Raw genomic sequence first — 56,450 nt, 5'->3', positions numbered from 1 at the left:
CGGTTGACCGGGTCGGGGCAGCCGAGGAATTCCTCGAAGTCGCCGACCTGGTGGAGATCGGCGTGTGCCGTGCCCGCCATCTCCCACACCCGAAGCCGATCGGAGTCCGGTTGCCGCACGGCGTGATAGCGGAAATTGGTCAGGACGTCGGTCTCGGTCTGCACCACGAAGACCGGCGTGTCGAGGTCGGTGCGGATCGTGGTGGGTTCGCATTCGAAGACGGTCGCCACGTCGATTCCCGAACCGACTTCGCCGGCAGGCAGTCCGGCGGCCGCACGGCTGTGGATGAGGTAACCGTCGAAGGGCGCCGCACCCGGCCCGATGGTGTTGACGTAGGTCGTCAGAGCCATGGCCGACTGCGACTCGCCCATCGCGAGCACGGTGGAGACCGGCAGACTCTCCAACGGGTGGCCGGCGGCGGCGGTCTCGCGAACGGCCCGGCCGACGGAAGTGAAGATGTCGTAGCAGTACGCATCACCGGGGTGCCGAAGGCCGGTATACCGTTCCGGGTCCTTCGCCGCGAGGCTCTGCGGGGCACCGGTCGACACGCCGACCGAACCCGCTCCGCCCTCGACGCCGACGTGCTGCGCCGACACGCCCACCCACGCGTGCCCGGAACGAACCAGTTCGGCTGCTACGTAGGAATATTCGGGTGCGGCATCGGCGCCGCTGCTCACGTTCAGCCACTCGACGACGACGCAGCCGCTGAACGCCGCGGCCTCCGCGGGTCGACGGACGACGATCCGGGTCGTGAACTCGGCGGCCGGCGCGCCGGTCTCGCCGACGACCGAGTCCGCGGTCCCGGACGCCGCGTACTCGGTGTCGGTGTATCCGGCCGCGGCGAGGTCGGGTAGGGGTGAGGCGCTCAGCAACGAACATCCGTTGCCGCCGCCGAGGACACGGAACCGCATGAGCCGACTCACTTCTTCTTCCGGTGCTGCTTGATCACCTCGCCGAACATGAAGTGCATCTTGGTGCCCTGCGGCCAGCCGACGTAATAACAGAGGAAGAGGCTGATCTCCTCGAGCTGCTCGGGTGTGAGCTCTCCGTTCCCGAGGGCGGCACCGGCCTGGATCTCGGCGACGTCGATGTTGTTGCTCGCGGCGAGCGCGCCGAGCAGGATCAGCCGGCGATCCCGGTTGGTCAGCCCGTCCCGGGCCCAGACGTTGCCGAACACCTGGTCGGCGGTGTGCGCGAAGTAGTCGCCCGGGCCGTCGCTGACCTCCCAGCCGTAGACCTCCGACATCTTGGCGAGTCCGCGCCTGCGCACCTCGTCGGGTTCGGCGTCGGAGATGTTCGATCGGGTCATGCTGGTTCTCCTTCGAGGTGGGGGACACCGAGCCCGGCGGCCAGATTCCGCAGCGCGAGCTGTCCGAGAGGCAGGTCGACGCCGAGTTCGTCACCGAGAGCGAGTGCGAGCGTCAGGTCCTTCTCACCCAGGGTACGGACGCCGGTGAGGATGCCGTACCAGGGATCGTCGGTCGCCACCGGAGCGGTGGTGTCGCGCAACATGATCGCCCCGGCGCCGCCGGTCACGGCGTCCGAGTGCCGGACCACCTTGCCGAGCTTGGTGATGTCGATGCCGGCGGCCTCGGCCAGTCGAGCGGCCTCGGTGGTCGCGGTGAACGAGATGAAGTGGAGGAGGTTGCGCGCCAGCTTCATCCGGGTGCCCGCGCCGACCTCGGCTCCCGCATGGACCAGCATGTCGGCGGTGAGCGCGAACGGTTCCTTCAGCTTCTCGTACGCCGCCCGCGGTCCACCGACCATGATCGCGAGCCGGCCCGACGCGGCACCCATCGCGCCGCCGGAGATCGGGGCGTCGAGCAGTGTCACCTCGTGCTCCGCGCACTGTTCGGCGAGTTCGACTGCGGTCTCCGGCGCGATCGTCGAGTGGACGGTGATGACGGTCCCCGGGCGAGCTGTCGTCAGCAGGCCGTCCGGCCCGGCCACCACCGAGCGCACCTGGGCGTCGTCGAGGACGCAGATGCCGATGATGTCGGTCGACGCTGCGAGATCGGCGAGCGATTCCGCAGCGGCGGCGCCCTTCTCGACGACCTTGGCGATGGCCTCCGACGACAGGTCGAAGACCGTCAAGCCGCCGGTCCAGGCGGCCAGGCTCCCGGCCATCGGCCCGCCGATGTTGCCGAGTCCGACATACCCCAGACGGATGGGGGACGACTCGCTCATGAGCGGATGACCTGGCCGCCGTCGACGTTGAAGATCTGGCCGGTGATCCAGCCGGCCTCGTCGGACAGCAGGAAGAGGCACATACCGACGAGATCCTCGGGCGTGCCGAACCGCTTCAGCGGCAGGCGGTTCACGATGTCGGCGACCATCTCCTTGGGCGTCGTGGTCCGGGTGGCCTCGGTGTCGATGGGCCCCGGCGCGATCGCGTTGACGCGGATGTTCTGCCCGCCGAGCTCGGTGGCGAGCTGCTGGGTCAGACCGTTCACCCCGACCTTGGCCAGACCGTAGAAGCCGCTGTACAACCACGCGGCGGTCGAGGACTGGTTGACGATGGCGCCGCCGCCGTTGGTCATGTGCCGGTAGACCGCCCGGGTCACGTTGAGTGCACCGTCGAGGTTCACGCTCATGAACTTCTTGTAGTAGTCCCAGGGCACGGTGATGAGGAAGTCGAGCTTCATCCCGCCGTAGATCGCGGCGTTGTTCACGAGGCCGTCGATCGAACCGTAGGCGTCGGCGGTGGCCGCGGCGAGCGCCTTCGCCGAATCCTCGTCGGCGACATCGGTGCTGACGTACAGCCCGCCGATGTCGGCCGCGACCTGCTTGCCCTTCTCGTCGGCGAGGTCGGCGACCACGACGTTCGCGCCTTCCGCGGCGAGCGCACGCGCATAGGCCTCACCGATCCCGCCGGCCGCGCCGGTGACGATGATGGTCTTGTTCTCGAAACGCTTGGAACTCATTGTCCTGCTTTCTGTATGGTCGGTGTTTCTGCTCCCTGAGGTGCGAGGAGCGATAGCGACGAGCCTCGAAGGGTCACGCCGGGCGGGCGACGGCCTTGGTCTCCAGGTACTCCTCGAAACCGGCGACGCCCATCTCGCGGCCGATGCCGGACTGTTTGAAACCGCCGAACGGGACATCGGCGGAATACCAGATGCCGCCGTTGACGCCCATGGTTCCGGTGCGAACTCCGTTGACGACCTTGTTGATCCGCTCCTCGTCGGTGCCGTAGACCATGCCCGACAACCCGTATGGCGAGTCGTTGGCGATCCGGATCGCGTCGTCGTCACCGTCGTGGGGGATGATCACGAGCACCGGGCCGAAGATCTCTTCCTGCGCGACGCGCGCCGAGTTGTCCAGGCCGGAGATCAGGGTCGGCTCGACGAAGAAGCCTGCGGGTTTGTCGGCGGGGCGGCCGCCGCCGATCTCGATGGTTCCGCCCTCACTGGTGGCGAGTTCGATGTAGGACTCGATGCGCTGGCGCTGCCGGGCCGAGATGACCGGTCCGCAGATGGTGCCGCCGTCGGTCGGGTCCCCGGCGGGCAGGCCGGCCATCGCGTCGCGGGTGGCGGTGATCGCCTCGTCGAGGCGCTCGCGCGGCACCACGAGACGCGTTGTGATGGCGCACCCCTGACCGGCATGGGTGACGACGTTGAACGCGGCCATGGCGCAGGCGGATCCGATGTCGGCGTCGTCGAGCACGATGAAGGCCGACTTGCCGCCCAGCTCCAGGAACACCTTCTTCAATGACTCGGAGGCGGCGGCCATCACCTTCTTCCCGGTCGCTGTGGAGCCGGTGAACGAAATCAGGTCGACGCGGGGGTCGGTGCTGAGCTGGGCGCCGAGCTGATGGTCGGTCGAGGTGACGATGTTCAGAACGCCGGGCGGGAAATCCGTCTCCTCGGCGACCACCTTCCCGACGAGCGCCGCGCACCACGGGGTGTCGGGTGCGGGCTTGAGCACCACCGTGCACCCGGCGGCGAGCGCGGGCCCGATCTTGGCGAAGTTGATCTGGTGCGGGAAGTTCCACGGGGTGATCGCGCCGACGACACCCACGGCCTCCGAGCGCAGTTCGCGGTGGTTCTTCAGCCCCATGGGCTTCGCGGTGCCGAGGTCGCGGGTCCACTCGTAGCTCTCGGCGAGGTCGGCGAAGTAGCCGAGATCGGTGACGGGTCCCTCGAATTGCGGGCCGTGGGTGAGGAACGACGGGCACCCGACCTCGGCGATGGTGAGAGCGCGAAGCTCGTCGCCGTGGGCGAGCAGCGCGTCGCGCAGTTGACGCAGACAGCGAGCGCGCAAGGCGTGATCGCGCGACCAGTCGGTGGTGTCGAAGGCCGTGCGCGCGGCTGCGATGGCGGCATCCATGTCGGCCGCGGTGGCGTCGGCCGCCTGCCCGATGACCTCCTCGGTCGCGGGATCGACGACGTCGAAGACGCCACCGCTCCCAGGGGTGAGCTTGCCGTCGATCAACAGATCCGACGCGGATTCGGGGCGAAGGGACATGAGCTGGAACTCCATCTGGACAGGTGTCTGGACTCGCGTTCAAACCTAGTGTAGCGTGGCTCACATGTCCAGCCCCGTGTCTCAGGAATCCACCCGCCGCAGGCTGACCCAGCAGCAGGCGGAGACGGTCACACGCCTCACCGATGCTGCGGTCGACGTGCTGAACGCCGAGGGTTTCGACGGGCTCACGGTGCGGTCGGTGGCCAAGATCGCCGGGGTCGCGCCGGCCACCGCCTACACCTACTTCTCGTCGAAGAGTCACCTCGTCGCCGAGGTGTTCTGGCGTCGCCTCTCGGCCGGGGTGCTCGAACCGGATCCCGGTGCGCCGCGGAGCGAGCGGGTCGCGCAGGTGCTCCGCGAGGTCGCGCTGGTCGTGGCCGGCGAGGGGCAGCTGGGCGGTGCGGTCACGGTGGCCCTGCTGGGCAGCGACCCCGACGTCGAACACCTGCGCGTGCGGATCGGCGCATTCATCCGGCGTCGTCTCGCCGCCGCCCTCGAAGAGGACCCGGAGAACCCGGGCCCGCTGCTCGACGCCCTGGAGATGATCTATTCCGGCGGCCTGGTCTACGCCGGCATGGGGCACATGACCTACGAGCAGACCTCCGAACGTCTTGTCGCAGCCGCACATCTACTGATGGAGAAGTGATGACCGAAACGACGACGGTGTCGGGGATGGAGCACGGGCTCCCCTTCGACCCGTATGCCTATGGTTTCCACGAGGATCCCTATCCGACCTACTCCCGTCTCCGCGCGGAGGCGCCGGTCTACTACCACGGCGGGATGAACTTCTGGGCGCTCGCCGGACACGCCGACGTCCGTGCCGCATTCCGTGACACACAACGACTCTCGAACAGCTGGGGCGTGTCGATGGACCCCTCGGCGTACGGTCCCGACGCGCACAAGTCGATGTCCTTCCTCGCCATGGACGACCCCAAGCACATGCGTATCCGCAAACTGGTCTCCAAGGGCTTCACGCCTCGCCGCGTCAACGAACTCACCGGCCGGATCACCGCTCTCACCCATCAGCATTGGAGCAGATGTCTCGACAAGGGCGAGTTCGATTTCGTCCACGACTTCGCCGCCCTGCTCCCGATGGACGTCGTGTCCGAACTGCTGGGTGTGCCCGAAGCCGATCGCACCCGGCTGCGCCACCAGTCCGACCTGCTGTTGCATCGCGAGGACGGCGACCTCGACCTTCCCGAGGCGGCGGTGTACGCGTACATCGAACTGCACAAGTACTATTCGGAGCTCATCGCCGACCGCCGCAAGAATCCCGGCGAGGACCTGGTCTCGGCTCTCATCGCGGCCGAGATCGATGACGACGAGACCGGTGAGAAAACGAAGCTCACCGAGGACGAGATCGTCGGGTTCATGGTCCTGATGGTGGTGGCGGGCAACGAGACCACCACCAAACTACTTGCCAACGCCCTGTACTGGGGCTGGCGCAATCCCGACGAACTCGCCAAGGTCTTCGCCGACCCGGAAGTCGTCGTCCCGGACTGGACCGAGGAGACGCTGCGCTACGACAACTCGACGCAGATCGTCGTGCGGCGCGTGATCGAGGATGCCCCCTACGGCGACTTCGTGATCCCGGCGGGCGACCGCGTTCTCCTGCTCGTCGGTTCGGCGAACCGAGACGTCGAGGTGTTCGGCGCCGACGCCGACCGGTACGAGATCGGCCGTGACTGCAGCCAGGCCCTGATGAGCTTCGGCCTGGGCGCGCACTTCTGCCTCGGTGCGCATCTCGCGCGCCTCGAGGCGAACATCGGACTGACCGAGGTCGTGAAATCGATCCGGGCAGTGGACATCGATGCCGACAAGGCGGTGCGGGTCCACTCGGTGAACGTGCGCGGCTTCGCCGAACTCCCGGTGAAGGTGACGGTGCGCTGATGGCTTTTCGACCCCATCCCGAGCGCCGACCGGTCCTCGTCGCGGGCGCATCGTCGGGCATCGGTGCAGCCACCGCCGAATTCCTGTCCGCCGCCGGTCATCCCGTCGCCCTTGCCGCCCGCCGGGTGGAAAAGTTGCAGGAACTGGCCGACAAGATCACCGCTGCCGGAGGCGAGGCCGTGGCAGTGCCGCTCGACGTCACCGACGAGCAGTCGGTGCTCGAGTGCGTGGCGAAGGCCGAGGCCGCCCTGGGGCCGCTGGAGATCGTGGTCGCCGGCGCCGGTGACCTCGCGGTGGGGCTCTCCTACGAGACCGGCACCGACCACTTCGCGGATCAGATCAACATCCATCTCACCGGCGCCTATCGGATCTACCGTGCGGTGATCGGTGGCATGATCGACCGTGCCCGAGGCGATTTCGTGTTCATCGGGTCCGACGTCGCCATCCACCCCCGGCCGTGGTCGTCGGCCTACGTCGCCGCGAAGTCCGGCATCGACGGGCTGGTCGCGACCATCCAACTCGAACTCGAGGGAACCGGTGTGCGGGCCGGGGTCGTCCGTCCCGGACAGACCCTCACCGGCATGGGGATGAACCTCGATCCGAAGACGACCGAGAACATGCTCAACGACTGGATCACACACGGTCTGGCCCGCCACGGCAATTTCCTCTCGCCCGAACACATCGCGCAGGCCGTCGCGGCCATGGTGACCATGCCGCGCGGAGCGCACATGCGGTCGGTCGAGGTGGAGGCCGAAGGCGCAGTCAGCGACAAGAAACGACAGGCAGTACAGGAGAAGGGGACGGATGGATGACCGCCATCACCGAATCAGGCCTGAAACAACCGAATCGCGTCTCGGGTGGCGAGGGCGAACACGGACACCTCGACGAACTCGCCACCGACCCGATCTCGCTGTTCTGGCGCGTCCGCGAGGAATGCGGTGACGTCGGCATGTTCCAGCTCGCCGACCGTGAGGTGGTGCTCGTCTCGGGATCGGCGGCGAGCGAGGAGTTCTTCCGCGCGCCCGAAGAGGATCTGGACCAGGCGGCCGCATACCCGTTCATGACACCGGTGTTCGGTGAGGGCGTCGTGTTCGACACGAGTCCCGAGGAGCGGTCGAAGGCGATCCACAACTCGGCGCTCAAGGGCGCACACATGAAGCAGCATGCGGTGACCATCCCCAACGAGGTCGAGCGGATCATCGCCGACTGGGGGGACGAGGGGGAGATCGATCTCCTCGACTTCTTCGCCGAGCTGACCCTCTACACCTCGTCGTCGTGCCTCATCGGACGGAAGTTCCGGGAGCGACTCAGCGGACACATCGCCCACCTCTTCCACGACCTGGAGAAGGGCACCGACCCGATCGCCTACGTGGACTACAAGGCCGACATCGAGAGCTTCCGCAAACGCGACGAGGCCCGGGCCGAACTCGTCGAGTTCATCCAGGGCGTGATGGACGAGCGGATCGCGAACCCGACCGAGGACAAGGAAGACCGCGACCTGATGGACGTCCTCGTCCAGGTCGGCTTCGACGCCAACACCATCACCGGCATGTTCATCTCGATGATGTTCGCGGGCCACCACACGACATCGGGCACCGCCGCGTGGACCCTCATCGAACTGTTGCGCAACCCTGACTACATGAGGCGCGTGTACGACGAGCTCGACGAGATCTACGGCGAGACCCCGCCCGGTGAGCGTCCGGAGTACTCCTTCGCGCACACCCGCCAGATGCCGCAGCTCGAGAACGCCCTCAAAGAAGCGCTGCGGCTGCACCCCCCGCTCATCATCCTCATGCGGGTGGTGCAGAACGACTTCCACGTCGAGGACTTCGAGGTCAAGGCCGGGCAGTCGATCGCCGTCTCGCCGGCGATCTCCAACCGGCTTCCCGAGGACTTCCCGGAGGCGGACAGCTTCGACCCGGACCGCTACGACAAGCCGCGACAGGAAGACCTGGTCAACCGGTGGACCTGGATCCCCTTCGGCGCCGGTCGCCACCGTTGCGTCGGTGCGCAATTCGCCATCATGCAGCTGAAGGCGATCTTCTCGGTGCTCTTCCAGAACTACGAGTTCGAGATGCTCCAGCCCCCGGAGAGCTACCGCAACGACCATTCCAAGATGGTCGTCCAATTGCAGCAGCCCTGCCGCGTCGCCTACCGCAAGCGTCAGGACGCGTGATGCGCGTCGAGGTGGACCTGGACCTCTGCCAGGGGCATGGGATGTGTGAGCTCGAGGCACCCGAGGTCTTCGCCGCGCACACCGACCATGTGGAGATCCTCGACGCGACCCCCGACGAATCCCAGCGCGCCGAGGTCGAGGCCGGCGTGCACTACTGCCCGACCCAAGCCCTCCGGATCATCGAGGGCTGAGTTCCCGTTCGCACTGCCCACGCACGACCTGAACGATCGAATGAAGGTGGATCACATGTCTTTTGACCGTGCCGAACTCGACGAGATGAAGGAGCGGTGGCTCGCCGCCAACATCGAGGCCGAGAAGGCGGGGGACTGGAAGCCCCTGGCCGATTTCTACACCGAGGACGCCACCTACGGGTGGAACTACGGCCCCAACAAGGACTTCATGGCCGTGGGTCGCGAGGAGATCCGCGAGCTCGCCCTCGGCCAGGAGATGGAAGGTCTGCAGGGGTGGGAGTATCCCTATCAGGCCTGGGTCATCGATGACCGGACCGGCGACATGATCGGACTGTGGAAGCAGATCTACGAGGGCACCCGCGAGGACGGCAGCCATTACGCACTCGAAGGCATCCAGGGCAGCTGGTTCAAGTACGGCGGCAACTTCCAGTTCCGCTGGCAGCGTGACTTCTTCGACTACGGGAACGTCTCCGCGTTGTTCATCGAGATGATGAAGAACAACGCGATGAGCGAGCCGATGCTGAAGCGAGTGGAGAAGTCGGCGCCCGGAAACCTGCCGGGGTGGTACGACTTCGGCAAGGCCCCGGTCGCGTTCTGGTGAGCTGACATGACTTCCACAGCCCCGACCTACCAAGGTCTGAGTCAGGATCAGCTCGCCGTGCTCGTACCGGAACTGCTGCTGTCGGGCCAGATGATCGACCGCAGCGGGATGGCGCACCTCATCAGTGCATTCGGCCGGGACGTGATGGGCAAGGTCGCCATCGAGGAGTGGATGGCGGCCAGCCCGGTCTACACCCATCGCATGCGCACCGCCCTCGGTATCGACGGCGACGGCGTCGAGGACATGTTCAAGTGTCTGCAGCTCGACATCGGTGCGCCTCCGCAGTTCATGGACTTCCGGTACCGCATCGACGACGCGTACCACGGATCGTTCGTGCTCGATCACTGCGGCGCGTTGCTCGACGTCGAACCTCTCGGCGACGACTACGTGACCACCATGTGTCACGACATCGAGGACCCCACCTTCGACGCGACGGCCATCGCGACCAATCGGCGAGCACGGATCCGTCCGGTGCACCGGCCGCCGCGCCGACCCGCCGATCGCACGCCGCACTGTGAGTGGACGGTCACGATCGAACCGGATCGGGACGAGTTGCCGCTGCCGCCCGATTCGGTGGACATGTTCGAGACCCGGGCGGGGCAACTCGTCCTGTCGGCCATCGACACCACCGAGACCGACGGCTGGGTCGACTACCGCGGTCCGCTCGTCGAGGACCTGCAGTTCGCGGAGTGGTCGACGTCGGCTCTGGTGCGAGTCGCCGAAGAGGTTGCACTGCAACACCAATTGCTGTCACTGGGCTTTCTCGTCAGTGTGCGCCGGTACGCCGAGAGCGAAGCGCAGGCCATCGAGATCTTCCGCAAGCAGCTGACCGGCATCGCCGGACTCGCCGCCGACCGGATTCGGGCCGCGCTCGGCGTGTCCACCGACGCCGCCGGACTCGCGCAGGTGCTCGCTCTGCACCCGTGCTTCGGTCCGGCCCAGTACACGGGACTGACCGCCGAGGCCGACGAGGACACGGTCGTCGTCCGCATCCCCCGGGAATCCGAGGCGATGGCCGATGGCGGCTGGACGTCGATCCTCGACGCCGACCACGTCGAGCCGCTGCAGGCTGCCGCCACTGCTGTCGATCCATACCTCGTGGTCGCGGATGCGACCGAGGCCGACGGCGATCTCGTCGTCCGGATCATCAAGGCGGACAACCCGCAGAAGGAGTACGGCGAGGTGGCCGTCGCGCGCTTCAGCGGGGGTGCGAGTTTCGAATTCGTCGACCGCGGCCGGTCGATCCCGATAACGCCGGTGGGCAGCTCGGCGTGAGCTCCGGCGACGGCTGGTCACCCGGCAGCGCGGGACTCGGGGGTCGGGTCGCCGTGGTCGCCGGGGCGACCCGGGGTATCGGTCTCGCCGTCTCGTACGCGCTGTCGGGCCAGGGGGTCTCGGTCGTCGTCAACGGGCGCGATCCACACGCCGTCGCCGACACGGTCGCCGAGATCCGCGGGGGCGGGGGTTATGCCGTGGGCGTGCCCGGCTCCGCGGGCGACGACGGGGTGGCGCAGACCATGGTCGAGACCGCTCTGGCGGAATTCGGTGCCCTCGACATCGCCATCAACTGCGCCGGCATCGCCGAACCACCCGGTTCGACGGTCCTGACGATCTCCGCGGAGGAGTTCCGCGCCCAGGTCGACGCACACCTGATGAGCGCCTTCCACCTCCTTCAGGCCGCGGGAAGGGTGTTCGTCGAACAGGGGTCGGGGTCGGTCGTCCTGACCGGCTCGGCAGCGTCGCTCGGAATGTTCGGTGGCAGTGGGTATCCGGCCGCCAAGGGTGGCGTCAACGCGCTCGCTCTCGCCGCAGCCGCCGACCTCCGGGATCACCGGGTACGCGTCAACGTGGTGATGCCCGGCGCGAAGTCGCGATTGTCCTCGGGTGACGACTACGTCGCCCACATCGAAGGACTGCACCGTCGCGGGATTCTCGACGACCTCACGCGCGACGCGGCACTCGATCCCGCCCCACCCGAGTACGTCGCCCCGCTGTACGTGTTCCTGGCCGGCGACGCGGCCGAGCACATCACCGGCGAGATCTTCAGCGCTGCTGGTGGTTTCATCGGCCGGTTCGAGTCGCAACAGGCGGGGTTCGTCGCCTACCGCGACCACAAGGACACCTCGCCCTACAGCCTGGATGAACTTGCCGGCATCCTCGCCGGGCCCTCTGCTCCCTGATCCGAGAGGACCCGCCCACGAGTGTGAGTGGCCAAATCCTTGTTCCCTGAGGTGCGAGCGAAGCGACCGGATCCTTGTTCCCTGAGGTGCGAGCGAAGCGACCGGATCCTTGTTCCCTGAGGTGCGAGCGAAGCGAGCCACGAAGGGTCTCGCAAGGTAACTCACCAGGCCCTTCGTGGCTCGTCGACCTCGACGCGCTCCTACGTCGCTTGCTCGGCCCGGTGGCCGTCGTGGACTACGGAACAACCGTCGTGCTCGGTGCGCGACCACATTCACTGCTCCCTGAGGAGCGAGCTTGCGAGCGTCACGAAGGGTCTCGCAAGCTCGTCTCGCCAAGACCCTTCGTGACGCGCCCTCCGCAGGCTCCGGGCGCTGCTCAGGGAGCAGGGGCTATCCGGTTCTTTCGGATCAGGGAGCAGGGGTTTTGCGGCTCGTTCGGATCAGGGGCGGCGCGCGGCGCGGCGCTCGAGCCAGAAGCGGGCACCGTCGGCGATGGCCTCGGTCACCGGGCGCGGATGCCATCCGAGATCGCGTTCGGCCTTGCCGTGGTCCATCTCGGACATGAAGTGCATCAACCGGACCGACGGGATCGTCAACTGCACCGGCTTTCGGGTCAGCGCGGCCCGCGCGGAACCCACCGCGCCGAAGGCGTACAGCGCGGCGCGGTTGAGGACCAGACGGGGAGGCTGCCGATGCGCGATCGCGGCGGCGATGGACACGATCTCGCCGATGTCGATGGATCGCTCGGCGACGATGTAGCGTTCGCCGACCTCGCCGCGGGTCGCGGCGAGTAGTAGCGCATGCGCGGCGTCGTCGATGCCCACCGACTCGGCACGACACCCACGAATCGTGAACGGCAACCTGCCCAGTGCCGCGCCCGCGACGAATGCGCCGTGCGGGGTGGGTTGCCAGTCGCCCGGACCGTAGGTGTTGGCGACGCACATCGCGAGCGCGGGCACCGCGCCGTCCTGCGCTCGACTCATCACCAGGTCTTCGGCGGCCACGCGGCTCTGCACATACGCGGGAGCCTGCGCGGCCCAGTTGAACTCGTCGTCTTCGGTCGCCCGTCTGCCGTCCACTCGCCCGATGGTGGCCGCGGTGCTGGTGAACACGAACTTCCGCAGGGGCATCCGAGCCGCGACGTCGAGCACCGAACGCAGGGCCTCGACATTCGTCCGGTAGAGCGGTGCGGGATCGCGCAGCCACGCGCGGGTGTCGACGGCACAGTGAAACACCACGTCGCATCCGGTCATCGCGTGCGTCACCGCGTCGGCATCGAAGAGGTCGCCCGTCAGGTGGTCGACATCGAGTCCGGTCAGGGTACGGAGGTCACTCGTCGGCCGGGTCAGTACCCGGACGTCCTCACCCGACTCGACGAGTTGTCGAACGAGGCGGGAACCGAGGAACCCGTTGCCGCCGATGACGAGTGACGGCACGAGTCAGAGTCCTCCGGGTGTGAGATCGTCGATCGCGGCCGCGCTGCGGGACAGCATCGCATCGAACATCGCGTTGCCCCGCTCGGTGGGTTGTGCGGCGGCCGAGCCGAACACGATGATCAACGGGGCCTGGATGAGGTTGCCGACGTAGTCGTTCCAGCATTCGTCGAGCGTGTAGTCGCGGACCCCCGCGGTGACCAGCGCCCGATGGTACGAGGCGACGATGCCGCGCTCATGTCGGCGCCGATCGTCGGTGCTCAGACTGGTGCTCAGGAGGAAAGCGATGTCGCGCAGCGGGTTACCGGTGGTGATGGTCTGCCAGTCGATCACCGTGACCTCTCCCGCGGGTCCGAACAAGACGTTGTCGACGCGGAGGTCCCCATGGATCAGGGCGGCGTTGTCCAGCGGGGCGACCAGCCAGTCGCCGGCCTCTCGGACCAGCCAGTCGACCGCGGCCGACGACGGGCCGGCGGGGGAGAAGCGCTCGCGGTAGACCTCCGCCATCGGGGCGAGAATCGAATCCATCACCTCCCGGTCGGCGTCGGTGGGCAGCGGCATGTCGGCCAGGAGGGTCGGGTCGTTCCAGCGGGGAGCATGCAGGCCCGCGGCCGCGACGGCGATCGATTCGGCCTGTGCGGGCGTGCAACCGGCGATCTGGTCACCCTGCACCGCGGCGCCCATGTCCTCCAACAGGAGAACGAACTCGGTACCGGAGTCGGAGATGGTCGTGGCGAAGCAGGCGGGGATCGGAACCGTGAAGGAGGGGGCGAGGTCGCGGTAGAAACGCACCTCGTTGCGGAACACCCCGGAGCCGAACTCGCGTTGGTCCGGTGTTCCGGTGGCGAGTTTCGCGATGACGGTGCCGGGCAACGCCGCACCGTTCTGATGGTCGAGATGCAGTCGATAGGACCCGGCCATCTGTCCGGTGCCGACCGGCTCGGTCCGGACCGACTCGATGCGGACGTCGTGTCCGTTGACAGCGAGGAACGCGGTCAGCCAATCCGGGGTGAGTTCTTCTACGCGGGTGGGGATTCCGACGGTGTCCGGCACGGTCACGCCCTTTCGGTCCAGCGGTACGGGTCGGCCCGATGTGACCGGGCTCACCCTGCCGCTGGTGGCGACACTACCGAGGAAATGGACTGGTGTCCAGGGAGTGAACCACTCGTTCCGCCCGCGGTGGGTTCCCATCCCGAGACGGTCGCGAGAACGGCAAATCCATTCCGCCACAGAAGAGATCGGTGGTCGGTTAGGCTGCGCGCAGGTGCGGTGACCCGACGCGCGGTCACCCGAAGAAGGGAAGCGCGAGTGAACACCAGGCTCGACGGAAAGGTCGCCCTCGTGACGGGCGCGGCACGAGGCCAGGGCCGCAGCCATGCCGTGCGGATGGCCGAACTGGGCGCCGACATCATCGCGATCGACATCTGCGATCAGATCACCACGGTGAACTACGCCATGGGCACGCCGGATGACCTGCAGCAGACCGCCACGATGGTCGACGCCACAGGCCGCAGGGTGATCGCCAGGATCGCCGATGTCCGAAGCCGCGATGCCCTGCAGGCCGCGATCGACGATGCGGTGGCGCAGTTCGGCAGACTCGACATCGTCGTGGCCAACGCCGGGATCAGTCCCCTCGGACCCGAGAGTCCCTCGGTCACGTGGCTGAACACGGTGTCGGTCAACCTCGGTGGTGTGATCAACACCCTCGAGTTGTCCTTGCCCCACCTCGAGGCCGGTGCGTCGATCGTCTGCATCGGGTCGATGGCGGCGTTCATGCCGTCGTTCGAGTCGGCGCAGGCGGGGCCGGGCGCCGGCGGGTACGGCCATTCGAAACGGGCGGTGGCCCGGCTCGTCAACGATCTGGCCCGGCATCTGGCGCCGAAGGGTATCCGCGTCAACGCGATCCACCCGGGTAACGTCGACACCGCGATGGTGCATCACGACGAGATCTACCGGTTGTTCCGCCCCGATCTGGAGAAGCCGGACTATGACGACGTCAAGCATGTCTTCGCGTCACTGCACGCGATGCCGGTCGATCTGCTCGCACCCGAGGATGTCACCGAGGCGGTCCTGTATCTGGTGTCCGATGCGGCGCGTTACGTGACGGGGCAGCAGCTTCGGGTGGAGGCGGGTGCGCTGCTCAACTCGGTGCCTCCGGGCGTGCCCGACTGAGGCGCGCCGAGGTCTACCCCGCAACCGAACCCGGGTTGACCGGGAGTGGGCGTACAGCGGGCCGGATCGACCGGTACGCGCGCAGCACGGGCAGCAGTTCCGACGGTGCGGCGCCGTGCATGATGACCGAGTCGACACCGAGATCGAACTGTCGGGCCACGGCCGCTGCGCAGCGCTCGGCGTCACCCACCGCGCTGTCGGCGACCCAGGACGACGGGATGACCTCGGCGAGGCGGGCGAGTTCGTCGGCGGTTGCGGTCGCGTCGATCGGACCGCGGGCATCGGCGAAAGCCGAACTCGCCCTGATCCTGTCGAGGTCGTCCTGGTGCCATGCGTTGGCGCGCATCAGGACATCCGGATATCCCTGGAGGTAGGTCGCGAGGCGGCCGTACAGGCGCCGCAGGCGATCATCCTCGTCGAGTTGGTCGGGCACGGTGGCCAACACGGACCAGATGCGCACCGAGGCCGGATCCCGGCCGGCGTCGTCGGCCGCCGCCCGCACCGTGTCGACCGCGGCCGAGGTCGCCGCGTCGGAGAAAAAGGTGTGCAGGACCACGCCGTCGGCGATCCGACCGGCGAGACGCAAGGTGTTCGGCGACATGGTCACGAGCAGGATGGGGACCGGTGGTACGGGCACGCCGAGATTGAGGTAGTCGAAGGTGCCGAGTGGCCCGTCGTGCCCCAGGATCATCTCGCCGCGCCACAGGGTGCGCAGCACCGAAGCGGCGTCGGAGAGTTGGGCACTCGTGACATCGGGAACGCCGAGAACCTGCCACTGCGCGGCGAATCCGCGGCCGAGGCCGAGTGCGAACCGCCCACCTGTCATCGTCGACAGTGTGGCGCCCATGGACGCGGTGATGATGGGATGACGCGTGTTGTGATTGGTCGCGGCGGTGGCGATGCCCATGCGGCGGCTCGCTGCCGCCAGACCGCCCGCGAGCACGGCGGCGTCCTTCACGTTGAAGCGTTCGGAGACGAAAGCGGCGCCGAAACCCTCGCGGTCGGCGAGTCGCGCCTCGTCGGCGAGCTCGGCCGGATCGACCGGATGGCGGGAGAGGGCGTAGTAACCGATCTCCGGAAGTGTCTGCTGTGTGGTCGAATCCGGGAGCGGTGCGGTGGTCGCGGTCGGCGTCATGCTTGTGCGGCGACCGCTTGCCGGTACACGCGGGTCCGGGGCTCGCGCACCCAGAGGCGGCCCGATCCGGGCGTGGCCCCCTCGGCTTTGAGGGTGCGTTTGAGGATCTTGTTCGTCGCGGTCGTCGGGAGGTCGTCCTCGAGCCGCACATAGGTCGGCCAGGCCTTCGGTGACAGGTCAGGTTGCGCGGCAAGCTGTTCGGCGAAGGACTCCGGCGTGAGCTCGACGCCGTCCTGTAGTACCACGGCAGCCATCACCGCGTCGCCGACATGGTCGTCCGGAACGGCGTAGACGGCAACGCGATTGATCTCCGGAACGCGGAGCAGTACGCGTTCGATCGGTCCGGCGGCGAGGTTCTCCCCGTCGACGCGCATCCAGTCACCCGTCCGTCCGGCCAGGTAGATCCAGTCGTCGGCGTCCTTGTAGGCCAGATCGCCCGACCAGTACATCCCGTTGCGGAGCCGCTCGTTCGTGGCATCGGAGTCGTTGTAGTAACCCATGAACATGCCGCCACCCTCGATGTTCACCAGCTCGCCGATCGCGTCGTCGGCATTGAGAAGCGCACCGTTGTCGTCGAACTCGGCGCGCGGGCACTCGGTCAGCGTCGAGGAGTTGTACACGGCGACGTTCGGGAAACCCCGGCCGATCGACCCGTGCGGGGTGCCGGGCTCGCGGGTGATGATGATCGCGAGTTCCGTCGAGCCGAATCCGTCCCACACGGTGCAGCCGAAACGTCGGGAGAAGTCGTCGATGTCGCGGTCGGTGGCCTCGTTGCCGAACGCCACCCGGAGGGGGTTGTCGGCGTCGTCTGGCTTCTCCTCGGTCGCCAGGATGTAGGCGAGGGGCTTGCCGACGTAGTTCATGTACGTCGCGTTGTAGCGGCGGATGTCGGCGAGGAAGGTCGACGCCGAGAACCTGGCCGGTGCGATCGCGGCACCGCCGCACAGTGCGACGCAGTAACCGCCCATGAGTGCGGCGCTGTGGAACAGGGGCATCGACAGGTAACACACGTCGCCGGGGCCGATGTCGTACTTGTCGGCCAGTACCGGGCCGGCGAACGGGATCATCAGATGTGCGAACTGGACGGGCTTGGGATTGCCGCTCGTCCCCGAGGTGAAGATGAGCATGAACGTGTCCATCGCCCCGGGCACCGAATGGGGAGTGAGTTCGCCTGCGCCCGAGAGCATGTCCACCCACTGCTGAGTGGAGGTGTCCAGCACCGTCACCCCGGGTAGCTCCAGGCCGTCGAGGAGGGGGCGATGCTCGGCGTCGGTGAGCAGGATCTGGCAGTCGGCGCGCACGATGTCGGCGGCGAGGCCCTCACCGCGGCGGGTGTTGTTGATCCCCGCCGTCACATACCCACCCAGTGCGCCGGCGGCCAGCGCGATGAGCATGTCCGGGGTGTTTCCGAGCAGGGCGCCCACATGCAGCGGGCGCTGGGTGTCGGCGACACCGAGGATCGCCGACGCCGCACGCTCGGCGTCGCGTATGTACTCGCGCCATGTCCACTGCCGGCCCTCGTAGGTGATCGCGAGGTTGTCGTCGTCGGCACGTGCCTGCAGGAGCTGGGTGACTGTCTCGGCCATGCGGCAAATCTAGAACGTGTTCACCCCACGTGTGTACAGATTTGCAGAATTGTCTACTCGGTGCGGTCGGGGCTGCTGACCCCGGGCACGGAAGAGCGGATCCGGGTTCGGTCGGTCAGGGCCGGGCCGTCACCGACTCGAGGCGACGGGCGTCCGGGGGTCAGCGCGTGAACGATCCGCTGCCCGGTACGACCGTGAAGGTCTGATCGCCCTTGCCGAGGATCGTCGTCGTGAACTCGATCGACCCGTTCCCGGTGGTGACGGCGACGCCGTCCGCCGGACGTCCGGCGGTGCACGCGGCGAAGACCTCGTCCCCGGATGAGCCGGTCGAGGTGTTCTTCCACGTGATCCCGACTCGTGCGTCCTTGAGGTTGGTGGCGCAGGCCTCGGTGGGAGTCGTGTTGAGCGAGATCAGTGTGACGCCCGGCTCGGTGGCGGAGGCCAGGATGCTCGCCACGAATCCGCCGGTGACGCCGTTGGAGCCGACGGTGACGCCGGCATTGGGGATCTGATCCACGCTGAGGGGTCGTTCCGCGGGGGCCGCCAAGGCGGTGCCTGCTCCCGCGCCGAACGCTCCCACTGCCGCAATCGCCCCGATTGTTGCCACAGTCCTGCGTCGCATCTGTCTCTCCCGTCACTTTGGACACGTACGGACCCAGAGTACGGGAGTGAGATTGGACTCTCCAACGTGAGATCGGCTGCACTCCGCTGATACAAGGGATTTCATGAGCGAGCCGCATGATCCACTGTCCGCATTCCACCTCGGCGACATCTCGGTGTCGGAGTCGGGCGTGAGTGCCTCGCAGCGACTGTGCACGCGCTTCGCCGATCATCGGGGACTGATCGAGCTGCCGGCTCTCGCCGTGCTGTTCGATCACTGCGGCGGTATCCCGTTCCATGGCGTCCACGACGACCCCGCCGCGGCGACCCTGCAGGCGCGCTTGACCATGTCGACCCACGGGCGCGCAGACATCGGAGACCTCCTCGCGGCACGCGCCGAGGTGGTCATGTACGACGACGCGTGGGGCTCGACATCGGTCGAGATCCGCACCGGAGCCGGGGACCTGTGCTGTGTCGGGACTGCGCGAAACGTCCGCGTCGGTCGTGCGCCGACCGGTGCCACGCCGGCGGCCGAGCTGGGCTTGCCGACACCACGGTGCGCCGACGCGGATGAATCCGTCCTGCCCGAGCCGATACCGGCTGTGCTGTCCGGGCGCGCCGTGGTCGACGAGATCGCGTCGAAGATGCGGGAACCCGGTCCGCTCACCGACATGCTCAACGGCCGCGTCGAGGTGATCGACGGTGCCTCCGACCGCGAGTCCGGTATCCGCTTCCGTAGCGCCACCGAACCCTGGATGGGCAACATGTTCGGCACCATGCACGGCGGCGTCATCGCCACCATCGCCGGTCAGGCGGCATCGTTCGCCGGGCATCTCCATGCCGGTGCCGGGCAGGAGTACTCCATCGGGGACATGGCGATCGGCTTCTACCGCTCACCTGCTGTCGACGGGAGCGAAGTGGTGGTCGAGGTGACGCCGATCAAGCTCGGCCGTCGTGTCTCGTCGTTCGAGGCGACGATGACCTCCTACGACGACGTTCTGCTGAGCCGGGCAACGGTCGACATCCACTACCGCTGACGACCCGCGGCCCGGGGCCGTATCTGCTGGCCGAGCAGCGCCGACCGAGCGAAGCGAGGCCGCCGCGTCCGTCGAGGTCACTTCTGGTGCTCGGGTCGCCAGGTGGCTTCGACTCGGCGCCTCGCTGCGGTCGGTGCCGGCTCAACCAGCGGTGGGGGTCGGTGAAGAGTTCGTCCACCTCAGCATGGTCGAAGGGCATATTGCCCTTTGATCATGCTGAGATGGACGAGTTTTCCGTATCGCTGTAGCAGCGGATGGTCTCGGGGCTTCGCCGATAGGTCGGGGCTCGTGGATCACGGGAAGCTGCGTCGAAGGTGCCGTCCGCCGGGCAGACTGCCGCCGCGGTGTGTTCCTGCTGGCTGACCGGTGTCGACCGAGCGGACCGAGGCCGCCGCGTCCGTCGAGGTCGCTTTCTGGTGTAGAGGTCGCCGGGTGGCTTCGACTCGGCGCCTCGCTGCGCTCGGTGCCGGCTCAACCAGCGGTGGGCCGTCGGCGACGAGCAGTCGGGTGCCGGCTCAACCAGCGGTGGGGGCGTCGAGCGACGAGCAGTCGGGTGCCGACTCAACCGGCGGCGGTACCTGCGAGGAAAACAATCAAGCGTGCTTGATTCTTCTGTGGACCTGTGTGAGGGTGATCGCATGTCTGATGGACAAGCGGCCGTGCTCGGCGTCGTCGCCGACCTCGAGGCCGAATCCGCGCAGCTCGACGCACTCGTCGCGGGTCTCGATGACGCGGGCTGGGCCACCCCGACACCCGCGCCGGGTTGGACCGTCGCCCACCAGATCGCACATCTGGCGTGGACCGATGAGGTCGCCGCGATCGCGGCCACCGATCCCGACCGGTTCGGCGAGCTGCTCGGCGAGGCGGCGAACAGTGTGGCGACCTACGTCGACGACGCGGCCGAGGCCGGCGCGGCCGCACCGGTCGGGGAGATCCTCGCCGGGTGGCGAGCCGTGCGCGAGCGTCTCGCCGATGCCCTTCGGGAGGTTCCGGCCGGCGTCAAGGTCCCGTGGTTCGGCCCGCCGATGTCCGCGGCATCCATGGCCACCGCGCGACTCATGGAGACCTGGGCGCACGGTCTCGACGTCGCGGACGGTCTCGGCGTCTCCCTTCCGCCCACCGACCGGATCCGCGGCGTCGCCCACATCGGCGTGCGCACGCGCGATTTCGCCTACCTGGTCAACGGTCGTACCCCGCCCACCGAACCGTTCCACTATGCGCTGACCGCGCCGTCGGGCGAACTGTGGACCTGGGGGCCGGCCGACGCGTCGAACAGCGTGCGTGGGTCGGCACTCGACTTCTGCCTCCTGGTGACCCAGCGACGCGCACTCGCCGACCTCGATCTCGACCTCACCGGCGCCGACGCGGCCGAATGGTCCGGCATCGCACAGTGTTTCGCAGGCCCGCCCGGTCCGGGTCGCCAACCTCGCCAGAACTGAGACGGCCCGAACCCGTCGATGCCCACCGGCGACACCGATCGCCGGCGGATCACCCGATCGCACGCAGTCCCGACAGGAGAACACGATGCCCATCGCCAGCCCGATCTGGGAGACACCGGAACGTCTCGAATTGCGTTCCACCGTGCGGCGATTCGTTGACAAGCACATCCTCCCGTTCCAGGACGACTGGGAGCGGGACGGGGCGATCCCGCGTGAACTGCACGTCGAGGCGGCCGCACTGGGCCTGTTCGGACTCGGGGTTCCCGAGGAGGTGGGCGGCTCCGGCGGCGATCTGATCGACAGCACGATCCTCGGCGAAGAACTGCACTACGCCGGCGCGGCCGGCGGCGTCTTCGCGTCGTTGTTCACCCACGGCATCGCCCTGCCGCACCTGATCGCGGCCGGTGACCCGGATCAGATCGATCGCTGGGTACGGCCCACACTGGCGGGCGAGAAGATCGGCAGCCTGGCGATCACCGAACCCGGCGGGGGCAGCGATGTCGGCCACCTGACGACCAAGGCCGAGCGCGACGGGGACCACTACGTCGTCAACGGATCCAAGACCTACATCACCTCCGCGGTCCGTGCCGACTTCGTCGTCGTCGCGGTTCGCACCGGGGGGCCGGGAGCCGGTGGCGTCTCGCTGCTGGTCGTCGAGAAGGACACGCCCGGATTCTCCGTCACCCGCAAGCTCGACAAGATGGGTTGGCGTAGTTCCGACACCGCCGAACTGTCCTTCGTCGACGCCTGGGTGCCGGTCACCAACCTCGTCGGACCCGAGAACTCCGGATTCGCGCAGATCGCCACCGCTTTCGTCACCGAACGGTCCGGTCTCGCGGTGCAGGCCTACGCCAGCGCACAACGGTGCCTCGACCTCACCCTGCAGTGGGCGCGCGATCGGGAGACGTTCGGCAAACCGATCATCGCCCGGCAATCGGTGCAGGACACACTGATCGAGATGGCCCGGCGCATCGACATCGCGCGGACCTACACGCGGGCCCTGGTGGAACGCAAGGTCACCTCCACCGACGATCTCATCGCCGAGGTGTGCTTCGCCAAGAACACCGCGGTCGAGGCCGGGGAATGGGTGGCCAACAAGGCCGTTCAGCTGCACGGGGGCCTCGGTTACATGACCGGCACCGAGGTCGAGCGGCAGTACCGCGACATGCGCATCATCGGAATCGGCGGCGGCACGACCGAGATCCTCAACGGACTGGCCGCCAAACGACTCGGCTATCAGGCCTGACCCGCCGCCGGGCACATCCGCCGACGAACCACATCGACGACTGAACAGGGAGTATCGAGATGACCGTGGACACCAATCCGTTCGTGGAGACCACCGAACGCGCCGAGTTGCGCGCGGCGGTCGCCGGGCTGGCCGCGAAGTACGGACAGGAATACTTCCGCGAATGCGCGCGCACCGGCCGCAAGACCGACGAGTTGTGGTCCGAAGCAGGCAAACTCGGCTTCATCGGGGTCAATCTCCCCGAGGAGTACGGCGGCGGCGGTGCGGGGATGTACGAGCTCGCGATCGTGATGGAGGAGATCGCCGCGTCGGGCACCGGACTGCTGATGCTCGTCGTCTCACCGGCCATCTGCGGCAACGTCATCGCCCGTTTCGGCACCGACGAGCAGAAGCAGCGCTGGTTGCCGGGTCTCGCTGACGGGTCCATCACGATGGCCTTCGGTATCACCGAACCCGACGCCGGTTCCAATTCGCACCAGATCACCACAACGGCCCGCCGGGACGGTTCGGACTGGCTGCTCACCGGCCAGAAGGTCTACATCTCCGGCGTCGACCAGGCGCAGGCGGTACTGATCGTCGCCCGCACCGAAGACGCCAAGACCGGCAATCTCAAACCGGCTCTCTTCATCGTGCCCACCGATTCAGAGAACTTCTCGTACACCATGATCGACATGGAACTGCAGAATCCCGAGAAGCAGTTCCAGCTCTTCCTCGATGATGTGCGGCTGCCGGCCGACGCGCTCGTCGGCTCGGAGGATGCCGCACTCAGTCAGCTGTTCGCGGGACTCAACCCGGAGCGGATCATGGCCGCGGCCTCCGCCGTCGGGATGGGCCGCTTCGCGCTCGACAAGGCGGTGTCGTACGTGAAGGAACGCACGGTGTGGAAGACGCCGATCGGTGCGCACCAGGCGATCGCGCATCCGCTCGCGCAGGGCAAGGTCGAGCTCGAGATGGCCAAGCTGATGATGCAGAAGGCCGCGACCCTGTATGACGCCGGCGACGACTGGGGTGCCGCGGAACCGGCCAACATGGCCAAGTACGCGGCCGCGGAGGCCTGCGTGAAGGTCGTCGACCAGGCCGTGCACTCCCTGGGCGGCAACGGTCTGACCACCGAGTACGGACTGGCGCCGATGCTGAGCCTCGCCCGGATCGCCCGGATCGCGCCGGTGAGCCGGGAGATGATCCTCAACTTCGTCGCGCAGACCAGCCTCGGGCTGCCGAAATCCTACTGAGGTCTGAGGTCTGATGACCGCGTCGTCGGCGAATATCCGTTCACCGCAGCAGGAACGCTCGCGACTGACCCGCGAGCGCCTGTTGCGGTCGACGGTCGACGCACTGGCCGCAGACGGTTGGGCGGCCGCCACCGTGGCCGCGGTCGCCGAACGTGCCGGGGTGTCCCGCGGTGCGGCGCAACATCACTTCCCGACGCGCGAAGCCCTGATCACCGCGGCACTCGAGCAGGTCTTCGAGGACATGACCCGCGCTGCCGTCGGCGATCCGCACGCATCGCCGGAGGCAGCCGACGAAGTGACCCCGGACCGGGTCATCCGGGCCGTCCAGCGGGCCGTCGACGTCTACACCGGCACCGAATTCAAGGCAGCACTCCAGGTCTGGGCCGCCGCCGCGTCCGACCCGGCACTACGCCGGCTCATCCTGCCACTCGAGGCGAAGTTCGCCCGCGCGGCCCATCAGCGGACGATGGCCGCGATGGGGGTGGCCCCGGACGACGAGACCGGTTACCGGCTGGTGCAGGCGACTCTGGACATGGCGCGCGGACTCGGCCTGGCGGACACGTTGTCCGATGACGCCGCCCGGCGCGCGCTGGTCGTCGACACCTGGTCGGCGCAGCTCGTCGCGGCGTTCGAGAGCGCGCCCGCGGATCGGCCGGGCACGGACTAAGAGCGTTCGGCGGGAGCGTGTTCGGGGCCGGCTGCATCGGACCGCCGACCGCGGGTGCCGGCCCAGTACACACCGAACGACATGAAGGCCATGCCGACGAAAACGACGACGAGTGAGAGCGTCATCGACAGATAGCCCTGGCCACCCGGATCGATGAACGGGTAGGGATACCAGTCCACGATCGGCCCGCGGATCAACGTGTAGACGCCGTACACGAACGGGATCGCGAGCCAGGTCAGCCACGCCCGCTCGGGGAGTCGCCGGGCGCGCACCGTGACCCAGTCCAGGAGCATCACCAGCGGGATGACGCGATGGAGCACGTCGTCGACCCAGGCGTAGGTGACATCGACGTCGATTCCCTGCAGCAGCAGTGCGTAGACGATCCCGGTGATGACCATGCAGGTGGTGGCCGCCCCGCGAAGCCACTCCCACCTCGGCGTGCCGGACGCGACAAGGCCGCCGGCAAGCAGGACGAGCGCGGCGAAGATGTTGCTCAGCACCGTGAAATAGCTGAAGAAGTTCGCGAGGGTGAAACCGGCGTCGCCGTAGCGGAGGACTGCCTGATACACCAGGGCGCTGACGCCCAGGGCGGCAAAGGCGACGCGGAGCAGACGTATCCACCAGGTTGCGGTCACATCGACGATTCAAGCACCTCGGCCCCGCGGTCACCGGAACCCCACCGGTCGACATGGGTGGTCGGTTCGCCCGAGGGAGACGGCACCTCGGGCGAACCGACCGGGTACTCACTCCGCGTGGATGATGACCCCGCGGATGTTCTTGCCGTCCCGCAGATCCTGGTACCCGTCGTTGACCTGGTCGAGGGTGTAGGTCTGCGTGACCAGTTCGTCGAGCTTGAGCTGCCCGGCGTCGTACAGGCGCAGCAGTTTGACGATGTCGTACTGCGGATTGGCCGAACCGAACAGGCTGCCCTTGATCGTCTTCTGGTTCAGGGTCAGGTCGGTTCCGGAGACCTGAACGGTCAGCTTCGTCGGATCGGCGAGACCGGTGATCACGACCGTCCCGCCCTTGCCCACGACGGCGGTCGCGTTCGCCACGACCTCCGCGTCGACCGTGCCGACGAGGATCAGGGCCTGGTCGGCGCCCTGGCCCCAGGTCAGCTCGTTGACCTTCTCCGCGGCCTCGGCGGCGTCGGCGAAGGCATGTGTCGCACCGAATTTCAGGGCCGTGTCGCGCTTGAGTGCGACCGGATCGACGACCACGACGTACTTGGCGCCCGCCGACACCGCACCCTGGACCGCGTTGATGCCCAGCCCGCCGATACCGTAGATCACCACCGTGTCGCCGGCGCGGACACCGCCGGCATACACCGACGTGCCCCAACCGGAGGGCACGCCGCAACCGACGAGTACCGCCTTGTCGAGCGGCAGCCACTCGTCGACCTTGACGACCGAGTGCTGCGAGATCGTCGCCCGCTCGGCGAAGGTGCCGAGCATGCACATGGCCCCGAAATCGTCACCGCCGCCGTGGAATCGGAATGTGCCGTCGGGCATCGATCCCTCCAGGATGGTGGCGCCCATGTCGCAGAGGTTCTGCCGGCCGGTGGAGCAGTAGCGGCAGGTGCCGCAGTTCGGGATGAAGCTGCAGACCACGTGGTCGCCGGGCTTGACCTTGGTGACACCCGGGCCGACCGCCTCGATGATCCCCGAACCCTCGTGGCCGCCCACGATGGGATAGCGGGGCGGGAGGTCGCCGTCGGTCAGGTGAAGATCGGAATGGCACAGGCCGGCCGCGGTGTACTTGATCAGCACCTCGCCTTCGCGGGGCTCGTCGAGGTCGAGTTCGACGATCTCGAACGGCTTTCCGGGTCCGGTGAGGACGGCGGCCTTGGTGGTGAGAGACATGTTGTCGTGCTCCTTACGTGTACGGGGGGGCGGAGATGGGGTCAGAGCGAGATGTTGACGGCCTTGGTCTGGGTGTAGAGCTCGATGGCCGACGAGCCGAGTTCGCGTCCCCAGCCCGACTGCTTGTAACCGCCGAAGGGCATCGCGGTGTCGAAGCCGTTGTACTGGTTCACCCAGACCGAGCCGGCCTTGATCTGTCGGGCGGTCCGATGCGCCTTGGACAGATCCGTGGTCCAGATGCCTGCTGCGAGACCGTAGATGGAGTCGTTGGCCGCGGCCGCGACACCGGTGTCCGCATCGAACGGCATGGCGGCGACGACGGGACCGAAGATCTCCTCCTGCACGATCGAGAAGCTCGGCTCGACGTCGACGAAGACGGTCGGTTCGATGAAGAATCCCTCGTCGCCCCAACGCTTTCCGCCCGTCAGCGCCCGTGCGCCGTCGGCGAGGCCCGCCGACAGATATCCCGAGACGCGATCGAACTGTTCCTGGCTGACCAGCGGTCCGAGTTCGGTCGACGGGTCGAGGCCGGGTCCGATCTTGGCCTGCGAGGCCGCCTCGGCGACGGCCGCGGTGAAGTCGTCGAAGATCGGCCGCTCGACGAAGAGCCGGGTCCCGGCGACACAGCACTGGCCGTGGTTGAACATCCAGGCGGCCACCGACCCGGCCACCGCCTTCTCGAAGTCCGCGTCGGCGAACACGATGTTGGGGCTCTTCCCGCCGAGCTCCAGCGACACCTTCTTGAGATTGCCCTTCGCGGCGTCGACGATCTTCTTGCCGACCTCGGTCGAACCGGTGAAGGCGATCTTGTCGACGTCGTCGTGCGCGGCGAGCGCGGCTCCGGCCTCGCCGTAACCGGTGACGATGTTGACCACACCCGGCGGGAAGCCGGCCTCGTGGAACACCTCGCCGAGGAGCAGGGCCGTCAGTGGGGTCTGCTCGGCCGGCTTGAGGATGACGGTGTTGCCGGCCGCCAGCGCCGGTGCCAGCTTGAACGAGGCCATCAGGAGCGGGAAGTTCCACGGCACGATCAGGCCGCAGACGCCGACCGGCTCGCGCAGGGTGTACGCGTGGAACTCGCCGCCGGGCACGAACGGCATCGAGACGTCGACCGTCGACCCGGTGATCTTGGTGGCGAGGCCCGCGTTGTAGCGGAAGATGTCGGCCGACCACTGGGTGTCGACCGCAGCGGCGATGGTGGCCGCCTTGCCGTTGTCGAGCGCCTCGAGCTGGCCGAACTCCTCGGCGCGCTCGGTGAGGATGTCGCCGACCCGCCAGAGCAGGCGTTCGCGCTCGTTGGGCTTCATCCGTGTCCACGGGCCGTCGTCGAATGCCTGGCGCGCGGCACGGACCGCCCGGTCGATGTCGGTCGCGTCGCCGTGGGCGACGGAGGTGATCGGACGTGCCGTGGCGGGATCGATGGTCTCGAAGGTGCGGCCCGAGGCCGACGACACCCATTCGCCGCCGATCAGCATGGGACGGTCGGCGGAGATGAAATCGCGCACCCGCTGATGCAGGGCGGTGTGGTGGGTGGTGTCGGGTGCGACGGCGGTCATGTGGCCTCCTGGTCGGGACGGGGTCGGCGGTGCTGTGGTCTGCGAAGTGATCTGGGTCATATGCGACCTGACTTATTTCTCTCACCGTTCCGAGGTGCCGCCGTGTCCAGAAACTGAACACCTGGGCTGTACAGGGGTCCCGACGAGTGGCTGCGCCCGCGTGGCTACCGTGGGACGCCGACGAGTCAGTCGGGTACCGAGTCGGGATCTCCGGAGGAGCAGAGTGAACGTGCGCCCAGCGGGCCGGGTCGGCGCCGCCCTACGTGGTCTCGGCCCGGTGAGCGGGGGTCCCTCGGTGCGGGAGGCGATCCGGGCGGGGACGGGTGCCGGAGTCGCGCTCGGACTCGTCGGCCTGGTGCTCGCCGCGTCGGGGGTGGACCTGCGGCTCGGGCTCTTCCTGATCGCGCCGTTCGGGGCGACCGCCGTGCTCGTCTTCGCCGCGCCGAACAGTCCGCTGGCCCAGCCGTGGCCCGCAACCGTCGGCAACGTGGTGTCGGCCGTCGTGGGTGTGGCGACGACCCTCGCCATCCCGCAGCCCGCGCTCCGGGTGGCGCTCGCGGTGGGCCTCTCGGTGGCTCTGATGATCGGTTGCCACGCTGTCCATCCGCCGGCCGGCGCGGTCGCCATGACAGCCGCGCTCAGTCCGGAGACGATCCACTCCCTGGGATTCCGGTTCGTCCTCGCGCCGGTACTCGCGGGCACGCTGCTGCTGGTCGTCCTCGCCGCCGGCTATGCACGGCTGACCGGGCGGCGCTATCCATATCGCCGGTTCGACGCCGCGCCCCCGCCGGCTGAGCGGCTCGGTCTCGACGAGGACGAACTGACCGGCATCCTCGACCGGTACGAGCAGTCGCTCAACCTCGGTGCCGCCGACCTCGCGCGCCTGATCGGGGCTGCCGAACTCCAGGCCGCCGGACACCGTGCGGGTCCGCTCGCCGCGACGGACGTGATGTCCCGCGTTCTGGTGACCGTGGGACCCGAGACGTCGCTACGGGACGTCGCAGCCCTGTTCGACGAGTATGGCTTCACATCGCTGCCGGTGATCTCGAGCGAGGGCACGTTCCTCGGGGTGGTGTTCCAGATCCATCTCGTGCGCCGACTCATGCGTACGGACGACGTCGAACTGCGCGCCGCGGACGTGATGTCGCCGGGCCCGGCGGTCGCGACCCCGACCACGCCGGTCGGGGCCCTGCTGCCGCTGCTCGCCGAAAGCGGTTGCGACGCGGTGCCGGTGCTCGACGGCGAGACCCTGGTCGGCATCGTCACCCGGACCGACCTCATCGCGACGCTCGCTCGGCAGACGCTGCAGGACCCGCTTCCGCCCAGCACGCTGCCTACCAGCACGGTGCCGGAGTGAGCGGTCGGCTCAGATGTCCAGTGCGCGCATCCGCGAATACAGCGTCGTCCGGCTGATGCCGAGATCCTTCGCGGCGTGCACCTTGTTGCCACGGGCCCGGTCGAGCGCCTCGACGATGGCCGTGCGCTCGGCCTGCTCCCGGCCGGACAGGTGCGCGGCCCGGCTGGTCGTCCGGTAGGCGGGTGGGAGGTCGATCGGCTCGACGACGCGTGCGGCGCGTGCCCGGCACGCCGCCGCCGCCTCCCGGAGCACGGAGTTGAGCTCGGTGAGATTGCCGGGCCAGTCGTCGCACAGCAGTGCATCCGTCGCCAGTCCGGACAGCGAGAGTTCCGGGTCGATGTCGGTCAGTGCGCTGCTCGCGATCGCCGCCAGCTCCGAGGCCCGATGACGCAGCGGGGGGAGATCGACCCGCGTGGCACACCTGGCCACGAGGGCGGCCACACCCGGGCTCGCCTGATCTCGAGGGCCGCCGACGATGATCAGCGGTGACTCCCGCGAGCTCGACACCGCCACGCGTCCGAGCAGTGCGACGGACTGGGCGTCGAGAAGGTCGACACCGTCGATGACCAGGGCGGTGTTCATCGATCGGGCGCGTCCGACATAACCCGGGATGTCGGGCCGGCGTCCGCTGATGATCTCGTCGGCCACGTCGACGAACACCGCCGACGGATCGGCCTCCGCGGCGAGCGCGGCCGCGTGGGTGCTGCGTCCGGTGCCCGGCTCCCCGGTGATCGCGACGCTCGTGCGGGACGGCGCCGTCGGCGGTGCGGACCGCGTCGCGGGCGGCTCGCTGACCGGCCGGAACCGGAACAGGGCGGCGCCGCAGGCGCCGGGCACGGGCTCGACCGCGATCTCCACCTCGGCGCCCGACACCAGGGTCAGCGGCAGCACCGTCGCGCGGAGCGCCGGATCCGTCGCGACGATCCGCAGGGCGCCGATGTCGGTGGGGGAGAGCAGTTCGGCGGCAAGGGCATTCGTGAGCTGGAGGTCGTCACCGATGGCCGCGACAGCCAGGTCGCGTCGCGGGGCGGCGCGCTGGAACGCGTCCAGGACGCATCGCTGGTGCGCGCGCGACCGGTCGAGCAGACGGTCGGCGATGTCGGCGACGATCCCGTTGACGACGGGGATCGCCAGCGGATTGATGCGATCGGCGATCTCGGACATGCAGATGATCCCGGCCAGCCTGCGGGTCGCGGGATGGATGATCGGCTGTCCGAAGCAGCTGATCGACTTGAACTGTTCGAGGTAGTGCTCGGAGCTGTTGACGACGATCCCGCCCCGGGTCTCCGCCGGGGTGCCGAGAGCCGTGGTCCCGACGACGTCCTCACCGAACGGCACACCCGGTGACGCGCCGATCGCATCGAGCCTGCGCTCCACGGTCGTGCCGAACGCGACCCGGGTGACCATCCGGCACTCGTGGTCGACCAGCAGCAGCGAGACATCGGTGTCGGCGAGACGGGCGGCGGCGTCGTCGAGGACCGGACGGGCGGCGTCGAGCAGCGGATCGGCGGCGGCGATGTCCTCGACCTGCGTCGGGGTGCGGTCCCCGGGCCGTACCCCCGACAGCATCGACCGGCGCCACGAGTGTTCGATGACGGCTCGGCGGGGCGCGGAATCGGAGGTGCGGTGCAGTGTGTCGATGTCACCAACGTGACACACATCACCGTCGAAGGAAAGGTCGGGTCCGAGCTCGGCGCTCTCCGTTGCCCGATCGGGGCGTACTACCGTGGTCGCATGCGCGTGGCGACCTGGAATGTGAACTCGGTGAAGCAGCGCATCCCGCGCCTGTTGCCGTGGCTGGACGAACGCCGGCCCGACGTCGTGTGCCTGCAGGAGACCAAACTCTCCGATGCCGCCTTCCACGAGTCGCTGGGCGCCGACCTCGCCGACCGCGGATACGAGATCGCGCACGCCGGACAGGGCCAGTGGAACGGTGTGGCGCTGCTGTCGCGGGTCGGCCTCGACGACGTCCGCGTCGGCTTCGACGGCATGCCCGGGTATCCCGATCCGTCCACCCTCGAGGCGCGGGCGGTGTCGGCGGTCTGCGGCGGTCTCCGTATCCACTCGCTGTACGTGCCCAACGGGCGGTCGCCGGACTCGGATCACTACGGATACAAGCTCGAGTGGCTGGCGGCGCTGGCCGGGGCGATCGACGACCCGGCCACGACGCTCCTGTGCGGCGACATGAACATCGCCCCCGCCGATGCCGACGTGTTCGACCCCGACGCGTACGCGGGGCACACACACGTCACACCGGCGGAACGGGCCGCTCTGGCGACCTTCGCATCGATGGGCCTGCGCGACGTCGTGCGCGACCGGTGGCCCGACGACCGCGTGTTCAGTTATTGGGATTACCGCGCCGGCATGTTCCACAAGGACCTCGGCATGCGGATCGACCTGATCCTGGCCGGCGCGTCGGCAGCCGAGCGGGTGGCGGCTGCCTGGATCGACCGGAAAGCACGTAAGGGCAGCAAGCCGAGCGACCACGCACCGGTCGTCGTCGACCTCGACGACGCTCCCGACGGCGACATCGGGCCGGTGGTCCCGCCGCCGTCGAACCCGGCGAAACCCGGTGCGGCCAAGGTGAAGCTGCCGCAGACACCGGAGTGAGCCCCCGCCCGGCACCTGCCCGGCTCCCACGGGGCCCGGTCATCGCGATCGCGCGGGCCTACGGCCGCGTGCTCGGCGCGGTGCTGTCCGTCGGACGACGCTGCGGAGCCGGGCGCCTGGGCGGCGCGCCCGCGGCCACGGCCGGCACCCTCGTCGCGGTGCATCTCGCGGCGGTGACGATGTGGTTCGGCCCGCCCGGTATCGGTGCGGCGCTCGGGGCGGGCCTGGCGACGTCGATCATCGTGCGGTGTCGGGTCCGGCACCGAGGGCTGACCGAGGCCGAGCGCCGCACCGCCGAGGAGGTGTTCGGAACAGCGCCATGGCTCGACGACGTCGTCCTCACCGATCTGGCCGGCCGCGGTGGACGGGCGTTCACGCTGCCCGCGGTCGACGGACGCATCCTCTGCAGTCTCGGCTCGGCCTTCGACGCGGCCCTCGGTGAGGGGGCCGGGGCGTACCCGGCGCCGGGACAGCTGTTGATCCACGAACTGGTCCATGCCTGGCAGATCACCACCGCCCGGTCGGCCGGGGAGTTCCTCGCCGACGCCCTTGCCGACCAGGCCCGGTACGAACTCGGTGAGGACGTCTACGGTCTGCGCGACGCCCGTGACACACACCACGCGCCGCGCCGGCGCGACGTGGAACGGCAGGCGACGATCGTCGACCGGTGGTTCGGCGGCCAGTCCTCGCCGACTCGCCTGCCTCGCGATCCCGACAGCCCGGCCATACCGGTGATCGACCAGCTCAGGGGTCTCGGCCGACGCTGCTGATCACGTTCCCCGCCGGTCCCTCGACGCGCGCGGTTTCGCGGTGTACAAGTGGGAGAGGTACGCCGAGCACGAGCGTCAGCCGGAGCCGAGCACGCACGACCCGTTCACCTGCTGGTTGCGCGGAGGATCCGTTTTTTGACCTGTGTAAACCCGATCGGTAGAGTGGATCGTCGGTGCCCGGCCCATGCTGGGCCAGTCCGCATGCCTGCCCTACGGCTCTCGAGCCGCCGAGTATCTCGGGGTACGGCCGGCAGAGGGACTGACAGGCGAATCCGCTGTCGAGTGTATGACACGCCCGACCTCGGGGTAGCGAAAATGTACTGACCAGCGCATACGTGCTGGTGGGGCGAGTTGTGGAAGCCGCGAAAACAGGTCTGCGAGCCCGTTTCGCGCTTGCCCGGAGCACCAACCACAACCGATGACAAAGAGGAACGAACACCTAGTGCCAACGATCAATCAGCTGGTCCGCAAGGGCCGTCACGACAAGGCCGCCAAGACCAAGACCGCGGCCCTCAAGGGAAGCCCGCAGCGTCGTGGCGTGTGCACCCGCGTCTACACCACCACCCCCAAGAAGCCGAACTCGGCGCTGCGCAAGGTCGCTCGTGTGCGCCTGACCAGCTCGGTCGAGGTCACCGCATACATCCCCGGCGAAGGCCACAACCTGCAGGAGCACTCGATGGTGCTCGTCCGCGGCGGTCGTGTGAAGGACCTCCCGGGTGTGCGCTACAAGATCATCCGCGGTTCGCTCGACACCCAGGGTGTCAAGGACCGCAAGCAGGCTCGCAGCCGCTACGGCGCCAAGAAGGGGAACTGATAAGTCATGCCACGTAAAGGACCCGCGCCCAAGCGCCCCCTCATCAACGACCCGGTCTACGGTTCGCCGCTGGTGACCCAGCTGGTCAACAAGATCCTGCTGGACGGCAAGAAGTCGACCGCCGAGCGCATCGTCTACGGCGCCCTCGAGCAGGCTCGCGACAAGACCGGCACCGATCCGGTCGTCACCCTCAAGCGCGCCCTCGACAACGTGAAGCCCACCCTCGAGGTGAAGAGCCGCCGCGTCGGTGGCGCCACCTACCAGGTGCCGATCGAGGTCAAGCCGAACCGCGCCAACACCCTCGCGCTCCGCTGGCTCGTCAGCTTCAGCCGTCAGCGTCGTGAGAAGACCATGGTCGAGCGCCTCGCCAACGAGCTGCTGGACGCGTCCAACGGTCTCGGTGCTTCGGTGAAGCGCCGCGAGGACACCCACAAGATGGCCGAGGCCAACCGGGCGTTCGCGCACTACCGCTGGTGACACCAACCGTCCGCGGCGTCGAGAACACGACGCCGCGGACGGTCCCACCTCAGACCCAACAGCTCTAGCGAAAATGCGAGGCGATTAAGTGGCACAGGAAGTGCTCAGCGACCTGAACAAGGTGCGCAACATCGGCATCATGGCCCACATCGATGCCGGCAAGACCACCGCCACCGAGCGAATCCTCTTCTACACCGGTGTGAACTACAAGATCGGTGAAACCCACGACGGTGCCTCGACCACCGACTGGATGGAGCAGGAGAAGGAGCGGGGGATCACCATCACCTCCGCGGCGGTGACGTGTTTCTGGAACAAGAACCAGATCAACATCATCGACACCCCGGGCCACGTCGACTTCACCGTCGAGGTGGAGCGCAGCCTCCGCGTGCTCGACGGCGCGGTCGCCGTGTTCGACGGCAAGGAAGGCGTCGAGCCGCAGTCCGAGCAGGTCTGGCGTCAGGCGGAGAAGTACGACGTCCCGCGTATCTGCTTCGTCAACAAGATGGACAAGCTCGGTGCGGACTTCTTCTTCACCGTGCGCACCATCGAGGAGCGCCTCGGCGCCAAGCCGCTGGTCCTCCAGCTGCCGATCGGTGCCGAGGACAACTTCGACGGCGTCGTCGACCTCATCGAGCAGAAGGCCATCACCTGGCGCGGAACCGTCGAGATCGGTGCCGAGCCGACCATCGAGGAGATCCCCGCCGACCTGGCCGACCAGGCTGCGGAGTACCGCGAGAAGCTGCTCGAGACGGTCGCGGAGACCGACGAGGCGCTGCTCGAGAAGTACTTCGGCGGCGAAGAGCTGACCGTCGAGGAGATCAAGGGCGCGATCCGCAAGCTCACGATCGCTCGCGAGTTCTACCCGGTGATCTGTGGCTCGGCGTTCAAGAACAAGGGCGTCCAGCCCATGCTCGACGCGATCATCGACTACCTGCCGTCCCCGCTGGACGTGCCGTCGGTCGAGGGTCACGCCGTGGGCGACGAGGAGGAGATCCTCTCGCGCAAGCCGTCCGCCGACGAGCCGTTCTCGGCTCTCGCGTTCAAGATCGCGGCTCACCCGTTCTTCGGCAAGCTCACCTTCGTGCGTGTCTACTCGGGCCACATCACGGCGGGCACCCAGGTGCTCAACGCGACCAAGGGCAAGAAAGAGCGCATCGGCAAGCTCTTCCAGATGCACGCCAACAAGGAGATGCCGGTCGAGGACGCCACCGCGGGTCACATCTACGCGATGATCGGTCTCAAGGACACCACCACCGGTGACACCCTGTGTGATTCGGCCTCGCCGATCGTGCTCGAGTCCATGAGCTTCCCGGACCCGGTCATCAACGTCTCGATCGAGCCGAAGACCAAGTCCGACCAGGAGAAGCTGGGCACCGCGATCCAGAAGCTCGCCGAAGAGGACCCGACCTTCTCGGTGAAGCTCGACGAGGAGACCGGCCAGACCGTCATCGGCGGTATGGGCGAGCTCCACCTCGACATCCTCGTCGACCGCATGAAGCGCGAGTTCAAGGTCGAGGCCAACGTCGGCAAGCCGCAGGTCGCGTACCGCGAGACCATCCGCAAGACGGTCGACAAGCACGAGTTCACCCACAAGAAGCAGACCGGTGGATCGGGCCAGTTCGCGAAGGTCATCATCAAGCTCGAGCCGCTGGTGGACGCCGAGGACGGTGCGACCTACGAGTTCGCCAACGCCGTCACCGGTGGCCGCGTGCCGCGCGAGTACATCCCGTCGGTGGACGCCGGCGCGCAGGACGCCATGCAGTACGGTGTCCTCGCCGGATACCCGCTGGTCAACCTGAAGGTGACCCTGCTCGACGGTCAGTACCACGACGTCGACTCCTCGGAGATGGCGTTCAAGATCGCCGGCTCGCAGGCCCTGAAGGAAGCTGCGCGGATGGCCAGTCCGGTCATCCTCGAGCCCATCATGGCCGTCGAGGTCACGACTCCCGAGGACTACATGGGTGACGTGATCGGCGACCTGAACTCCCGCCGTGGCCAGATCCAGGCCATGGAGGAGCGCAGTGGCGCGCGTGTCGTCAAGGCACAGGTGCCGCTGTCGGAGATGTTCGGCTACATCGGAGACCTCCGGTCGAAGACCCAGGGCCGGGCAAACTACTCCATGGTGTTCGATTCGTACGCGGAGGTTCCCGCGAACGTGTCGAAGGAAATCATCGCGAAGGCCACCGGCGAGTAAAACCGGTCCTAGCGACATGCGCCGACCCGTTCTGCGCACCAACGTAAGAAGAAAACCCCTGCTGGGATCCGCCCAGTAGAGCAACAACAGTCCAGGAGGACAATCAAGTGGCGAAGGCGAAGTTCGAGCGGACCAAGCCGCACGTGAACATCGGCACCATCGGTCACGTCGACCACGGCAAGACCACGCTGACCGCGGCCATCACCAAGGTGCTGCACGACAAGTACCCGGACCTCAACAAGAGCTTCGCGTTCGATCAGATCGACAAGGCTCCCGAGGAAAAAGCTCGCGGTATCACGATCAACATCTCGCACGTCGAGTACGAGACCGAGAAGCGTCACTACGCCCACGTCGACGCCCCCGGTCACGCCGACTACATCAAGAACATGATCACCGGTGCTGCCCAGATGGACGGCGCGATCCTCGTGGTCGCCGCCACCGACGGCCCGATGCCGCAGACCCGCGAGCACGTGCTGCTGGCCCGCCAGGTCGGTGTGCCCTACATCCTGGTCGCCCTGAACAAGGCCGACATGGTCGACGACGACGAGATCATCGAGCTCGTCGAGATGGAGGTCCGCGAACTGCTGGCCGCCCAGGAGTTCGACGAGGAAGCACCGGTCGTCAAGGTCTCGGCCCTCAAGGCCCTCGAGGGTGACCCCGAGTGGACCAAGTCGGTCGAGGAGCTCATGGCTGCCGTCGACGAGTCGATCCCGGACCCGGTCCGCGAGACCGAGAAGCCGTTCCTCATGCCCGTCGAGGACGTCTTCACCATCACCGGCCGTGGCACCGTGGTCACCGGTCGTGTGGAGCGCGGCGAGGTCAACGTGAACGAGGAAGTCGAGATCGTCGGCATCCGCGAGAAGAGCACCAAGACCACCGTCACCGGTATCGAGATGTTCCACAAGCTCCTCGATTCCGCACAGGCAGGCGACAACGCCGGTCTGCTGCTCCGCGGCCTCAAGCGTGAGGACGTCGAGCGCGGTCAGGTCATCGTGAAGCCGGGCACCACGACCCCGCACACCGAGTTCGAGGGCCAGGCGTACATCCTGTCCAAGGACGAGGGCGGCCGTCACACCCCGTTCTTCAACAACTACCGTCCGCAGTTCTACTTCCGTACCACGGACGTGACCGGCGTCGTGACCCTCCCCGAGGGCACCGAGATGGTCATGCCGGGCGACAACACCGAGATGAGCGTCAAGCTCATCCAGCCGGTCGCCATGGACGAGGGCCTGCGTTTCGCCATCCGTGAGGGTGGCCGCACCGTCGGTGCGGGTCGAGTCACCAAGATCACCAAGTGACGATTTCCCCCGCCTGATGTGGTTGCGCGAGAGCGCTGCCAGTCGGGCGGGGGCCTGCGTCACGGATCACCAAGTGATCCATTGACTCACCACTGACTCTCTGAGTCGACAAGGCGCCCGGTCACGACAGTGACCGGGCGCCTTTGTCGTCGGTCCACCCCGACGCGGGGCGGCTGCTACTTGTGGACCCAGGCGTAGATCTGGTCCATCAGTCCGGTGCCCGTGTCCTTTCCGCCGCCGAGAGTCGGCGTACTGGCGAGCACGAAGTAGGTGTTGGGCTGGCCGGCATCGACGACCGCGATCGAGAACTTTCCGATGTCGTCGCCGACCGCCATCTGACCGTGCAGAACCTTGAACAGGTCGGGGAGCGCGCCGGTGTACTTCACGACATGGAAGTGCTTCTGGTGGTTCGGGTTCGACGTCTTCGCCGGATCGACGTCGAGTACGACATCGGTCTTCCTCCAGTTGAACAGGCTCGTCTCGGGGTGCGAGATGGCCTTGAGGTCGCGCAGCGTGCCGGGGTACACCTGGGCCAGGTGGATGTGCAGTTGATCCTGGCCCCGCTTCTCGGCGGAGTTCACGCCGATGGCAAGGGGTTTGGCCGGATCCTTGGCGACGCGCTTGCCGCCCTGCCACCACCCGGCGCTCCACAGATTCAACTGCGAGCCGTCCCACAGGTAGGGGCATTCGATGCCCCGTACACGGTTGGTGGGCACGATCAGGAAGTCGTCGTCGACCCCCTTGCTGTCGCCGCCGTGGCGAACCGCGTAGTACTTCGGCTTCTTCGGGTTCGGTTGGACCTGTCCCGCGGGTTGGACGACTTCGAGGTTGCTGCCGGGTTTCTTGGGTGTCGTGTTCTTCACCTGCCCCCACAGCCAGAGTCGGCTGTCGGTTTTCGGGTTGTCGCCGGCTTGTCCGCAGAGTTTCTGGGTCGGCGTCGGTGGCGCGGCCGAGGCGATCCCGCCTCCACTCAGGGCGGTGCTCGCGACGATGGCGGCGGTGACGGCCATCGTCGAGAGGAGCCGGGTGAACCGATGCGAGTGGGTGTCGTCCATGGGGGAACCTCTCGGTGGTGAGCCTCGGCGTGCTCATCTAGGCGCCGAGTGTGCCACCGAACCACTGGTCTGTGGCGAGAACTCGCAGATCAGACGTGTTTTGCTCGGCTAACAGGCCGCGTCTCGCACGCGTCCGGCGCACCCCACGTCGCCTCTGCTCGCGTGTCGTTCCACGGCGCTACGCGTCGACCGTCCGGCTTCCCCCGCGCGGGGTCCGCGAATAGAGTTCGCGCATGACCATGTTCGGAGAGTCGGGGACCGGGCCTCGTGTTCCTGCCCATGTATGGAGTGCCCTCGGCACATTCGCATTCGTCATGTTGTGCGGGATCGTCGGGCCGATCTTCCTCGTCGCCTACTTCGTGATCGACGCGCCCGACACCGAGTGGATGCTGTGGACGGGGATCGGCGTCACGATTCTCGATGTCCTTCTCGGCGTAGGTATCGCATGGTTCAACTACCGGGGCGGCGCCAAGCTGGAACGCCTGCGTGCGGCCGGGGTGATGGGCGTCGCCGAGATCACCTCGATCGGTCAGACGGGCGTCGAGATCAACGACCAGCCGATGATGAAGCTGGGCTTGCGGATACGAGCCGACGGACTGGCGCCCTTCGAGGTCTCGACCCGAAAGGTCGTGCCCTACTACCAGCAACCGCTGCTCTCCGCGCGACGTCTGGCGGTCATGGTCGACCCAGAGACCCAGGACTTCGAGATCGACTGGCAGGCAACGGCATTGCTGGCCGGTTCGGTGCCCGCGCGATTCTCCTCCGAAGAGGACGGGCGGACCTACGATCTCACCGGTCAGGCGGAACCGCTGGGACAGATCCTGCAGATCCTCGGGCGGCACGGGGTGGCCGGCAGCGGCGTCATCGATCTCCGTTCGAATCCGCAGGCACGCGCCGAGGTGATGGATGTCGTCCGCGGCTGGGCCGGAGTCCGGGCAGATGCGGCCAGTCCGTCGGGGGCGGATGCGCCGTTCCCCGGAAAGTCCGGCGAGGGACCGGGGCGCATGCCGGACAACGGCCGATCGCCGGCCGAGCGGCTCGCCGCGCTGGACGATCTGCGCCGTACCGGGGCGATCACCGAGGCGGAGTACGCGCGGGCGCGTCAGCGCATCGTCGACGATCTCTGACATCGCCGGTTCTGCAGTGTGAGCAACTGTCTGTCATATCAGAAACTTCCATCACTATGGCCACAGTGGTCACTGGTCGGTATCGATGTCGATGCCCTGTGGTCACAGCTGTGGCATCGCTGATCGTCGTCGAATTACTGTTCGTCGGTGCAGTTCTCACTTCGGCCTCGTCGTCTCGCGCGTCGACGACGAGCCCTTGCTCTCGCTCTGACGCTCCTCGCCGTGGTCGGCGTCGTCACCATCGGGTCGGGCAATGCGTCCGCCTCCGCGACATACGGCAGGTTCTCCGTGTCCGGTTGCGGCATGCCGAGTACCCCGGTGGACACGTGGACCCGCTGGGGCAACTACAAGACCGTCATCGCGCTCGACGGCCTCCGCGCGACCAGCGACATCAGCGGGTGGCGGCGGGACACGCGTGTCCAGCGCATCGCCGACTCCGGCGTCAACGTCATCCAGCCCGTGGGGGGTCTCGCCAGCTTCTACACGGACTGGGAAGCGGCCAGCCCGGCCAACAAGATCGGCTACCGCTACCGGTGGACGTGCCGTCTCGACACCATCGTGCGCGAACTCGACGCACGGGGCCTCGCCGTCGGCCCGCTGGGCAAGTACGCGCTTATGGGCATATCCATGGGCGGCAATGCCGCGATGGTCTACGGGGCGTACCACCGTCAGCGTGTCTCACATGTCTTCTCGATGTCGGGCTACCTGAACCTGTCCGCGCCGACCATGCGCGAGGCCGTCCGGCTCGCGTTGATCGACGCCGGGATCGGCGCGGGCGTCGGCCCGTTCAGTGCCGATGCCATGTGGGGTCCGCCGTGGAGCGACCGCTGGACTCGTAACGATGCGCTCGTGCAGCTACCCCGGATGCGGGGGATGAAGATCCGCATCGGATCGGGATCGGCGACCTGGGGTCCGCACAACGCCGACGCCGTCGCCTCGGTCAAGGGCACGCCGCTGGAGGTCGTGTCGCTCGCGCAGACCCGGTCGTTCGAGGTCGCGGCGGCGCTGCAGGGTATTCCGGTCACGACGGACTTCCCGTCGGTCGGGACACACACCTGGGGGTACTGGGAGGACATGGTGTGGCACGCCAAGAAGAGCGGCTGGTTCCGCGACCGGTGAGAACCGAACGGGCAGGAGCGCGAACGGTCGTGTGGAGTGTGACGGCGACCGCATCCCCGGCGCTCGTAAGCTGACGGACATGCGTGTCCTGCGGCGAAGCGGCGACCCCGATCTCGCGGTCCGGGTCGCGGGGGAGACCGATCGTGGCGTGCCCGTCGTGCTCGTGCACGGCATGGCGTCGGATCACTCGACGTGGCGCCGCCTCGCGGCGGCACTCCGCGCCCGCGGGCGCGCGGTGATCAGCGTGGACCTCCGCGGCCACGGACGCAGCGGCCGAGCGCGAGATGTCTACCGGCTCGACGACTTCCGCGACGATCTGGCCTACGTCCTCGACGCCCTCGGTGTCGCGGTCGCCGACGTGGTCGGCCACTCGCTCGGCGCCCACACCGCGCTCCGCTTCGCGATGCTCGAGCCGTCCCGGATCCGGCGTCTGGTCCTCGAAGAGGTGCCGCCGATGCCTCGCGACGAGGCCGACCTCTCCGAGGGCATCGCGATGCGCGCCACCCTCGGCGAACAGATCCGCGGCCTGATCGCGCTCGCGCGCAACCCCTTTCCGGTCATTCGATTCGACGGCCGGATGGGTGATCAGATCGTCGCCGAGTTCGATGTCTGTGCACCGCACTGGTGGTCGGAGCTGCCGGACGTGCAGGCCGCGTCACTGGTCATCTCCGGCGGCGAGAAGAGTTTCCTTCCCCCACACCACCTGCGGACCCTCAGCGAGGCCCTGCCCGACTCGCGTTTCGTCACCATCGACGCGGGTCACAGCGTCCACCGTGACCGCGCCGCCGAGTTCGTCGCCCAGGTCGACGGATTTCTCGGGCACTGACCCTTCGAGACGCTCGCACGCTCGCTCCTCAGGGGGCGGAGGGTGTCACGCACGCGCTCTTCAGGGAGCGGACGGGGTCATGCGGGTTTGTTGTGCAACGGCCGGGGGTCGATGCCGACCTTCTGCCACGCCTCGTAGGCCCACGGAACGTAGAGGTACTTGAGCGGCAGCCGGTTGATCAGTGGATTGGCGGCCCGCATGAGGGCGGCAAAACGTTGGAAGTTCCTCTCGCGCCGGTCGTTCCACTCCAGGTCGCAGACGTCGCGCATCTGCTGGGGCAAGGTGCCGACGACGACCGTGCGGATGAAGGCGTTCAACGGGATCGACATGATCCGCCACACGGGTGCGGGGATCTTCCTGGGCCGGGGGAGTCCCTGCCGGATGTAACCGGTGGCGTACACGATCGTCTTGTGCGGCACGAATCGGTCGAGCATGTCGTCCCAGTACTGGACGAACTCCTCGTATGTCTGTGGTTGTCCTCGGTCGCTGACCCCGTAGAGCTGATACCAGGTCTTGCTCTCCTCGAAGATCTGGACCTTCTCCGCGTGGCTCAGGCGGCGGATGAAGGTGTCGGTGATGAAGAGGACCTGGTCGACGAAGGTGGCGTGCGCCCAGTAGAAGAGTTCCGGGTTGAGCGCGTGGTAGCGCGATCCGTCGCTGATCGTGCCCTTGATGTCCTTGTGGAAGTCGCGCACCGTGCGACCCCACTTCTCCGGCTCGGTGCTGTACACGGTGCGCATGACGGGCGGGCCGGTGCGCTTGGCCCGGCCGAGGAAGTCGCTGAAGATGACCGAATGGTCCAGGACGGCCTGGCCGAGTTGTTCGATGCAGTTCTCGGTGCCGGCCAGGCGCTGGAAGCCGAGTAGGCCACGGTTGTCGCCGTAGAACTTCCACACGAGCGAGTCGGCGCCGAGGCGCGGTGACGCGATCTCGCCCGCGGTGTCCGGAGTGTCGTCGACGATCATCGGTTCCGCCTCGCGGATGCCGGCGTCGAATCCCTGGTTGACTGACATGGCGGCGAGAATATCGCACTTGGAACAAAGTTGGAAGGTTGTTTCAACGATGCGGGTGGACCGCACACGGAGACGGAGGTCGGATGGTGCGCGACGAGCGGCAGGACTGGGTGCTTCCGGATGTCGAGGACGTCCTCGCGTCGGCGGTGGCGGTCCGACTCCCGATGCGCACCAGGTTCCGCGGCCTCACCGCGCGCGAGACCATGGTCTTCGCCGGACCGGCGGGGTGGGGTGAGTTCGGGCCGTTCGTCGAATACGACGACCCGGAGGCGGCCTCGTGGTTGCGGGCCGGCCTGGAAGCGGCCTGGGTCGGGCCTCCCGCCGCCGTTCGCGACATCGTGCCGGTCAATGCGACCGTGCCCGCGATCCCCGCCGACGAGGTCGCGGCGCTGCTCGAGCGCTACCCGGGCGCGGGTACCGCGAAGGTCAAGGTCGCCGAAGCCGGGCAGACGCTCGACGACGATGTCGCGCGGGTGGCCGCCACCCGCGCGGTGATCGGCCGGGTGCGCATCGACGCGAACGGGGGGTGGACCGTGGACGAGGCCGTCGCTGCCCTGCGTGCCATCGGCGACGTGGAGTACGCCGAACAGCCCTGTCGCACAGTCGAGGAACTCGCCGCCGTCCGGCGGGCGGTCGGGGTGCCGATCGCAGCCGACGAATCCATCCGGAAGGCGGACGACCCGTATCGGGTGGTGGCCGCCGACGCCGCGGATGTCGCCGTGGTCAAGGTGGCGCCTCTCGGCGGGATGCGCGCAACGCTTGCACTCGCCGAGAACATCGGACTCGACATCGTCGTCTCGAGTGCGCTCGACAGCGCGATCGGTATGGCCGCGGGGGTCGCCGCGGCCGCCGCGCTGCCCCGCCTGGAGCTCGCGTGTGGACTGGGTACCGGGACGCTGCTCGCCGCGGACGTCGCGACGTCGTTCCAGATGATCGACGGCGGCGTCGGGGTCCGATGGTTCGACGCCGGCGCCACGATCGACACCGTGGGGCTCGCGCTGGGACCCGAAGGCCAGCACCGGTGGCGCGAACGTCTGCGGCGATGCCATCGCCTCCTCGCCGCGCGGTGAATGCGCCCGGACACACCTCGCGGTAGGAACGGTTTTTCCGATCTGTCTCAACATGGTCTAGTATGCGATGTGGGTCACACCGGGTGAGCGCTTCGGAGACGGTTCGAACGGGAGGGGATGGGCATGGCTTCGGTTCTGGCGATGGTGCCGGCGCGCATCGGGCTGTCCGGAGCCCCGTGCCCGGATCGCGTCGCGACCGCGGAGGCCGGGGACGGCGCTCTCGGCGGCCGCGTGCGCGGAAGCGGCGGGTTGTATTTTGACCAGATGGAGATCACGACGATCATGCATCGCAGGCTGGGCGGTGGCCGGCTGCCGGTACCCGCGGAGAACGAACTCCCCGTCACCACTCGGCGGCGATGACCGTGGCAGACACCGGAACGAAGACCGACAGCAGGACTCGCTCGACCCGTAAGGTCCGCAACACCGCGAGCCCGGCCGACCAGGAGGCTGCGATCCTCGCCGCCGCCGGGGCCGAGTTCGCCGAGGTCGGCGTCCGACGCGCCAACATCGACGAGGTCGCCGCTCGTGCCGGGGTTAGTCGCAGCACCCTGTACCGGCGCTTCCCCAACAAGGACGCACTGCTCTACGCGGTGGCGAACGACGCCTACGAGACCGGCATGCAGAAGCTCGAGGCCTCGGTGAAGGGCCTCGGTCCCAAGGCCGCGCTGGTCGAGGCGTTCGCGGTCGGCGCCGAATGGGTCAACTCCGATCCACTGCTGAGCCGGATCGTCCTCACCGACTCCGAGATCAAGAGTGTCACCGCCAAGATGACGTCGTTGTTCATCGACATGGTCACCGACCGGGTGGCCGCCACGCTACGCGACGAAGGCGCCCAGATGCCCGTCGAGGATCTGCTGGAGGCTGTGGAGATCCATGTGCGGCTGGTGATCTCGCTTCTCGAGACACCACCGTCGGATCCCGCGCGCAACGAACCGCAACGCGTCCGGGACTTCGCCTCGAAGTTCCTCGCACCGATGATCTGGTGACGCCCCGCCGGAGACGAACGGCCCGGTCCGCTCCGCTCCGCGCCGATCGCTTCCGTTCACATCCACCGAAGGAGATCCAATGAGTCTGCGCGACAGGCTGTCTCGTACACCCGACCATGCGGCCATCCGCGCCGCGCTACGGGACAAGGTCGTGGTCATCACCGGTGGCGCGCGGGGCATCGGATTCGAGACCGCCACCCAGCTGTTCGACGCGGGGGCGAAGGTCGCCATCGGTGACGTGGACTCCGAAGCCGTGGGCAAGGCCGCCGCCGACCTGGGCGTCGAGGGCATCGAGGTGGACGTCACCAAGCGCGAGTCCTTCGACGCGTTCCTGACCGAGGTCGAGGCACGACTGGGGCCGATCGACGTACTCGTGAACAACGCCGGGATCATGCCGGTCGGTCCGTTCCTGTCCTATGACGACACGATCATCCGCCGGACCTACGAGATCGACGTCCTGGGCGTGATCATCGGATGTCAGGAGGCGGCCCGCCGGATGGCGCCGCGCCGGACCGGTCACATCGTGAACATCGCCTCGACGGCCGGACGCATACCGACTCCCGGCCTCACGATCTACAACGGCGCCAAGGCAGCCGTCATCGAGTTCTCCGAGGCGCTCGGGGCCGAACTCGAGCCGCAGGGTGTCACGATCAGCGCGGTGCTACCCACGTTCACACGGACCGCACTGATCTCGGGTCTGCAGACCAACAGATTCATCCAGACCGTCGAGCCCGGTGAGGTCGCCTCGATCGTCGTGCAGACGATCGCGCGACCGGTCACCCGTGTCTATGCGCCGCGGTCGATGCGGTGGGCCGAGTCGAGTCCGCTCTTCCCGCAGGCGATGAAGCGCCTCTCGCGCAGGCTGACCAAGCTGGACTCGATCTTCCTCAGCCCCGACCAGCACGCCCGCGCCGCGTACTCCAGCCGAATCCGTGGCGAGACGATCGACACCAGGGCGGCGGGCGAGGGCCTGACGCGGCCCCAGGAGAGCACGCCCCTGTCGTCGTGAAGGTGTCGGAAACGAACGGCCGGGCGGCCGCCTCGTCCGGGGCTCCTGAGCTGAGCGCCGACCGGGCGGCCAGACGCGAGCTGCGCGAGGCGCTGGACGAGCTGCACAGGATCGAGGTCGACGCCGGTCTACGGCGTCGCCTTCCCCGGCGTCGATGGGTGGTCGCCGGCCTCGTGCTCGTCGTTGCCCTCGTCCTGGCCGGGGTCGCGGTGACCGCGTGGACGCGGGACCGTGCGCACTACTCCGATGCCGAACTCCAGTCGGCCGCAGCCGAACGCGTCGAGGTGCTGATCGCGCCGGACAGCTGCGACGACCGACGCGCCCAGCGAATCCTCGCCGGTGCCACCGGGGCCTTCTACGACGAATTCGCCCAATCAGCGGACAGCTACACCGAATTCGTCCGTGCCAACGGCACCGTCGCGGAGTCCTCGGTCGACGGCACCGGGATATCCGTCCGCGACGGCGATTCCGCCACGGTCCTCGTCGCCGCCACCGTGGTGTTCGCCGGCAGGGGCGCGCCGGACGCCGACGGCGACCAGGCCCGCCGATTCCGGTTGCGAGTCCTGGTCACGCCCGCTGACGGCAGTCTGAAACTCGGGGCGGTGCAGTATCTCCCATGAGTTCGCTGACGCAGTCCGGAGCCGCTGGTCCGGGTCGGGGGCAGACGTCGACCCGGCCGGTCACCGCACGAGCCGCCGCCGCCCGCATCGCGATCGCGGCCGTCGTGCTGGTGACCACCATCGTCGTCGTACTCGCACTGTGGGGTTCGCAGCGTGCCGGGGCCGATGTCGCGCAGAGCCGGGATCAGTTGCGAACGTCGGCCGGCACGATCGTCTCGGACGTCTTCTCCGTCGACGCCGGCCGGTGGCAGCTGGATCGGGCCCGCGCGCGGACACTGGTCGCCGACGACTTCACCGACAGCTACGGCGCTCAGCTCGACCGGCCGCCACCCGAGGGCACGTCGTCGGTGACCTGGCGGCCCGAGATCGTGAGCGTTGTCGCAGCCGATGCCGACGCGGGGGAGGCGTTGCTGCGGGTGTCGGTGACCGTGCGCCCCACCGCCGGGCCGGCGTCGACCGTACGTCGCTCCGTCCTCGCCCGGTTCGTCCGCTCCGACGATGCGTGGCTTCTCGCGGCGGCGGATGTGATCGGGTGACCGCGCCGACGGACCCCCGACGGTGGTGGCGATGAACGAGACAGGTGCTACGAGAGTCGAACTCGCTCGCGAGCGGGTCGACACGGCGGCGCGCCGGGCGCGCACCGCCCGGATCGCCGCGACCCCGGCGCTACGGTCGCGAGCGGCACGACGGACACGTCTCCTGCGCCGGGCCCTCATCGGGGTGGCTGTCGCCGTACTCCTTCTCGTCGCGGTGGCCGCAGCGCTCGGTTGGCAGATCCGCGGACAGCATGCGGCGGCGGACCTGACGGATGACGTGCTCACGTCCGCGCGTGGTGCCGTCACCACCATGCTCACCGCCGACCCGACCGACCCCGAGGGGTATGTGACCGCCGTTGCCGAGGTGAGTACCGGTCCGCAGCAGGAGCGGATCGACGCCGCCCGCGCCGCCCTGGTCACGGAGGTGGGTGAGCAGACGGGTCCGAGTGTCGGACAGGTGGTTTCGGCGGGGCTGGTCACCGACCCGACGTCCGACGAGATCGGCAGCAGCGTCGACGTGCTGGTCGTCGCCGATGCGACGAATCCGGCGCTCCTCGGCGGGCCGGGGGGCGGTTCGGAGACCGACACCACCGGCGAGCGGATCACGGCCTTGGTCACGATGACCAGTACCGACGACGGCTGGAAGATCGCCCAGGCGAGGCGACCGTGACCACCACCGCCGACCGGGAACCACTACCGGCACAGCCGACCCGACGCCAGCGCGTCCGCCTGCGTCTCGTCGTCGCCGCGTCGGTCCTGCTGCTCGTGGTCGCGGTGATCTTCGGCGTGGCAGCGCTGCGTCCGGACTCTGATCCGACCGACGATCAGCGCGCCGAGATCCTCTCGGCTGCGGCGACGGCCGTGGAGGCGGTGCTGACCTATTCGCCCGACGATCCCCCCGGTCGGCCTCGAGCGACCGACGCGTTGCTCACCGACCCGCTGCGCCTGGACTACCGCAACCGCGGTGCCGATGTCGTGGTGCCGGGCGTCCGTGCGTCCGCGCTCTCGGTCCGGGGTGAGGTCGTCGGTGCCGGGCTGCACGAGGCTGGTTCGGACCGAGCGCGGGTGCTGGTGTTCGTCAACGAGGTCGTCGGACGCACCGCGGATGAAAAATCTACAGATGTTAGGCAGTCCGTCGGCGGAAAACCTGCGGCGACCCCTACCGCGAGGTGGGCACTTATGCGTAAGGTCGACGGGAATTGGCTGCTGTCCGACCTGCAACCGGTCGGCGATGTGACCCGTTGAGACACGAGTTGTCCCGGGGCGGTCCGCGCGACCGCCGGGCTCGGACCGGTGTCCGCGGGAGAGACGACAAAGGGGACGAGAGATGAGTGGATCGAGCGCGGGCGTGGTGGTCGTCGGTGCCGGGCTGGGGGGAATCCGTGTCGCGGAGAACCTGCGCAACAACGGGTTCACGGACCCGATCACGCTCGTCGGGGCGGAGGACCACCCGCCGTACGATCGTCCGCCCCTGTCGAAGTCGGTGCTGCTGGGCAAGGACGACCGCGTCGATTTGAAGCCTGCGGAGTTCTACGCCGAGGCCGGCATCACCCTGCGGCTCGGTGAGCCCGTGACCGCGGTGTCCCCGGCAGACCAGACGATCACGCTGGCCTCGGGCGCCACCATCGCCTACGACACCCTGGTGCTGTCGACGGGCCTCGATCCGCGGCCGTTCCCGGGTCTGACCGAGAACGTCCGGGGCGTGCACGTGCTCCGCACCTACGACGACGCGGTGGCGCTGCGCGGCGAGATCGATTCCGCAAGCACCGCGGTCGTCATCGGCGCGGGCTTCATCGGATGCGAGGTGGCGGCCGGGCTCGCCACGCGCGGGCTGTCCGTCAGCCTCGTCGAGCCGGCTCGGACGCCCCTGGCCGTGGCGCTTGGGGAGCAGATCGGCGCGCTGGTCTCGCGGCTGCACGTCGCCAACGGCATCGATCTCCGGACGGGCGTCGGTGTCGCGAGCATCGCGGTGTCGGACAGTCGGGTCGAGGCGGTCGAACTCACCGACGGCACGACCCTGCCCGCCGACATCGTCGTGGTCGGCATCGGCTCGACCCCGGTGACCGACTACCTGGACGGTTCGGGAATCGATCTCGCCCCGCGCGAGGTCGGTGGTGGGATCGCCTGCGATGCAACCGGACACACCAGCGAGGAGAACGTCTACGCTCTCGGTGACGTGGCGAACTGGCTCGACGAGGACGGGCGGCCGAAACGCGTCGAGCACTGGAACCACACCGTCGAGCAGGCGTCGGTGGTCGCCCACCAGATCACCGGGGGCGACGCTGTCACCGCGTCGGTCGCCTACTTCTGGAGCGACCAGTTCGACGTCAAGATCCAGGTACTCGGCGCCCCGCGCGCCGACGACGACGTCCACGTCGTCGACGACGACGGCAAGAAGTTCGTCGCCTATTACAGTCGGGACGGCGTCCTCACCGGCGTGGTGGGCGCCGGCAAGGTGGGGGCCGTGATGAAGACACGGCCGAAGCTCCAGACCCCCACGCCTGTGGCTGATCTGCTGTAGCGGCACATGTCGGACGCGCCGACCGCCGCGCAGGTACGTGATGCGGCCGCCGAGGTGGCCGATCCGGAGCTCGCGCTCGGGCAGGCCGCGTTCTTCCAGGCGCGGCCCGGGGGATACGGAGAGGGCGACGAATTCCTCGGAATCCGCGTCCCCGTGCAACGGAAGCTGGCGAAAGGCTTCCGTGGCATCGGCGCGGATCAGGTCGTCGAACTACTCGATTCGCCGATGCACGAGCATCGGCTGATCGCCCTGTTCCTCCTCCGCCAGGAGTTCGACAGCGAGCTGCGTCGCGGTGACGACGGGCGGGCCTGGGTCGACCTCTATCTCGACGCCGTGCATCGGGGCCGGGTGAACAACTGGGACCTCGTCGACTCCTCCGCCGATCCGGTGCTCGGCGAATACTGTCGCCGCACCGGAGACCTCGACCTCATCCTGCGACACGCGCGGGAGGACGACCTGTGGCGGCGGCGGGTGGGGATCATCGCGACCTTCGCGTCCATCAAGCACGGTGACGCGACCGCGCTGCTGGCGGTGGCGCCGTGTGTCCGCGACGACCGCCGCGATCTCATCCAGAAGGCGTTCGGCTGGATGCTGCGCGAGGTCGGCAAGCGGGTCGACGAGACCGTGCTGCTCGGCTACCTCGACGACAACGCCGCCCGGATGGGCCGGACCGCACTGTCATACGCTCTCGAGCACCGGGCTCCGGACGAGCGCGCGCACTATCGCGCGCTCCGTTGATCGGCTCCCCGCCCTCTCGAATCCGGTGCCGCCGCAGGCAGGGAAATGATCCACTGCCGCTTCGTCGCGCGGGCGGTTTCGTCGTCCGCGTCGGCCGTCAGCCCTCGCGGGCGACCCTCGCGGCGGCCCAGATCATCGGGAACTGGAAGGGCAGCCGGGCGAGGGCGACGATCTTGTACGGCAGCGGCTTGTTCCACCAGAGCCGGACCATGTTGATGTTGGCGGGGTACACGGCGAGGAACAGCAGGACCGACAGCGCGCCCGCGGCTCGCCGGGTCTTCGGCGCGAGGAGTGCTGCGCCCAAGCCGATCTCGGCAACACCGGACGCGTAGGTCAGGGTCCGGGGATCGCCCGGGATCTCCTCGGGGATGATCTCGTCGAACGGTGCGGGAGCCACGAAGTGCAGCACGCCGATGCTGACGAGCATGGCTGCGAGACCACGTGCGAGCTGGGCGGGATCGAGCCGGGAACCGCGGGTGGTGCTCACGTCGTCGTACTCCTTCGATCGAACTTCGACTGCACGGACCCGACCCACTCTGTCAGAATTCGATCTTCAGCGTGTCCGATGTGGGATGCGCCTGACAGCCCAGGATGTAGCCGTCCTCGATGTCCTCGGGGTCGAGCGCGCCGGCATTGTCCATGTCGACGCTGCCCTCGGTGAGAGTGCAGGCACACGAACCGCATTCACCTTCCTGGCACGAATACGGCGCATCCAGTCCGGCGGCCAGCATGATGTCGACGAGAGTCCGGGAACGCGGCCAGGTCAGGGTATGGGTCTCACCGTCGAGCTCCACCTCGACCGTGGCCGCTGCGGCCTGTTCCTCGTCGCTGACCTCGTCGTGTTCGACGTCGGCGAAGGGGTCGCCGGACAGCGAGTTGTAGACCTCGGTGTGCACGTTGTGATGCGGGAAGTTCGCGTCGGCGAGGCCCTTGTGCACGGCGTCCATGAAGGGTCCCGGCCCACACATGTAGGCCACGTGCGACGCGGCGTACGGAGCGAAGGCCGTCGCCAGGGCCGCGGCGCTCGGCAGGCCCTGCAGCGACTCGAGCCAGTGGATGACGGTGAGCCGGTCGGCGTGGGCGGCGAGGAGGTCGCGGAGTTCGGTGGCGAAGATGACGTCGGCGACGTCGCGGTTGGCGTAGAAGAACACGATGGGCGCATCGCTCTTCTCGAGGGCGGCCTTGAGGATCGACATCACCGGAGTCACACCGCTGCCGGCCGCGATGAGCAGGAGCGGATCGTCGTAGGACTTGGGGGTGAACACGCCGGACGGCGGCAGCACCTCGACCTGGGTGCCGGGGGCGAGGTTGTCGCACACCCAATTGGATCCGTAACCGTCGGCGGTGCGCTTGACGGTCACCTTCGGCCGCGGGTCGGTGAACGGCGACGATGCGAGCGAGTAGCAGCGCGCGACCGACCCGGTCCGCTCACTGGGAATCCGCAGCGTGAGGAACTGTCCCGGTTTGTAGTCGGTGAACGCCTTCGCCGAGGCCTCCGGCACGTCGAAGGCGATGGACTTGGCCTCGGCCGTCTCGTCGATCACCTCGGACACCGTGAGGATCACGCTGCGTGAACCGTGAGGGGTCAGGTCAGACATGTGCGCAGTCTCCGCCGTCGAGGACCGGCACCCCGGCCCAAATTAGAACACGTTCTACTTCAGCCTAGCGCAACTGCCGGTGTTCCCACGAGGGGCTCCGGCGAGGTGCTGCAGGCCCGTTCACAGCGTAGTCATGCCAGGGATGCCACGCCGTCGGCGACGGTCCGGGCGCCGGACCCGATGAGCGCCTCCAGATCGGTCTCGGGGTCGTCGAGCCACTTCTCGTACGCGGCGAGTGCGGCGCCGAGGCACAGCCAGCCGATGGTCTGAGGTACATGGTCCCCGACTCCGACACCCAGCCGGGCGGCGCAGAACTCGGCGATGACCTGTCGCCAGTCGGCGTAGACGATCATCGAATGTGCCTGCAGCGCAGGCACGCCGAGGAGGAGCGACATGCGTCGCCGGTGATTGTCGAGTTCCTCCGCCGGTACGCGGTTGAACGACACGAGTGCGTCGACGAGGGCTTCGGCCATCGGGGTCTCGCGCGGGATGCCGGCCAGCAACGTCCGCAACTCGTCGAGATGGTCGTCGAACTCGCCCCAGGGGATCTCGTTCTTCGACGAGTAGTAGCGGAACAACGTGCGCCGGGCGATCCCCGCCGCCTCGGCGATGTCGTCGACGCTGGTGTCCTCGAAGCCCTGGTTGGTGAACAGGTGGATCGCGAGTGCGCTGATCTGCGCGCGCGATGTGATGGGGCGTCGGCCCGGGGGTGTGCGTCCGGGCTGATCGTCGTGCGGCGTCGTCGTCATGTCCGACCTCACCTTATGGGACCCGTGGGACGGGGGATCACGGAACCGGTCGACCTGTCCGTTCGGACAGTTGTCGTCGGCACTCTGGATTTATGCACTGAGTGCCACTATAGTTCGTCGTGATCCGCATCACTACTCGATCAACCAGGAGGTATGGATCATGGCAGATCAGTCCGCTGCATCAGCTCACAGCACGAACGACACCGAGCTTCTCGCCGAGTCGCTCGTCGAAGAGGTCTCGATCGACGGGATGTGCGGGGTCTACTGATGTCGGCCCCGACATCGAATCCGATCTCCGGCGACCGTTCCGCGGTCGCCGGGGTCCGGTTCGACACCCCAGCCCAGGACCCCGGTTTCGACACCCTCGAGCCGTGGCAGCTGAATCCGAAGGTCGCGTTGCGCCCGGAACCGTTCGGTGCGCTGCTGTACCACTTCGGAACGCGCAAGCTGTCGTTCCTCAAGAACCTCACCGTCGTCGGCATCGTGAAGTCCCTCGCCGATCACGACTCCGCGGAGGCCGCACTCCTCGCTGCCGGGGTCTCGCCCGCTCAACGTCCCCTGTATCTGCAGGCGCTGACCGCGCTCGCCGACAGCGGCATGATCGTGCCGCGCGCCGCCTGACCCGCCGACCCCCCGCACGACGATGCCGACCGGGACAGCCCCCGGTCCGATCCACATCGTCGTCGACGTCGCCCGCCCCTGATCGCCCGGGCCCGGCACCCCAGCCCGGAACTGCCAGCCCCGAATGCAAGGACCTCAACGATGACGACCATCGAGATGCCGCCCACCGCAGCCGAACTCGCGAGTGCCCTCCGAGCGCCCGCGCCGCCCGCCGGCGACGTGCCCAAGGTCGGCCGGCTCGTCGACCAGTTCGAGAAGGGCCTCGACGCGCCCATCTGTCTCACCTGGGAGCTGACCTACGCGTGCAACCTCGCGTGTGTGCACTGCCTGTCGTCGTCGGGCAAGCGGGACCCCCGCGAGCTGTCCACCGAACAGTGCAAGGCGATCATCGACGAGCTGCAGCGTATGCAGGTCTTCTACGTCAACATCGGCGGCGGCGAACCGACCGTGCGTCCCGACTTCTGGGAACTCGTCGACTACGCGACCAGTCATCAGGTGGGGGTGAAGTTCTCGACCAACGGCCTGCGCATCGACAAGAAGGTGGCCGCGCGACTCGCGGCGTCGGACTATGTCGACGTCCAGATCTCGCTGGACGGCGCCACCGCGGAGGTCAACGACGCGGTCCGCGGTCCCGGCTCCTTCGACATGGCGGTCCGCGCGCTCGAGAACCTGGCCGAGGCCGGTTTCGCCGACGCCAAGATCAGTGTCGTCATGACCCGGCAGAACGTCAGCCAGCTCGACGAGTTCAAGGCGCTGGCCGACCGCTACAACGCCACCCTGCGTATCACGCGACTGCGTCCCTCCGGTCGCGGCGCCGACGTGTGGGACGACCTGCACCCGCTGCCGCAGCAGCAGCGTGAACTCTACGACTGGCTTGTCGCACACGGTGATCGGGTGCTCACGGGCGACTCGTTCTTCCATCTGTCGGCGTTCGGTTCGGATTCCGGCGGTGGCCTGCCGGGACTCAATCTCTGCGGCGCGGGGCGCGTGGTCTGCCTGATCGACCCGGTCGGCGATGTCTACGCATGCCCGTTCGCCATCCACGAGAACTTCCTCGCCGGCAACATCCTCTCCGACGGCGGCTTCCAGGAGATCTGGCAGCGGTCGGATCTGTTCACCGAGCTGCGCGAGCCGCAGAACGCCGGAGCCTGCACGAAGTGCGCGCATTTCGACGCCTGCCGCGGCGGATGCATGGCGGCGAAGTTCTTCACCGGACTGCCGCTGGCCGGACCGGACCCGGAGTGCGTGCAGGGCTACGGCGAAGAGCTGCTCGCCGGTGACCGGATGAAACCGACTGCGAACAAGGATCATTCGCGGGGCACTCCGCTGACCCTGATGACCCGCCGTCCCGACGGCGACCTGACCCCGGTGGCCGCGCGCCCCACGAAGTCCTGTGATGAGAACCCGCTCGCCGGGTTCACCCCCGCCGCGCGGTAGATCCGCCCGCGGTACACCACGGGCGCGTCGTCGTCAGAACCGGCGCCCCGTCTCCATGAGGGCCGACCGGTGCTCATGGATGGATGAATGAGTAGGAAGAACATGTCTGCCAACCCCTGGGCCAGAAACCCCTGGTTCGAGACCGTCACCGAAGCGCAGCGCCGGGCCAAGAAGCGTTTGCCCAAATCGGTGTACTCGTCGCTGGTCGCCGGTACGCAGGCCGGTGTCACCGTCGACGACAACGTCCGCGCGTTCTCCGAACTGGGCTGGGCGCCGCATGTCGTCGGTGCGCAGGCCGACCGCGAGATGACGACAACGGTGATGGGCCAGGAGATCTCGTTCCCGGTCATGATCTCACCGACCGGTGTGCAGGCCGTCGACCCCGATGGTGAGGTCGCGGTGGCCCGCGCCGCCGCGGCACGTGGCACGGCGATGGGGCTGTCGAGTTTCGCCTCGCACGCGGTCGAGGAGGTCACCGCCGTCAACGACAAGGTGCACTTCCAGATCTACTGGCTGGGGAGCCGCGAGGAGATCCTGGCCCGTGCCGAGCGCGCGAAGGCGGCCGGGGCCAAGGGGCTCATCGTCACCACCGACTGGGTCTTCAACGTCGGCCGCGACTGGGGCAGCCCCGAGATCCCCGAGAAGGTCGACTTCAAGGCGCTGCTGCGGCTGGGGCCGGAGATCGCGGTCAAGCCGAGGTATGCGCTCGACTGGGTCAAGGGCGGCAAGATCAACATCCCGGACCTCACCGCACCCAACCTCACGCCGCAAGGTGTACCCGGGCCGACCTTCTTCGGTGCCTACGGGTCGTGGATGAGCACCCCACCGCCCACGTGGGAAGACCTGAAGTGGTTGCGCGAGCAGTGGGATGGGCCGTTCATGGTCAAGGGCATCACCCGCCTCGACGACGCCAAGCGCGCCGTGGACATCGGCGCGACGGCGCTGTCGGTCTCCAACCACGGCGGCAACAACCTCGACGGCACCCCGGCCACGATCCGTCTCCTCCCCGACATCGCGGCCGCGGTCGGCAACGACATCGAGGTCCTGCTCGACGGCGGCATCCGACGGGGCAGTGACGTCGCCAAGGCGCTCGCGCTCGGTGCGCGCGCGGTCATGATCGGCCGCGCCTACCTCTGGGGCCTCGCCGCCAACGGCCAGGCCGGTGTGGAGAACGTGCTGGACCTCATGCGCATGGGCCTCGACGGCGTACTGATGGGCCTGGGTCACAAGAGCGTGCACGAACTCTCGGCCGCCGATCTCGTCGTCCCCGACGGCTTCACCCGGTCGTTCGGGGACGCCTGAACCGTCCCGGGGCGGTGCGAATGTGCCGATGAGAACGCTGGGGAACCATAACTAGAACGTGTTACAGTTCTGCCATGGGACAGTTCGACGGCATGGTCGTCTACATCACCGGCATCGCCCGAGGTCAAGGTCGCAATCATGCGATCCGGTTCGCCCGCGAGGGGGCCGCGATCGTCGGCCTGGACATCGCAGGGCCGATCATCGACCACGCGACCTATCCTGCGGCCACGGCCGACGACCTCGCCGAGACGATCCGTCTCGTCGAGGGCGTCGGTGGGAAAATCCTTGCGCGGCAGGGTGACACGCGAGACCTCACCTTTCAGCAGCAGCTCGTGGCCGACGCCGTCGAGCAGTTCGGCCGGCTCGACCACGTGGTCGCCAACGCCGGCGTGCTGACCTGGGGCAAGGTCTGGGAGCTCAGCGAGGATCAGTTCACCGACGTCATCGACATCAACCTGGTCGGTGCGTGGAAGACGCTGAAGGCCACCATTCCGGCGATGCTCGAGACGGGCAACGGGGGATCGATCACCGTGATCAGTTCGGTCGCCGGTCTGAAGGCGATGCCGCTGCAGGCGTCGTACTCGGCGTCGAAGTACGGGCTGGTCGGACTCACGCAGACGACCGCCAAGGAACTCGGGCACCACCGCATCCGGGTGAACAGCGTGCACCCCTACGCGGTCGACACCCCGATGGGTGTGGCCGACACCGAAGCTCACCGGATCTTCGGAATCCCCTGGGTCAACCCGCATTTCACGTCGATCCTCGACTACCATCCGGTTGCCGCGCTCGACGAGATCTCCGACGCGGTGCTCTACCTGGCCTCCGACAGCGCCAAGGGCATCACCGCGGCCGAGTTCCAGATCGACATGGGACATTCGAAGGTCTGACGCGCGAACGAAGCGAGCCACATTCCGCTCCCTGAGGCGCGAGCGAAGCGAGCCACGAAGGGCGACGTGAGTTGTCGCCCTTCGTGGCTCGTCGCTTTCGCTCCTCGCACCTCRGGGGGCGGGGGTGGGTCGCTTTCGCTCCCCGCGTTCGGTCCTCGCTCCTCGGGGAGCGGAATGTGGCTCGCTTCGTTCGCGCGTCAGACCTTCGAATGTCCCATGTCGATCTGGAACTCGGCCGCGGTGATGCCC

58 protein-coding genes (1 of these 58 running past the window's edge) are annotated in these 56,450 nt (G+C 67.9%); 39 read left to right on the top strand and 19 right to left on the bottom strand.

What is annotated here, in order from left to right:
* The 5 genes from CA982_RS21810 to CA982_RS21790 all read right to left on the bottom strand — a co-directional run.
* On the bottom strand, positions 1 to 911 hold the 5' portion of the coding sequence (locus CA982_RS21810) for an alpha/beta hydrolase domain-containing protein (protein ID WP_086537284.1). Its footprint begins 418 nt before the window's first position; the window shows 911 of its 1,329 coding nt (coding positions 1–911); the start codon lies at positions 909 to 911; its stop codon lies off the left edge, out of view.
* Between the two features lie 8 nt (positions 912 to 919).
* Entirely contained in the window at positions 920 to 1,309 is a 390-nt protein-coding gene (locus CA982_RS21805) for a carboxymuconolactone decarboxylase family protein (protein ID WP_086537269.1), read from the bottom strand.
* Positions 1,306 to 2,187, bottom strand: coding sequence for an NAD(P)-dependent oxidoreductase (locus CA982_RS21800; RefSeq protein WP_086537268.1), 882 nt, complete (start codon positions 2,185 to 2,187; stop codon positions 1,306 to 1,308). Before CA982_RS21800 ends, CA982_RS21805 begins: the two co-directional genes overlap by 4 nt.
* Positions 2,184 to 2,924 (bottom strand): SDR family oxidoreductase, encoded by a 741-nt coding sequence (locus CA982_RS21795; protein ID WP_086537267.1) that lies wholly within the window; start codon positions 2,922 to 2,924, stop codon positions 2,184 to 2,186. Before CA982_RS21795 ends, CA982_RS21800 begins: the two co-directional genes overlap by 4 nt.
* Before the next feature lie 73 nt (positions 2,925 to 2,997).
* Positions 2,998 to 4,464 (bottom strand): aldehyde dehydrogenase, encoded by a 1,467-nt coding sequence (locus CA982_RS21790; RefSeq protein ID WP_086537283.1) that lies wholly within the window; start codon positions 4,462 to 4,464, stop codon positions 2,998 to 3,000.
* A 64-nt stretch (positions 4,465 to 4,528) separates the two neighbouring features.
* On the opposite strand from CA982_RS21790, the gene CA982_RS21785 reads away from it, so the two are divergent.
* From CA982_RS21785 to CA982_RS21750, 8 genes are read left to right on the top strand one after another with little or no spacing between them, the layout of a single operon-like run.
* Positions 4,529 to 5,110, top strand: a complete 582-nt coding sequence (locus CA982_RS21785; protein ID WP_033206302.1) for a TetR/AcrR family transcriptional regulator — start codon at positions 4,529 to 4,531, stop codon at positions 5,108 to 5,110.
* A complete protein-coding gene (locus CA982_RS21780) occupies positions 5,110 to 6,354 on the top strand; it encodes a cytochrome P450 (protein WP_086537266.1) in 1,245 nt (414 codons plus the stop codon). The genes CA982_RS21785 and CA982_RS21780 overlap by 1 nt, the downstream gene beginning before the upstream one ends.
* On the top strand, positions 6,354 to 7,166 hold the full coding sequence (locus CA982_RS21775) for an SDR family oxidoreductase (protein ID WP_086537265.1): 813 nt from the start codon (positions 6,354 to 6,356) through the stop codon (positions 7,164 to 7,166). Before CA982_RS21780 ends, CA982_RS21775 begins: the two co-directional genes overlap by 1 nt.
* Positions 7,163 to 8,530 carry a cytochrome P450 gene (locus CA982_RS21770; protein WP_086537264.1) on the top strand — a complete coding sequence of 456 codons (1,368 nt, stop codon included), beginning with the start codon at positions 7,163 to 7,165 and terminating at the stop codon, positions 8,528 to 8,530. The genes CA982_RS21775 and CA982_RS21770 overlap by 4 nt, the downstream gene beginning before the upstream one ends.
* On the top strand, positions 8,530 to 8,721 hold the full coding sequence (locus CA982_RS21765; protein ID WP_004022803.1) for a ferredoxin: 192 nt from the start codon (positions 8,530 to 8,532) through the stop codon (positions 8,719 to 8,721). Before CA982_RS21770 ends, CA982_RS21765 begins: the two co-directional genes overlap by 1 nt.
* Before the next feature lie 55 nt (positions 8,722 to 8,776).
* Complete coding sequence (locus CA982_RS21760) at positions 8,777 to 9,322, top strand: Cif family virulence factor (protein ID WP_033206330.1); 546 nt, start codon at positions 8,777 to 8,779, stop codon at positions 9,320 to 9,322.
* Positions 9,323 to 9,328: 6 nt separating this feature from the next.
* A complete protein-coding gene (locus CA982_RS21755; RefSeq protein WP_086537263.1) occupies positions 9,329 to 10,597 on the top strand; it encodes a hypothetical protein in 1,269 nt (422 codons plus the stop codon).
* The gene (locus CA982_RS21750; protein WP_086537262.1) at positions 10,594 to 11,502 is read left to right on the top strand and encodes an SDR family NAD(P)-dependent oxidoreductase; all 909 of its coding nucleotides are present in this window, start codon (positions 10,594 to 10,596) and stop codon (positions 11,500 to 11,502) included. Before CA982_RS21755 ends, CA982_RS21750 begins: the two co-directional genes overlap by 4 nt.
* Positions 11,503 to 11,942: 440 nt before the next feature.
* Here CA982_RS21750 and CA982_RS21745 read toward each other — a convergent pair whose 3' ends face one another.
* Positions 11,943 to 12,938, bottom strand: a complete 996-nt coding sequence (locus CA982_RS21745; protein WP_086537261.1) for an NAD-dependent epimerase/dehydratase family protein — start codon at positions 12,936 to 12,938, stop codon at positions 11,943 to 11,945.
* Between the two features lie 3 nt (positions 12,939 to 12,941).
* A complete protein-coding gene (locus tag CA982_RS21740; protein ID WP_425269094.1) occupies positions 12,942 to 13,994 on the bottom strand; it encodes a phosphotransferase in 1,053 nt (350 codons plus the stop codon).
* A gap of 249 nt (positions 13,995 to 14,243) precedes the next feature.
* On the opposite strand from CA982_RS21740, the gene CA982_RS21735 reads away from it, so the two are divergent.
* Entirely contained in the window at positions 14,244 to 15,107 is an 864-nt protein-coding gene (locus CA982_RS21735) for a mycofactocin-coupled SDR family oxidoreductase (RefSeq protein ID WP_086537260.1), read from the top strand.
* Between the two features lie 13 nt (positions 15,108 to 15,120).
* Here CA982_RS21735 and CA982_RS21730 read toward each other — a convergent pair whose 3' ends face one another.
* The 3 genes from CA982_RS21730 to CA982_RS21720 form a co-directional block, all read right to left on the bottom strand.
* Positions 15,121 to 16,242, bottom strand: a complete 1,122-nt coding sequence (locus tag CA982_RS21730) for a TIGR03857 family LLM class F420-dependent oxidoreductase (RefSeq protein WP_086537259.1) — start codon at positions 16,240 to 16,242, stop codon at positions 15,121 to 15,123.
* Positions 16,239 to 17,828, bottom strand: coding sequence for a fatty-acid--CoA ligase FadD1 (gene fadD1, locus CA982_RS21725; RefSeq protein WP_086537258.1), 1,590 nt, complete (start codon positions 17,826 to 17,828; stop codon positions 16,239 to 16,241). Before fadD1 ends, CA982_RS21730 begins: the two co-directional genes overlap by 4 nt.
* Positions 17,829 to 17,988: 160 nt before the next feature.
* Positions 17,989 to 18,450 (bottom strand): hypothetical protein, encoded by a 462-nt coding sequence (locus tag CA982_RS21720; protein ID WP_086537257.1) that lies wholly within the window; start codon positions 18,448 to 18,450, stop codon positions 17,989 to 17,991.
* Positions 18,451 to 18,553: 103 nt separating this feature from the next.
* Between CA982_RS21720 and CA982_RS21715 the strand changes: the two genes are divergently transcribed.
* From CA982_RS21715 to CA982_RS21695, 5 genes are all read left to right on the top strand, one after another.
* On the top strand, positions 18,554 to 19,465 hold the full coding sequence (locus tag CA982_RS21715; protein WP_086537256.1) for a PaaI family thioesterase: 912 nt from the start codon (positions 18,554 to 18,556) through the stop codon (positions 19,463 to 19,465).
* A 638-nt stretch (positions 19,466 to 20,103) separates the two neighbouring features.
* Positions 20,104 to 20,904, top strand: a complete 801-nt coding sequence (locus CA982_RS21710) for a TIGR03084 family metal-binding protein (RefSeq protein WP_086537281.1) — start codon at positions 20,104 to 20,106, stop codon at positions 20,902 to 20,904.
* An 85-nt stretch (positions 20,905 to 20,989) separates the two neighbouring features.
* A complete protein-coding gene (locus CA982_RS21705; RefSeq protein ID WP_086537255.1) occupies positions 20,990 to 22,150 on the top strand; it encodes an acyl-CoA dehydrogenase family protein in 1,161 nt (386 codons plus the stop codon).
* Positions 22,151 to 22,209: 59 nt separating this feature from the next.
* Entirely contained in the window at positions 22,210 to 23,382 is a 1,173-nt protein-coding gene (locus CA982_RS21700) for an acyl-CoA dehydrogenase family protein (RefSeq protein ID WP_004020605.1), read from the top strand.
* Between the two features lie 13 nt (positions 23,383 to 23,395).
* Positions 23,396 to 24,049 carry a TetR/AcrR family transcriptional regulator gene (locus CA982_RS21695; RefSeq protein WP_086537254.1) on the top strand — a complete coding sequence of 218 codons (654 nt, stop codon included), beginning with the start codon at positions 23,396 to 23,398 and terminating at the stop codon, positions 24,047 to 24,049.
* On the opposite strand, the gene CA982_RS21690 is transcribed toward CA982_RS21695, so the two are convergent.
* The 3 genes from CA982_RS21690 to CA982_RS21680 all read right to left on the bottom strand — a co-directional run bounded on the left by CA982_RS21690 (position 24,046) and on the right by CA982_RS21680 (position 27,467).
* On the bottom strand, positions 24,046 to 24,684 hold the full coding sequence (locus tag CA982_RS21690; RefSeq protein ID WP_086537253.1) for a Pr6Pr family membrane protein: 639 nt from the start codon (positions 24,682 to 24,684) through the stop codon (positions 24,046 to 24,048). The two genes, CA982_RS21695 and CA982_RS21690, sit on opposite strands and share 4 nt — an antisense overlap.
* Before the next feature lie 108 nt (positions 24,685 to 24,792).
* A complete protein-coding gene (locus tag CA982_RS21685; RefSeq protein ID WP_064571951.1) occupies positions 24,793 to 25,911 on the bottom strand; it encodes an NDMA-dependent alcohol dehydrogenase in 1,119 nt (372 codons plus the stop codon).
* A gap of 41 nt (positions 25,912 to 25,952) precedes the next feature.
* Positions 25,953 to 27,467 carry an aldehyde dehydrogenase family protein gene (locus tag CA982_RS21680; protein WP_086537252.1) on the bottom strand — a complete coding sequence of 505 codons (1,515 nt, stop codon included), beginning with the start codon at positions 27,465 to 27,467 and terminating at the stop codon, positions 25,953 to 25,955.
* Positions 27,468 to 27,690: 223 nt separating this feature from the next.
* Here CA982_RS21680 and CA982_RS21675 point away from each other — a divergent pair, with 223 nt between their 5' ends.
* Complete coding sequence (locus tag CA982_RS21675) at positions 27,691 to 28,824, top strand: HPP family protein (protein WP_086537251.1); 1,134 nt, start codon at positions 27,691 to 27,693, stop codon at positions 28,822 to 28,824.
* Between the two features lie 9 nt (positions 28,825 to 28,833).
* Here CA982_RS21675 and CA982_RS21670 read toward each other — a convergent pair whose 3' ends face one another.
* Positions 28,834 to 30,483 (bottom strand): sigma-54-dependent Fis family transcriptional regulator, encoded by a 1,650-nt coding sequence (locus CA982_RS21670; protein WP_086537250.1) that lies wholly within the window; start codon positions 30,481 to 30,483, stop codon positions 28,834 to 28,836.
* 75 nt (positions 30,484 to 30,558) lie between these two features.
* Between CA982_RS21670 and CA982_RS21665 the strand changes: the two genes are divergently transcribed.
* From CA982_RS21665 to tuf, 6 genes are all read left to right on the top strand, one after another.
* Positions 30,559 to 31,434, top strand: coding sequence for an exodeoxyribonuclease III (locus CA982_RS21665; protein WP_086537280.1), 876 nt, complete (start codon positions 30,559 to 30,561; stop codon positions 31,432 to 31,434).
* Positions 31,431 to 32,204, top strand: coding sequence for a hypothetical protein (locus CA982_RS21660; protein ID WP_086537249.1), 774 nt, complete (start codon positions 31,431 to 31,433; stop codon positions 32,202 to 32,204). The genes CA982_RS21665 and CA982_RS21660 overlap by 4 nt, the downstream gene beginning before the upstream one ends.
* 442 nt (positions 32,205 to 32,646) lie before the next feature.
* Positions 32,647 to 33,018: a 30S ribosomal protein S12 gene (gene rpsL / locus CA982_RS21655; RefSeq protein ID WP_004020596.1), complete on the top strand. Its 372-nt coding sequence runs from the start codon at positions 32,647 to 32,649 to the stop codon at positions 33,016 to 33,018.
* Between the two features lie 6 nt (positions 33,019 to 33,024).
* Entirely contained in the window at positions 33,025 to 33,495 is a 471-nt protein-coding gene (rpsG, locus tag CA982_RS21650) for a 30S ribosomal protein S7 (RefSeq protein ID WP_004020595.1), read from the top strand.
* 88 nt (positions 33,496 to 33,583) lie between these two features.
* Positions 33,584 to 35,689, top strand: coding sequence for an elongation factor G (gene fusA, locus CA982_RS21645; RefSeq protein ID WP_086537248.1), 2,106 nt, complete (start codon positions 33,584 to 33,586; stop codon positions 35,687 to 35,689).
* 107 nt (positions 35,690 to 35,796) lie between these two features.
* Positions 35,797 to 36,987 carry an elongation factor Tu gene (gene tuf / locus CA982_RS21640; protein WP_004020593.1) on the top strand — a complete coding sequence of 397 codons (1,191 nt, stop codon included), beginning with the start codon at positions 35,797 to 35,799 and terminating at the stop codon, positions 36,985 to 36,987.
* Positions 36,988 to 37,163: 176 nt separating this feature from the next.
* On the opposite strand, the gene CA982_RS21635 is transcribed toward tuf, so the two are convergent.
* Positions 37,164 to 38,042, bottom strand: coding sequence for a CDP-diacylglycerol diphosphatase (locus CA982_RS21635; RefSeq protein WP_086537247.1), 879 nt, complete (start codon positions 38,040 to 38,042; stop codon positions 37,164 to 37,166).
* Between the two features lie 233 nt (positions 38,043 to 38,275).
* Between CA982_RS21635 and CA982_RS21630 the strand changes: the two genes are divergently transcribed.
* The 3 genes from CA982_RS21630 to CA982_RS21620 all read left to right on the top strand — a co-directional run bounded on the left by CA982_RS21630 (position 38,276) and on the right by CA982_RS21620 (position 41,114).
* The gene (locus CA982_RS21630) at positions 38,276 to 39,169 is read left to right on the top strand and encodes an SHOCT domain-containing protein (protein WP_244176422.1); all 894 of its coding nucleotides are present in this window, start codon (positions 38,276 to 38,278) and stop codon (positions 39,167 to 39,169) included.
* A 207-nt stretch (positions 39,170 to 39,376) separates the two neighbouring features.
* A complete protein-coding gene (locus CA982_RS21625; protein ID WP_086537278.1) occupies positions 39,377 to 40,288 on the top strand; it encodes an alpha/beta hydrolase in 912 nt (303 codons plus the stop codon).
* A gap of 79 nt (positions 40,289 to 40,367) precedes the next feature.
* Entirely contained in the window at positions 40,368 to 41,114 is a 747-nt protein-coding gene (locus tag CA982_RS21620; protein WP_086537277.1) for an alpha/beta fold hydrolase, read from the top strand.
* A 77-nt stretch (positions 41,115 to 41,191) separates the two neighbouring features.
* On the opposite strand, the gene CA982_RS21615 is transcribed toward CA982_RS21620, so the two are convergent.
* A complete protein-coding gene (locus tag CA982_RS21615) occupies positions 41,192 to 42,127 on the bottom strand; it encodes an oxygenase MpaB family protein (protein WP_086537246.1) in 936 nt (311 codons plus the stop codon).
* 83 nt (positions 42,128 to 42,210) lie between these two features.
* Here CA982_RS21615 and CA982_RS21610 point away from each other — a divergent pair, with 83 nt between their 5' ends.
* The 10 genes from CA982_RS21610 to CA982_RS21565 all read left to right on the top strand — a co-directional run bounded on the left by CA982_RS21610 (position 42,211) and on the right by CA982_RS21565 (position 49,607).
* The gene (locus CA982_RS21610; RefSeq protein WP_086537245.1) at positions 42,211 to 43,197 is read left to right on the top strand and encodes an o-succinylbenzoate synthase; all 987 of its coding nucleotides are present in this window, start codon (positions 42,211 to 42,213) and stop codon (positions 43,195 to 43,197) included.
* Positions 43,198 to 43,320: 123 nt separating this feature from the next.
* Entirely contained in the window at positions 43,321 to 43,557 is a 237-nt protein-coding gene (locus tag CA982_RS21605) for a hypothetical protein (protein ID WP_144066090.1), read from the top strand.
* Positions 43,554 to 44,183, top strand: a complete 630-nt coding sequence (locus tag CA982_RS21600; protein ID WP_086537243.1) for a TetR/AcrR family transcriptional regulator — start codon at positions 43,554 to 43,556, stop codon at positions 44,181 to 44,183. The genes CA982_RS21605 and CA982_RS21600 overlap by 4 nt, the downstream gene beginning before the upstream one ends.
* 79 nt (positions 44,184 to 44,262) lie before the next feature.
* Positions 44,263 to 45,192, top strand: coding sequence for an SDR family oxidoreductase (locus CA982_RS21595; protein ID WP_086537242.1), 930 nt, complete (start codon positions 44,263 to 44,265; stop codon positions 45,190 to 45,192).
* On the top strand, positions 45,189 to 45,812 hold the full coding sequence (locus CA982_RS21590; RefSeq protein WP_086537241.1) for a hypothetical protein: 624 nt from the start codon (positions 45,189 to 45,191) through the stop codon (positions 45,810 to 45,812). Before CA982_RS21595 ends, CA982_RS21590 begins: the two co-directional genes overlap by 4 nt.
* A complete protein-coding gene (locus CA982_RS21585; protein ID WP_086537240.1) occupies positions 45,809 to 46,348 on the top strand; it encodes a hypothetical protein in 540 nt (179 codons plus the stop codon). The genes CA982_RS21590 and CA982_RS21585 overlap by 4 nt, the downstream gene beginning before the upstream one ends.
* A 31-nt stretch (positions 46,349 to 46,379) precedes the next feature.
* Positions 46,380 to 47,018, top strand: a complete 639-nt coding sequence (locus CA982_RS21580; RefSeq protein WP_086537276.1) for a hypothetical protein — start codon at positions 46,380 to 46,382, stop codon at positions 47,016 to 47,018.
* Positions 47,015 to 47,593: a hypothetical protein gene (locus tag CA982_RS21575; protein WP_086537239.1), complete on the top strand. Its 579-nt coding sequence runs from the start codon at positions 47,015 to 47,017 to the stop codon at positions 47,591 to 47,593. The genes CA982_RS21580 and CA982_RS21575 overlap by 4 nt, the downstream gene beginning before the upstream one ends.
* 82 nt (positions 47,594 to 47,675) lie before the next feature.
* Positions 47,676 to 48,869: an NAD(P)/FAD-dependent oxidoreductase gene (locus CA982_RS21570; RefSeq protein WP_086537238.1), complete on the top strand. Its 1,194-nt coding sequence runs from the start codon at positions 47,676 to 47,678 to the stop codon at positions 48,867 to 48,869.
* A 6-nt stretch (positions 48,870 to 48,875) separates the two neighbouring features.
* Positions 48,876 to 49,607, top strand: coding sequence for a DNA alkylation repair protein (locus CA982_RS21565; RefSeq protein ID WP_086537237.1), 732 nt, complete (start codon positions 48,876 to 48,878; stop codon positions 49,605 to 49,607).
* Positions 49,608 to 49,704: 97 nt separating this feature from the next.
* On the opposite strand, the gene CA982_RS21560 is transcribed toward CA982_RS21565, so the two are convergent.
* The 3 genes from CA982_RS21560 to mftR form a co-directional block, all read right to left on the bottom strand.
* Complete coding sequence (locus tag CA982_RS21560) at positions 49,705 to 50,034, bottom strand: DoxX family protein (protein ID WP_414962082.1); 330 nt, start codon at positions 50,032 to 50,034, stop codon at positions 49,705 to 49,707.
* A gap of 112 nt (positions 50,035 to 50,146) precedes the next feature.
* Positions 50,147 to 51,205, bottom strand: a complete 1,059-nt coding sequence (locus CA982_RS21555) for a ferredoxin--NADP reductase (protein ID WP_086537236.1) — start codon at positions 51,203 to 51,205, stop codon at positions 50,147 to 50,149.
* Positions 51,206 to 51,336: 131 nt separating this feature from the next.
* Positions 51,337 to 51,954, bottom strand: coding sequence for a mycofactocin system transcriptional regulator (mftR, locus tag CA982_RS21550; RefSeq protein WP_086537235.1), 618 nt, complete (start codon positions 51,952 to 51,954; stop codon positions 51,337 to 51,339).
* Between the two features lie 160 nt (positions 51,955 to 52,114).
* On the opposite strand from mftR, the gene mftA reads away from it, so the two are divergent.
* The 5 genes from mftA (at position 52,115) to CA982_RS21525 (ending at position 56,201) form a co-directional block, all read left to right on the top strand.
* Positions 52,115 to 52,222, top strand: coding sequence for a mycofactocin precursor MftA (mftA, locus tag CA982_RS21545; RefSeq protein ID WP_086537234.1), 108 nt, complete (start codon positions 52,115 to 52,117; stop codon positions 52,220 to 52,222).
* Positions 52,222 to 52,575: a mycofactocin biosynthesis chaperone MftB gene (gene mftB, locus CA982_RS21540; protein ID WP_086537233.1), complete on the top strand. Its 354-nt coding sequence runs from the start codon at positions 52,222 to 52,224 to the stop codon at positions 52,573 to 52,575. The genes mftA and mftB overlap by 1 nt, the downstream gene beginning before the upstream one ends.
* Positions 52,576 to 52,716: 141 nt before the next feature.
* The gene (gene mftC, locus CA982_RS21535; protein WP_086537232.1) at positions 52,717 to 54,012 is read left to right on the top strand and encodes a mycofactocin radical SAM maturase; all 1,296 of its coding nucleotides are present in this window, start codon (positions 52,717 to 52,719) and stop codon (positions 54,010 to 54,012) included.
* Positions 54,013 to 54,114: 102 nt separating this feature from the next.
* A complete protein-coding gene (mftD, locus tag CA982_RS21530) occupies positions 54,115 to 55,314 on the top strand; it encodes a pre-mycofactocin synthase MftD (protein WP_086537231.1) in 1,200 nt (399 codons plus the stop codon).
* Positions 55,315 to 55,388: 74 nt separating this feature from the next.
* Positions 55,389 to 56,201 carry a mycofactocin-coupled SDR family oxidoreductase gene (locus CA982_RS21525; protein WP_086537230.1) on the top strand — a complete coding sequence of 271 codons (813 nt, stop codon included), beginning with the start codon at positions 55,389 to 55,391 and terminating at the stop codon, positions 56,199 to 56,201.
* Positions 56,202 to 56,450 lie beyond the last annotated feature (249 nt).

The sequence above is a fragment of the Gordonia lacunae genome, from assembly GCF_002149015.1.
Lineage (GTDB): Bacteria > Actinomycetota > Actinomycetes > Mycobacteriales > Mycobacteriaceae > Gordonia > Gordonia lacunae.
This window is presented reverse-complemented; position numbering and strand designations above follow the sequence as displayed.

Coding starts and splice junctions, on each gene's coding strand:
- CA982_RS21800 (WP_086537268.1), bottom strand. CDS start 2,187: ATGAGCGAGTCGTCCCCCATCCGTCTGGGGTATGTCGGACTCGGCAAC.
- rpsG (WP_004020595.1), top strand. CDS start 33,025: ATGCCACGTAAAGGACCCGCGCCCAAGCGCCCCCTCATCAACGACCCG.
- mftA (WP_086537234.1), top strand. CDS start 52,115: ATGGCAGATCAGTCCGCTGCATCAGCTCACAGCACGAACGACACCGAG.
- CA982_RS21770 (WP_086537264.1), top strand. CDS start 7,163: ATGACCGCCATCACCGAATCAGGCCTGAAACAACCGAATCGCGTCTCG.
- CA982_RS21585 (WP_086537240.1), top strand. CDS start 45,809: ATGAGTTCGCTGACGCAGTCCGGAGCCGCTGGTCCGGGTCGGGGGCAG.
- CA982_RS21560 (WP_414962082.1), bottom strand. CDS start 50,034: ATGCTCGTCAGCATCGGCGTGCTGCACTTCGTGGCTCCCGCACCGTTC.
- CA982_RS21685 (WP_064571951.1), bottom strand. CDS start 25,911: ATGTCTCTCACCACCAAGGCCGCCGTCCTCACCGGACCCGGAAAGCCG.
- CA982_RS21695 (WP_086537254.1), top strand. CDS start 23,396: ATGACCGCGTCGTCGGCGAATATCCGTTCACCGCAGCAGGAACGCTCG.
- CA982_RS21765 (WP_004022803.1), top strand. CDS start 8,530: ATGCGCGTCGAGGTGGACCTGGACCTCTGCCAGGGGCATGGGATGTGT.
- CA982_RS21760 (WP_033206330.1), top strand. CDS start 8,777: ATGTCTTTTGACCGTGCCGAACTCGACGAGATGAAGGAGCGGTGGCTC.
- CA982_RS21790 (WP_086537283.1), bottom strand. CDS start 4,464: ATGTCCCTTCGCCCCGAATCCGCGTCGGATCTGTTGATCGACGGCAAG.
- CA982_RS21635 (WP_086537247.1), bottom strand. CDS start 38,042: ATGGACGACACCCACTCGCATCGGTTCACCCGGCTCCTCTCGACGATG.
- CA982_RS21580 (WP_086537276.1), top strand. CDS start 46,380: ATGAACGAGACAGGTGCTACGAGAGTCGAACTCGCTCGCGAGCGGGTC.
- CA982_RS21755 (WP_086537263.1), top strand. CDS start 9,329: ATGACTTCCACAGCCCCGACCTACCAAGGTCTGAGTCAGGATCAGCTC.
- mftR (WP_086537235.1), bottom strand. CDS start 51,954: ATGACGACGACGCCGCACGACGATCAGCCCGGACGCACACCCCCGGGC.
- CA982_RS21630 (WP_244176422.1), top strand. CDS start 38,276: ATGACCATGTTCGGAGAGTCGGGGACCGGGCCTCGTGTTCCTGCCCAT.
- CA982_RS21615 (WP_086537246.1), bottom strand. CDS start 42,127: ATGTCAGTCAACCAGGGATTCGACGCCGGCATCCGCGAGGCGGAACCG.
- CA982_RS21805 (WP_086537269.1), bottom strand. CDS start 1,309: ATGACCCGATCGAACATCTCCGACGCCGAACCCGACGAGGTGCGCAGG.
- CA982_RS21665 (WP_086537280.1), top strand. CDS start 30,559: ATGCGCGTGGCGACCTGGAATGTGAACTCGGTGAAGCAGCGCATCCCG.
- CA982_RS21785 (WP_033206302.1), top strand. CDS start 4,529: ATGTCCAGCCCCGTGTCTCAGGAATCCACCCGCCGCAGGCTGACCCAG.
- CA982_RS21780 (WP_086537266.1), top strand. CDS start 5,110: ATGACCGAAACGACGACGGTGTCGGGGATGGAGCACGGGCTCCCCTTC.
- CA982_RS21525 (WP_086537230.1), top strand. CDS start 55,389: ATGGGACAGTTCGACGGCATGGTCGTCTACATCACCGGCATCGCCCGA.
- CA982_RS21680 (WP_086537252.1), bottom strand. CDS start 27,467: ATGACCGCCGTCGCACCCGACACCACCCACCACACCGCCCTGCATCAG.
- CA982_RS21775 (WP_086537265.1), top strand. CDS start 6,354: ATGGCTTTTCGACCCCATCCCGAGCGCCGACCGGTCCTCGTCGCGGGC.
- CA982_RS21700 (WP_004020605.1), top strand. CDS start 22,210: ATGACCGTGGACACCAATCCGTTCGTGGAGACCACCGAACGCGCCGAG.
- CA982_RS21595 (WP_086537242.1), top strand. CDS start 44,263: ATGAGTCTGCGCGACAGGCTGTCTCGTACACCCGACCATGCGGCCATC.
- CA982_RS21565 (WP_086537237.1), top strand. CDS start 48,876: ATGTCGGACGCGCCGACCGCCGCGCAGGTACGTGATGCGGCCGCCGAG.
- CA982_RS21795 (WP_086537267.1), bottom strand. CDS start 2,924: ATGAGTTCCAAGCGTTTCGAGAACAAGACCATCATCGTCACCGGCGCG.
- CA982_RS21600 (WP_086537243.1), top strand. CDS start 43,554: ATGACCGTGGCAGACACCGGAACGAAGACCGACAGCAGGACTCGCTCG.
- CA982_RS21715 (WP_086537256.1), top strand. CDS start 18,554: ATGAGCGAGCCGCATGATCCACTGTCCGCATTCCACCTCGGCGACATC.
- CA982_RS21730 (WP_086537259.1), bottom strand. CDS start 16,242: ATGACGCCGACCGCGACCACCGCACCGCTCCCGGATTCGACCACACAG.
- CA982_RS21710 (WP_086537281.1), top strand. CDS start 20,104: ATGTCTGATGGACAAGCGGCCGTGCTCGGCGTCGTCGCCGACCTCGAG.
- fadD1 (WP_086537258.1), bottom strand. CDS start 17,828: ATGGCCGAGACAGTCACCCAGCTCCTGCAGGCACGTGCCGACGACGAC.
- mftB (WP_086537233.1), top strand. CDS start 52,222: ATGTCGGCCCCGACATCGAATCCGATCTCCGGCGACCGTTCCGCGGTC.
- mftD (WP_086537231.1), top strand. CDS start 54,115: ATGTCTGCCAACCCCTGGGCCAGAAACCCCTGGTTCGAGACCGTCACC.
- mftC (WP_086537232.1), top strand. CDS start 52,717: ATGACGACCATCGAGATGCCGCCCACCGCAGCCGAACTCGCGAGTGCC.
- CA982_RS21720 (WP_086537257.1), bottom strand. CDS start 18,450: ATGCGACGCAGGACTGTGGCAACAATCGGGGCGATTGCGGCAGTGGGA.
- CA982_RS21555 (WP_086537236.1), bottom strand. CDS start 51,205: ATGTCTGACCTGACCCCTCACGGTTCACGCAGCGTGATCCTCACGGTG.
- CA982_RS21610 (WP_086537245.1), top strand. CDS start 42,211: ATGGTGCGCGACGAGCGGCAGGACTGGGTGCTTCCGGATGTCGAGGAC.
- CA982_RS21605 (WP_144066090.1), top strand. CDS start 43,321: ATGGCTTCGGTTCTGGCGATGGTGCCGGCGCGCATCGGGCTGTCCGGA.
- CA982_RS21570 (WP_086537238.1), top strand. CDS start 47,676: ATGAGTGGATCGAGCGCGGGCGTGGTGGTCGTCGGTGCCGGGCTGGGG.
- CA982_RS21705 (WP_086537255.1), top strand. CDS start 20,990: ATGCCCATCGCCAGCCCGATCTGGGAGACACCGGAACGTCTCGAATTG.
- CA982_RS21620 (WP_086537277.1), top strand. CDS start 40,368: ATGCGTGTCCTGCGGCGAAGCGGCGACCCCGATCTCGCGGTCCGGGTC.